Origin of the sequence: uncultured Methanobrevibacter sp. (assembly GCF_937898925.1) — an archaeon.
Taxonomy (GTDB): domain Archaea; phylum Methanobacteriota; class Methanobacteria; order Methanobacteriales; family Methanobacteriaceae; genus Methanobrevibacter.
The window spans coordinates 1-42,710 of record NZ_CALDKF010000063.1 but is presented as its reverse complement, the minus strand read 5'-3'; the positions used below and the strand labels follow the sequence as shown (position 1 = coordinate 42,710).

The 42,710-nt window shown below is 39.8% G+C and carries 64 protein-coding genes and 1 pseudogene; 62 read left to right on the top strand and 3 right to left on the bottom strand.

Annotated elements, in window-relative coordinates:
• Nucleotides 1–481: 481 nt before the first annotated feature.
• From Q0409_RS05175 to Q0409_RS05085, 19 genes are all read left to right on the top strand, one after another.
• Nucleotides 482–793, top strand: a complete 312-nt coding sequence (locus tag Q0409_RS05175; RefSeq protein WP_298535794.1) for a hypothetical protein — start codon at nt 482–484, stop codon at nt 791–793.
• On the top strand, nt 790–2,460 hold the full coding sequence (locus Q0409_RS05170; protein ID WP_298535792.1) for a terminase large subunit: 1,671 nt from the start codon (nt 790–792) through the stop codon (nt 2,458–2,460). Before Q0409_RS05175 ends, Q0409_RS05170 begins: the two co-directional genes overlap by 4 nt.
• Nucleotides 2,461–2,476: 16 nt before the next feature.
• Nucleotides 2,477–3,757 carry a phage portal protein gene (locus Q0409_RS05165; RefSeq protein ID WP_298535790.1) on the top strand — a complete coding sequence of 427 codons (1,281 nt, stop codon included), beginning with the start codon at nt 2,477–2,479 and terminating at the stop codon, nt 3,755–3,757.
• Nucleotides 3,757–5,121, top strand: coding sequence for a hypothetical protein (locus Q0409_RS05160; protein WP_298535788.1), 1,365 nt, complete (start codon nt 3,757–3,759; stop codon nt 5,119–5,121). Before Q0409_RS05165 ends, Q0409_RS05160 begins: the two co-directional genes overlap by 1 nt.
• Before the next feature lie 4 nt (nt 5,122–5,125).
• Nucleotides 5,126–5,749: an HK97 family phage prohead protease gene (locus Q0409_RS05155; protein ID WP_298535786.1), complete on the top strand. Its 624-nt coding sequence runs from the start codon at nt 5,126–5,128 to the stop codon at nt 5,747–5,749.
• 7 nt (nt 5,750–5,756) lie between these two features.
• Nucleotides 5,757–7,028 carry a phage major capsid protein gene (locus Q0409_RS05150; protein WP_298535784.1) on the top strand — a complete coding sequence of 424 codons (1,272 nt, stop codon included), beginning with the start codon at nt 5,757–5,759 and terminating at the stop codon, nt 7,026–7,028.
• 5 nt (nt 7,029–7,033) lie between these two features.
• The gene (locus Q0409_RS05145) at nt 7,034–7,186 is read left to right on the top strand and encodes a hypothetical protein (protein WP_298535782.1); all 153 of its coding nucleotides are present in this window, start codon (nt 7,034–7,036) and stop codon (nt 7,184–7,186) included.
• A 25-nt stretch (nt 7,187–7,211) separates the two neighbouring features.
• Nucleotides 7,212–7,574, top strand: a complete 363-nt coding sequence (locus tag Q0409_RS05140) for a hypothetical protein (protein ID WP_298535780.1) — start codon at nt 7,212–7,214, stop codon at nt 7,572–7,574.
• A 16-nt stretch (nt 7,575–7,590) separates the two neighbouring features.
• Complete coding sequence (locus Q0409_RS05135; RefSeq protein ID WP_298535779.1) at nt 7,591–7,869, top strand: phage head-tail connector protein; 279 nt, start codon at nt 7,591–7,593, stop codon at nt 7,867–7,869.
• Entirely contained in the window at nt 7,862–8,221 is a 360-nt protein-coding gene (locus tag Q0409_RS05130) for a hypothetical protein (protein WP_298535777.1), read from the top strand. Before Q0409_RS05135 ends, Q0409_RS05130 begins: the two co-directional genes overlap by 8 nt.
• Nucleotides 8,221–8,652: a hypothetical protein gene (locus Q0409_RS05125; RefSeq protein WP_298535775.1), complete on the top strand. Its 432-nt coding sequence runs from the start codon at nt 8,221–8,223 to the stop codon at nt 8,650–8,652. The genes Q0409_RS05130 and Q0409_RS05125 overlap by 1 nt, the downstream gene beginning before the upstream one ends.
• A complete protein-coding gene (locus Q0409_RS05120; protein ID WP_298535773.1) occupies nt 8,642–9,028 on the top strand; it encodes a hypothetical protein in 387 nt (128 codons plus the stop codon). The genes Q0409_RS05125 and Q0409_RS05120 overlap by 11 nt, the downstream gene beginning before the upstream one ends.
• Nucleotides 9,018–9,677, top strand: coding sequence for a major tail protein (locus Q0409_RS05115; RefSeq protein ID WP_298535771.1), 660 nt, complete (start codon nt 9,018–9,020; stop codon nt 9,675–9,677). Before Q0409_RS05120 ends, Q0409_RS05115 begins: the two co-directional genes overlap by 11 nt.
• Before the next feature lie 157 nt (nt 9,678–9,834).
• Nucleotides 9,835–10,155, top strand: a complete 321-nt coding sequence (locus Q0409_RS05110) for a hypothetical protein (RefSeq protein ID WP_298535769.1) — start codon at nt 9,835–9,837, stop codon at nt 10,153–10,155.
• 56 nt (nt 10,156–10,211) lie between these two features.
• Nucleotides 10,212–10,418 carry a hypothetical protein gene (locus Q0409_RS05105; protein ID WP_298535767.1) on the top strand — a complete coding sequence of 69 codons (207 nt, stop codon included), beginning with the start codon at nt 10,212–10,214 and terminating at the stop codon, nt 10,416–10,418.
• A gap of 16 nt (nt 10,419–10,434) precedes the next feature.
• Nucleotides 10,435–14,181, top strand: a complete 3,747-nt coding sequence (locus Q0409_RS05100) for a phage tail tape measure protein (protein WP_298535766.1) — start codon at nt 10,435–10,437, stop codon at nt 14,179–14,181.
• Nucleotides 14,174–15,028: a phage distal tail protein gene (locus tag Q0409_RS05095; RefSeq protein ID WP_298535764.1), complete on the top strand. Its 855-nt coding sequence runs from the start codon at nt 14,174–14,176 to the stop codon at nt 15,026–15,028. The genes Q0409_RS05100 and Q0409_RS05095 overlap by 8 nt, the downstream gene beginning before the upstream one ends.
• A 5-nt stretch (nt 15,029–15,033) precedes the next feature.
• Nucleotides 15,034–16,071, top strand: coding sequence for a siphovirus ReqiPepy6 Gp37-like family protein (locus Q0409_RS05090; RefSeq protein WP_298535762.1), 1,038 nt, complete (start codon nt 15,034–15,036; stop codon nt 16,069–16,071).
• 14 nt (nt 16,072–16,085) lie between these two features.
• Nucleotides 16,086–16,925 (top strand): hypothetical protein, encoded by an 840-nt coding sequence (locus tag Q0409_RS05085; protein WP_298535760.1) that lies wholly within the window; start codon nt 16,086–16,088, stop codon nt 16,923–16,925.
• A gap of 164 nt (nt 16,926–17,089) precedes the next feature.
• Here the strand turns inward: Q0409_RS05085 and Q0409_RS05080 are convergent, their stop codons facing one another.
• The gene (locus Q0409_RS05080; RefSeq protein WP_298535758.1) at nt 17,090–18,541 is read right to left on the bottom strand and encodes a recombinase family protein; all 1,452 of its coding nucleotides are present in this window, start codon (nt 18,539–18,541) and stop codon (nt 17,090–17,092) included.
• Complete coding sequence (locus tag Q0409_RS05075) at nt 18,538–18,945, bottom strand: helix-turn-helix transcriptional regulator (RefSeq protein ID WP_298535756.1); 408 nt, start codon at nt 18,943–18,945, stop codon at nt 18,538–18,540. The genes Q0409_RS05080 and Q0409_RS05075 overlap by 4 nt, the downstream gene beginning before the upstream one ends.
• A gap of 233 nt (nt 18,946–19,178) precedes the next feature.
• Between Q0409_RS05075 and Q0409_RS05070 the strand changes: the two genes are divergently transcribed.
• The 28 genes and pseudogenes from Q0409_RS05070 (at nt 19,179) to Q0409_RS04935 (ending at nt 32,990) form a co-directional block, all read left to right on the top strand.
• Nucleotides 19,179–19,394, top strand: a complete 216-nt coding sequence (locus Q0409_RS05070; RefSeq protein ID WP_298535754.1) for a hypothetical protein — start codon at nt 19,179–19,181, stop codon at nt 19,392–19,394.
• Complete coding sequence (locus Q0409_RS05065; RefSeq protein WP_298535752.1) at nt 19,394–19,549, top strand: hypothetical protein; 156 nt, start codon at nt 19,394–19,396, stop codon at nt 19,547–19,549. Before Q0409_RS05070 ends, Q0409_RS05065 begins: the two co-directional genes overlap by 1 nt.
• Nucleotides 19,524–20,804, top strand: coding sequence for a DEAD/DEAH box helicase (locus tag Q0409_RS05060; protein WP_298535750.1), 1,281 nt, complete (start codon nt 19,524–19,526; stop codon nt 20,802–20,804). Before Q0409_RS05065 ends, Q0409_RS05060 begins: the two co-directional genes overlap by 26 nt.
• Nucleotides 20,805–20,881: 77 nt before the next feature.
• Nucleotides 20,882–21,007, top strand: coding sequence for a hypothetical protein (locus Q0409_RS05055; protein WP_298535748.1), 126 nt, complete (start codon nt 20,882–20,884; stop codon nt 21,005–21,007).
• Nucleotides 21,004–21,195: a hypothetical protein gene (locus tag Q0409_RS05050; RefSeq protein WP_298535747.1), complete on the top strand. Its 192-nt coding sequence runs from the start codon at nt 21,004–21,006 to the stop codon at nt 21,193–21,195. Before Q0409_RS05055 ends, Q0409_RS05050 begins: the two co-directional genes overlap by 4 nt.
• A complete protein-coding gene (locus Q0409_RS05045) occupies nt 21,192–21,374 on the top strand; it encodes a hypothetical protein (protein ID WP_298535745.1) in 183 nt (60 codons plus the stop codon). The genes Q0409_RS05050 and Q0409_RS05045 overlap by 4 nt, the downstream gene beginning before the upstream one ends.
• Nucleotides 21,364–21,699 carry a VRR-NUC domain-containing protein gene (locus Q0409_RS10385; RefSeq protein ID WP_366940072.1) on the top strand — a complete coding sequence of 112 codons (336 nt, stop codon included), beginning with the start codon at nt 21,364–21,366 and terminating at the stop codon, nt 21,697–21,699. The genes Q0409_RS05045 and Q0409_RS10385 overlap by 11 nt, the downstream gene beginning before the upstream one ends.
• 3 nt (nt 21,700–21,702) lie before the next feature.
• Nucleotides 21,703–21,825: a hypothetical protein gene (locus Q0409_RS05035; RefSeq protein WP_298535741.1), complete on the top strand. Its 123-nt coding sequence runs from the start codon at nt 21,703–21,705 to the stop codon at nt 21,823–21,825.
• A complete protein-coding gene (locus Q0409_RS05030) occupies nt 21,812–22,306 on the top strand; it encodes a siphovirus Gp157 family protein (RefSeq protein WP_298535739.1) in 495 nt (164 codons plus the stop codon). Before Q0409_RS05035 ends, Q0409_RS05030 begins: the two co-directional genes overlap by 14 nt.
• Nucleotides 22,307–22,401: 95 nt before the next feature.
• Nucleotides 22,402–23,394 carry an AAA family ATPase gene (locus Q0409_RS05025; protein ID WP_298535737.1) on the top strand — a complete coding sequence of 331 codons (993 nt, stop codon included), beginning with the start codon at nt 22,402–22,404 and terminating at the stop codon, nt 23,392–23,394.
• 24 nt (nt 23,395–23,418) lie between these two features.
• A complete protein-coding gene (locus Q0409_RS05020) occupies nt 23,419–23,634 on the top strand; it encodes a hypothetical protein (protein WP_298535736.1) in 216 nt (71 codons plus the stop codon).
• Between the two features lie 2 nt (nt 23,635–23,636).
• A complete protein-coding gene (locus Q0409_RS05015) occupies nt 23,637–24,110 on the top strand; it encodes a DUF669 domain-containing protein (RefSeq protein ID WP_298535734.1) in 474 nt (157 codons plus the stop codon).
• Nucleotides 24,103–24,312, top strand: coding sequence for a hypothetical protein (locus tag Q0409_RS05010; protein ID WP_298535732.1), 210 nt, complete (start codon nt 24,103–24,105; stop codon nt 24,310–24,312). The genes Q0409_RS05015 and Q0409_RS05010 overlap by 8 nt, the downstream gene beginning before the upstream one ends.
• Nucleotides 24,312–25,484: pseudogene (locus Q0409_RS05005) on the top strand (DNA cytosine methyltransferase). Before Q0409_RS05010 ends, Q0409_RS05005 begins: the two are co-directional and overlap by 1 nt.
• Nucleotides 25,477–27,180, top strand: a complete 1,704-nt coding sequence (locus Q0409_RS05000; protein WP_298535730.1) for a hypothetical protein — start codon at nt 25,477–25,479, stop codon at nt 27,178–27,180. Before Q0409_RS05005 ends, Q0409_RS05000 begins: the two are co-directional and overlap by 8 nt.
• A gap of 7 nt (nt 27,181–27,187) precedes the next feature.
• The gene (locus tag Q0409_RS04995) at nt 27,188–29,092 is read left to right on the top strand and encodes a phage/plasmid primase, P4 family (RefSeq protein WP_298535728.1); all 1,905 of its coding nucleotides are present in this window, start codon (nt 27,188–27,190) and stop codon (nt 29,090–29,092) included.
• Nucleotides 29,085–29,309 carry a hypothetical protein gene (locus tag Q0409_RS04990; protein ID WP_298535726.1) on the top strand — a complete coding sequence of 75 codons (225 nt, stop codon included), beginning with the start codon at nt 29,085–29,087 and terminating at the stop codon, nt 29,307–29,309. Before Q0409_RS04995 ends, Q0409_RS04990 begins: the two co-directional genes overlap by 8 nt.
• A gap of 85 nt (nt 29,310–29,394) precedes the next feature.
• Nucleotides 29,395–29,553: a hypothetical protein gene (locus tag Q0409_RS04985; RefSeq protein ID WP_298535724.1), complete on the top strand. Its 159-nt coding sequence runs from the start codon at nt 29,395–29,397 to the stop codon at nt 29,551–29,553.
• Entirely contained in the window at nt 29,546–29,944 is a 399-nt protein-coding gene (locus Q0409_RS04980) for a hypothetical protein (RefSeq protein WP_298535722.1), read from the top strand. The genes Q0409_RS04985 and Q0409_RS04980 overlap by 8 nt, the downstream gene beginning before the upstream one ends.
• Nucleotides 29,945–29,950: 6 nt before the next feature.
• The gene (locus tag Q0409_RS04975; RefSeq protein WP_298535720.1) at nt 29,951–30,649 is read left to right on the top strand and encodes a hypothetical protein; all 699 of its coding nucleotides are present in this window, start codon (nt 29,951–29,953) and stop codon (nt 30,647–30,649) included.
• Nucleotides 30,642–30,917, top strand: coding sequence for a DUF3310 domain-containing protein (locus tag Q0409_RS04970; protein ID WP_298535719.1), 276 nt, complete (start codon nt 30,642–30,644; stop codon nt 30,915–30,917). Before Q0409_RS04975 ends, Q0409_RS04970 begins: the two co-directional genes overlap by 8 nt.
• Nucleotides 30,918–31,087: 170 nt before the next feature.
• Nucleotides 31,088–31,387 (top strand): hypothetical protein, encoded by a 300-nt coding sequence (locus Q0409_RS04965; protein WP_298535717.1) that lies wholly within the window; start codon nt 31,088–31,090, stop codon nt 31,385–31,387.
• The gene (locus Q0409_RS04960; RefSeq protein WP_298535715.1) at nt 31,380–31,535 is read left to right on the top strand and encodes a hypothetical protein; all 156 of its coding nucleotides are present in this window, start codon (nt 31,380–31,382) and stop codon (nt 31,533–31,535) included. Before Q0409_RS04965 ends, Q0409_RS04960 begins: the two co-directional genes overlap by 8 nt.
• A gap of 11 nt (nt 31,536–31,546) precedes the next feature.
• Nucleotides 31,547–31,699 carry a hypothetical protein gene (locus tag Q0409_RS04955; protein WP_298535714.1) on the top strand — a complete coding sequence of 51 codons (153 nt, stop codon included), beginning with the start codon at nt 31,547–31,549 and terminating at the stop codon, nt 31,697–31,699.
• Between the two features lie 185 nt (nt 31,700–31,884).
• Entirely contained in the window at nt 31,885–32,127 is a 243-nt protein-coding gene (locus Q0409_RS04950) for a hypothetical protein (protein WP_298535712.1), read from the top strand.
• A 63-nt stretch (nt 32,128–32,190) separates the two neighbouring features.
• On the top strand, nt 32,191–32,451 hold the full coding sequence (locus Q0409_RS04945) for a hypothetical protein (protein WP_298535710.1): 261 nt from the start codon (nt 32,191–32,193) through the stop codon (nt 32,449–32,451).
• Nucleotides 32,441–32,641 (top strand): hypothetical protein, encoded by a 201-nt coding sequence (locus tag Q0409_RS04940; RefSeq protein ID WP_298535708.1) that lies wholly within the window; start codon nt 32,441–32,443, stop codon nt 32,639–32,641. Before Q0409_RS04945 ends, Q0409_RS04940 begins: the two co-directional genes overlap by 11 nt.
• On the top strand, nt 32,634–32,990 hold the full coding sequence (locus tag Q0409_RS04935) for a hypothetical protein (protein ID WP_298535706.1): 357 nt from the start codon (nt 32,634–32,636) through the stop codon (nt 32,988–32,990). Before Q0409_RS04940 ends, Q0409_RS04935 begins: the two co-directional genes overlap by 8 nt.
• Before the next feature lie 126 nt (nt 32,991–33,116).
• On the opposite strand, the gene Q0409_RS04930 is transcribed toward Q0409_RS04935, so the two are convergent.
• Entirely contained in the window at nt 33,117–33,299 is a 183-nt protein-coding gene (locus Q0409_RS04930; protein ID WP_298535704.1) for a hypothetical protein, read from the bottom strand.
• Here Q0409_RS04930 and Q0409_RS04925 point away from each other — a divergent pair.
• From Q0409_RS04925 to Q0409_RS04855, 15 genes are all read left to right on the top strand, one after another.
• Nucleotides 33,298–33,876: a CAP domain-containing protein gene (locus Q0409_RS04925; protein ID WP_298535702.1), complete on the top strand. Its 579-nt coding sequence runs from the start codon at nt 33,298–33,300 to the stop codon at nt 33,874–33,876. The two genes, Q0409_RS04930 and Q0409_RS04925, sit on opposite strands and share 2 nt — an antisense overlap.
• A 138-nt stretch (nt 33,877–34,014) precedes the next feature.
• A complete protein-coding gene (locus Q0409_RS04920) occupies nt 34,015–34,251 on the top strand; it encodes a holin (RefSeq protein WP_298535700.1) in 237 nt (78 codons plus the stop codon).
• A gap of 2 nt (nt 34,252–34,253) precedes the next feature.
• A complete protein-coding gene (locus tag Q0409_RS04915) occupies nt 34,254–34,553 on the top strand; it encodes a hypothetical protein (RefSeq protein WP_298535699.1) in 300 nt (99 codons plus the stop codon).
• Nucleotides 34,554–35,057 carry a hypothetical protein gene (locus Q0409_RS04910; protein ID WP_298535697.1) on the top strand — a complete coding sequence of 168 codons (504 nt, stop codon included), beginning with the start codon at nt 34,554–34,556 and terminating at the stop codon, nt 35,055–35,057.
• Nucleotides 35,054–35,866 carry a glycoside hydrolase family 25 protein gene (locus tag Q0409_RS04905; protein WP_298535695.1) on the top strand — a complete coding sequence of 271 codons (813 nt, stop codon included), beginning with the start codon at nt 35,054–35,056 and terminating at the stop codon, nt 35,864–35,866. Before Q0409_RS04910 ends, Q0409_RS04905 begins: the two co-directional genes overlap by 4 nt.
• 4 nt (nt 35,867–35,870) lie before the next feature.
• Nucleotides 35,871–36,308: a hypothetical protein gene (locus Q0409_RS04900; protein WP_298535693.1), complete on the top strand. Its 438-nt coding sequence runs from the start codon at nt 35,871–35,873 to the stop codon at nt 36,306–36,308.
• A gap of 15 nt (nt 36,309–36,323) precedes the next feature.
• On the top strand, nt 36,324–37,112 hold the full coding sequence (locus Q0409_RS04895) for a hypothetical protein (protein WP_298535691.1): 789 nt from the start codon (nt 36,324–36,326) through the stop codon (nt 37,110–37,112).
• Entirely contained in the window at nt 37,087–37,446 is a 360-nt protein-coding gene (locus Q0409_RS04890) for a hypothetical protein (RefSeq protein WP_298535690.1), read from the top strand. Before Q0409_RS04895 ends, Q0409_RS04890 begins: the two co-directional genes overlap by 26 nt.
• Nucleotides 37,443–37,697: a hypothetical protein gene (locus Q0409_RS04885; RefSeq protein ID WP_298535688.1), complete on the top strand. Its 255-nt coding sequence runs from the start codon at nt 37,443–37,445 to the stop codon at nt 37,695–37,697. Before Q0409_RS04890 ends, Q0409_RS04885 begins: the two co-directional genes overlap by 4 nt.
• Before the next feature lie 12 nt (nt 37,698–37,709).
• Nucleotides 37,710–38,981, top strand: a complete 1,272-nt coding sequence (locus Q0409_RS04880; protein WP_298535686.1) for a hypothetical protein — start codon at nt 37,710–37,712, stop codon at nt 38,979–38,981.
• Nucleotides 38,982–38,999: 18 nt separating this feature from the next.
• On the top strand, nt 39,000–39,479 hold the full coding sequence (locus Q0409_RS04875; protein WP_298535684.1) for a pyocin knob domain-containing protein: 480 nt from the start codon (nt 39,000–39,002) through the stop codon (nt 39,477–39,479).
• Between the two features lie 11 nt (nt 39,480–39,490).
• On the top strand, nt 39,491–40,084 hold the full coding sequence (locus tag Q0409_RS04870; protein ID WP_298535682.1) for a hypothetical protein: 594 nt from the start codon (nt 39,491–39,493) through the stop codon (nt 40,082–40,084).
• 131 nt (nt 40,085–40,215) lie between these two features.
• On the top strand, nt 40,216–41,670 hold the full coding sequence (locus Q0409_RS04865; RefSeq protein WP_298535680.1) for a phosphodiester glycosidase family protein: 1,455 nt from the start codon (nt 40,216–40,218) through the stop codon (nt 41,668–41,670).
• Nucleotides 41,671–41,754: 84 nt separating this feature from the next.
• The gene (locus Q0409_RS04860) at nt 41,755–41,937 is read left to right on the top strand and encodes a hypothetical protein (protein ID WP_298535678.1); all 183 of its coding nucleotides are present in this window, start codon (nt 41,755–41,757) and stop codon (nt 41,935–41,937) included.
• Nucleotides 41,852–42,652 (top strand): HNH endonuclease, encoded by an 801-nt coding sequence (locus Q0409_RS04855; protein WP_298535796.1) that lies wholly within the window; start codon nt 41,852–41,854, stop codon nt 42,650–42,652. The genes Q0409_RS04860 and Q0409_RS04855 overlap by 86 nt, the downstream gene beginning before the upstream one ends.
• Nucleotides 42,653–42,710 lie beyond the last annotated feature (58 nt).

The following is a 42,710-nucleotide window of genomic DNA, read 5'->3' as shown; positions in this document are numbered from 1 at the left end:
CCTTTCTTTCACAGGAAGCAATTTTTTGAGATTTTATGAAATCAGGTGTCCAAAAATTTGATTTGATGGGATCACATCAGATTTGTTACCAATAGGTTTGGTTAGTAACAAATCAGTAACAGGCTGAAAGGCGCATAAACAGGGCATTTCAGCCTAGTGTACACTGATTGCGTTACTAGTTACTATATATAATTTCCTTTATATATAAATATATAGTATTAAACTTTTTCAAAAAAATATAAAAAGTAGGTTTTACATTAGTAACACTAGTAACACATGGCTGAAAGCCTTGATTTCAGAGGGTTTCAGGCGTTACTGGTGTGTTACTATCAATGTACATTGTTAGTAACACCTAAAAAAACGCTGAAAGGCGCATAAACACTGGCTTTTCAGCCGTTACTAACCAAAAATCACTGTTCTATAACATATAGAACACCAAACCAAAAACAGGCTGATTTTTTGATGAAAAACAGGTGAAAACATGACAAGAAAAGAAGAATTATTGCAGATTTTTGATCAGGTTGAAGATACAAAAGGCATCATCAAGCCAATGATTGATGATGTGGTGTTTCTGGAAGAACAGCTGCAGGAACTGCGCAAGCTTCCCTTCATCCGCATTAATCCTAGAGATCACGCACAGCAGAAAGCAACACCTGCTGCAAAGCAGTACAAAGAACTTCTGCAGCAGTACAACAACTGTGTGAAGATCCTGACTGGCATATTAAGAAAAGACACACCAGAAGAAGAATCACCACTGCGTGCATTCATTGCTTCCAGAAAGGCGCAGTCATGATTAAATACAGCAATGGATATCTGGAAGAATATCATAGGCAGATCATGTCTGGTGAGATCATCGCAGGATATGAACTGAAGGATGAACTAAACAAGCTGATGGAAGAAATGCAGGATGACAGATATGTGTATGACTGCACTGATCCGGATCTGCGCATGGATTTCATGGAAAACTGTGTGCGCCTGACCAAATCACCTTTCTATGGTCAGCCAATGAAGCTGATGCTATGGCAGAAAGCTTTCATCAGTGCCACTTATGGTTTCAAGATGGCTGAAGATCTGACTGACAGGTTCAGAAGGATCCTGCTGCTGATCGCAAGAAAGAATACTAAAAGTGAAACCTGCAGCGGACTGGCACTGACAGAACTGATCACAGGAAATGATGGATCTGACATTGTGTGTTCATCCAATGATGATAATCAGGCAAATATCCTTTATGAAGCGATAAACACAATGCGCCTGATGATTGATCCTAACCAGAAGGATACATGGAAGAATCAGCAGCACATCAGATGCAAATTCAATGGATCAAAAGTGTTCAAGCTGTCAGACAGGACAAGGAACAAAGAAGGAAGAAACATTGACTTTGCCATTGTGGATGAAGTGCATGAAATGAAGGACAATGTGATCATCAAATCAATCGAACAGTCACAGTCACTGAAACCCAATCCAAAACTGATCCTGATCACCACTGAAGGATTTGTGAATGGTGGATTCCTTGATGAAGAACTGATCAAGGCAAGAAAGATCCTGACTGGTGAGGATGACAGCATATCTGCAGAAAGATACCTGCCTTGGCTGTACACACAGGATTCTGAACAGGAAGTGTGGCAGGATGAACGCACTTGGCAGAAATCTAATCCAACTGTTGGTATTGTCAAGCGGTGGGATTACCTGCGTGAACAGGTGGATGCTGCAAGGCGGTCAAAAGCGGATCGGATGTTTACGCTGTCAAAGGATTTTAACTTTAAAGTAAGCAACAGTGAAGCATGGATCACTGGTGAAATGTTGGAGTATTCAAGGGTATACAATCTTGACGATTTTAGCGGTAGTATAACATTGGGTGGTGTTGACTTGGCTGAAACAACTGATATGTGTTCTGCCAAGATCCTGCTGCTGAAACCTGACGATCCTGTCAAGTATATTCATCAGATGTACTGGATTCCAGAAAGTAAGCTGAAAATGAGTGATGATAAAGAATCTGGTGCAAAATATGAAGAATGGTCACGAAAAGGATTGATCAGGATTGTAGAAGGCAATGAAGTTGATGTGTCAGTAGTTGCTGACTGGTTTGCTGAACTTTATAAGGAATACAAGATCAGGACTTATAAAGTTGGCTATGATCAGCGATTTGCAAAGGACTTCCTGAAGCGCATGGATGATTACGGTTTTGAGTATGAAATGATCTATCAGAACAGATATGTGCTTTCAAATCCAATGCGCCTTGTTGAAGCGGATCTGCGTGATCAGATTATTGCCTTCAATGACAATGAAATTGATAAGTGGTGCTTGCAGAATACTTCAGTGCAGGTCTGGGATACTGGACACATCATGCCAGTAAAGATCAAAGGACAAGCTGCCAGAAGGATTGATGGCACATTGTCATTGATCATGTGCTATGAGATGTTAAGACGATATAAAACGGAAATGAACAATAGTTTGGTGTGAAAGTGAGGTGGTACAGATGGGATGGATTGATAAGTTTTTTAGACGATCACCAAAAAACACTAAATATGCACCAACATTTGATGGATTCACACCTATCTATGGTCAATACGGAACTGACATATATGCAAGTGATGTAGTGCAGCAGGCTTTAAAGTGCATTGTGGATGAAATGAAAAAGCTTGCACCAACACATGTGCGGATGACTGGCAATGATCCTGTTCCTGTCAAGGGAAATGTGCAGGACATTCTGGATAATCCAAATCAGCTGATGACAGCAAGTGAATTCATTGAAAAGACAGTGTATCTTCTGCTGATGAATTACAATGTTTTCATCATTCCCACTTACTATACATGGGTAGATCAGAAAACTGGTGCTGAAAGAAGGTACTATGATTCACTGTATCCGATCAATCCAACACAGGTTGACTTCATTGAGGATGCAGGAAACAGGCTTTTTGTCAAGTTTTACTTTTGGAATGGTGAAACTACCACAATTCCTTATGATGACTGCATACATATTAAGTATAATTATTCACTTTCTGAATATATGGGTGGTGACAGATTCGGTCAGCCTAATCAGCAGCCACTGCTTGACACACTGAAGCTGAATGACACACTTCTGAAGGGTATTGCAAAAGCCATGAATGCTTCATATGCGGTCAATGGTGTAGTGAAGTACAATACTATGCTTGATGATGGCAGGATGGAAGCAAACATCAGGAAACTGGAACAGGATCTGCAGAATTCTAAAAGCGGTATACTGCCAATGGATCTGAAAGGTGAATTTGTTCCTTTTCCTAGAAATATTCAGCTTGTGGATGAAGGCACACTGAAGTTTGTAGATGAAAAGATCTTGCGCAATTGGGGTATTCCACTTGCGATCCTGACAGGTGATTACACAAAGGAACAGTATGAAGCATTCTATCAGAAAGCACTTGAACCACTGATCACTGCTATTTCACAGGCATTCACTAAAAAGATGTTCACAAGCCGTGAAAGGGCATTTGGAAACCAGATCAAGTTTTATCCTAAAGATCTGATCTTTATGACCATCACACAGAAGCTTGAACTGGTGAACCTGCTTGCACCAACTGGTGCGATTTTTGAGAATGAGAAAAGAACCATGTTTGGTCTTCTGCCACTTCCGGAACTGGAAGGAAAGCGTTATATGTCGCTGAACTGGGTTGATGCAGACATGGCAAATCAATATCAGATGGGTAAGGTAGGAAATGTGAAGATGGATGTACTGGATGAATCAAAAGATGAAGTGATCACTGAAGAAGGCGGTGAATTATAATGGCTGATTATATCGTTATAAATGATGATCTGCGAACAATGCAGATTCCAGAAAGCATCACACTGCTTGGTGTTGAATCGGATGATGATGTACATAAGATTCCCTTCCAAATGCCTAAAGAATATTGTGGGTTTGATCTTTCCACATTCAGCGCACGCATCAATTATATGAATGCCAATGGTGATGGTGACATTTACATTGTGGATGATCTTGCAACAAGTGGTGACACAATGACATTCACATGGCTTGTTGGAAGATCCGCATGTGCTTATAAAGGTAATACAAAGTTTATTGTGTGCCTGAAGCTGTTTGACAATAATGCAAATGTGATCAAGGAATTCAACACAACTGTTTACAGTCTTCCGGTGCTTGAGGGACTGGAAACAACAGAAGCTGTTGTGCAGCAGAATGCTGACATTATTGAAGATATTCTTCAGAAGATTGAAGCTGCAGGAAGCATTGATCTTTCCAACTACTACACAAAAGCAGAAACTGCTGAATTGATACCAACAAGGCTTCCAAATCCTTATAAATTGACGATCAACAACACTGAATATGACGGATCTGCGCCTGTTGACATGACAATTGAAGTTACAACTGAAGTGCTTGCAACTGCAGAAGGCAAGATCATTCATGTAGTGGATGCTGTGCCAATGGCTGTATCCAGTCTGGAACTTTATGATTCTGAAGATGATCAGATCACAACAGCTGTGATTGCAATTGCCAATAAGAATTTGTTCAGGCTTGATCTGATTGGTGCGCAGGTAGTTTCTAAAGGTTTGACATTCACTAAAAATGCTGATGGCAGCATCACAGTAAACGGAACATCAACTGGAACTTATCCAATGACTTCTTGCAGTATTGATAAAAACATTTTTGCAGTTGGGAACACATACACAGTCAGCACAGGAAAGACAAGTGGCTATACCTATGTACAGCTGATTCTGAATTATGCTGATGGTACAACAGATTATATGGTTGCAAGAAACAATGCAAGATCCTTCACCATAACAAAAGAAGTATCATCCTGTACTGGATCTGTACAGATTACAGATAGTGGTGTGACAGTTGCGAATGAAACAATTTATCCAATGCTTGAACTGTCTGACACAGCTTCTGCTTTTGTGAATAACACATACAGCACCATGAATTTTAATGGATCTGTAATGCCTGTTTTGCCTGATGCTATCAGCAATGTTTGGTCAAATGATGATTTTGTTGCAAATATCGTGATGGAATATGAAGCAGATACTGTGCTGACAAAAATTGATGACTATGCAAAAGCAAACTTAAATGCAAAATCTGGTGCAATTCTTTCTGTGTCGCATGATGGGAATGGTACTGTGATGATTGGATTAGGGTGATCATATGAAAGACTTTGAACAGAGATCATATACATTTGAATTAAATGCTGAAGAAACTGAAGATCATGTTGGTGTGATCACAGGCAGACCAATTGTCTATGAATCCAAAACAGATCTTGGTTATTTTGATGAAGTAATTGCAAGGGGTGCGCTTGATCATGCGGATCTGCGTGATGTCAGATTTCTTGTGAATCATGATACAAGCAAGATTCCACTTGCAAGATCCAGAAACAACAATGAAAACAGCACTATGAAGTTTTCTGTTGATGATCAGGGATTGCTTCTTGATTGGGTGAAGCTTGACATTGAAAACAATTCAGAAGCAAGAAACCTGTATTCAGCTGTAAAGCGTGGTGACATCACAGGAATGTCATTCATGTTTTCAGTTGGTGATGAAGAATGGTCTAATCTTGAATCAGATCATCCTACACGAACTATCAAAGAGATTTCAAACGTGATTGAAGTTAGTGCAGTAACATTTCCGGCATATGACGATACTTCAATCAGTGTAAGAAATAAACAGGCACTGGATAGTGCCAGATCCGCACTGGATAGTGTGGAAAGATCACTGGATAGTGAACTGGAACTGGCAAAAGCAAAATTTGAAGCATTATTAAAAGTGAGGTAAAACAATCATGAAAGATTTTCTGAAGAAGCTTTTAAAAGCAAGAAATGACAGAATCACACAGATCAGATCTGCCATTGAAGCATCTAATGATGTCAATGAGGTTAGATCACTTACTGCTGAAGCATCTACACTGCAGGCTGAAGCGCATGATCTGCAGGCACAGATTGATGCCATTGAAGCTGAAGAACAGCGTGCAGCAGCACAGGAAGCTGAACAGCGTGATGCAGTGCCTGCAGACGCACAGCTTGTAAATGGCAATGTTCGTGGCAGCTTTGCAACACCTGCTGCTGAACAGCGTGATGCTGTAGATCCGCTTTCTACTATGGAATACAGAAATGCATTCATGGCTTATGTGCAGAATGGTACTGCTATTCCTTCTGAACTGCGTGCAGGCGATGCGATCAGCACACCTGACACTGCACCTGCTATTCCTCTTACCATTATGAATCAGGTGATCAATACAGTGCGCCTGCGTTATGGAAACCTTTATAACAAGGTTAGACACCTTAATGTTAAAGGTGGCATTCAGTTTCCTATTGGTGCGCTGCGTGCATCCTTTAAGTGGATCAATGAAAGCACTGTATCTCCTAGACAGAAGCTTGATCCACTTGCAAAGATCATGTTCAGCTATCATGTAGCAGAGATCAGAATTGCACAGACTTTCCTTGCTTCCATCGTGACACTGGATGCTTTTGAAGCAAAGATTGCAGAAGTGATTGCAATTGCTTATCTGGAAGCTATGGATCAGGCAATTGTGAATGGTACTGGTGAAGGTATGCCACTTGGCATTCTGAATGATCCTAGAGTGACAAACAGCATCACCATGACTGCAAAGGATATGAATGACTGGACTGCATGGCGCAAGAACTTCTTTGCAAAGCTTCCGCTTGGTTATCGTGAAGGTGAGTTTATCTTCCCTCTTTCCACTGTTGAAACCTATCTTGAAACAATGGCTGATGCAAACAACAATCCTGTATTCAGACAGGCAACTGGACTTGAAGTCAATGATGGTGATTCCAGAAATCCTAATGGCAGATTCTTTGGCAGGGATATTGCACTTGTAGAACCGGATATTCTTCCTGACTTTGATTCTGCATCTTCTGGTGATGTCATCGGTATCTTCTGGCAGCCTGAAGAATATGCGCTGAATGAAAACTTTGGTTTCACTATGCGCAGATGGTTTGATGAAGAAGCTAATGAATGGGTTGATAAGGCACTTGTAGTTGTTGATGGTAAGGTGCTGAATCCTGTTGGATACTATCTGATCAAGAAGGGATGATGATCATGGATACAACTGTTGATGCATTAAAGAATCTGTATGTTGCGCTTGGTGGCACTGCTGATGATGTTGCGAACATCACACTGATTCCGGATATGATCAATGCTGTTGCTACACAGGCAACAGCTGCACTTGCAGCTAAAGCTGATAAGTCTTGATAAACGTGAAAGAAGGTAAATTATTATGATCAATACTGATAGAATCGTTCCGATTACAAAAGAAGATCTGATCAGCATGTATGGGCTGATTCTTCTGCAGGCATCTGCCAACAGTGGCATGACTGCACTGCAGGCTGATAATGTTGAAGGTGATTTTTCTTGTGGCACAGGCATTCATCTTGCTGCAGAACCTGTTAAAACCTGTGATTTCACAGGCGCATCTGGCACACTGTACTTTGTTCCTGCATTTGACTATGTGGGATTCACAAAGAGTGGTGCAGCAGTGACTGTTGCTGACAATGATGTTGTGGTAGATCCGGATGGACATACACTTTATAAGGCTGTTCTTTCTTCTGGTACTGTAACGATCACAAAAGCAGGTTTTTAATTAAGAGGTGGCAATTATGGCAGATGTTTTTGACATGCTTTCTTCAGTGAAAAATGCGCTGAACATCACTGGTACATATCAGGATGCAGCATTGCAGATGTACATTGATGAAGTGAATGAATACATGCTTGCTGCAGGTGTTCCTGCTTCAATGATAGGCACAAAAACAACTGCAGGAACTGTTGCCCGTGGTGTTTCGGATCTTTGGAGTTATGGCACAGGTTCAGGCAAGCTTTCTGAATACTTCTGTGAAAGGGTAATTCAGCTTTCATCTGGTGGTGGTTTGCATGGCTAAAAAGAACTATAATCCTGCAGAACCATTTGTAGTACCAATGAAATTGCTTGTGCCTGTGACCACAACAGCATATGGTGCAGGAAAGAAAAGCTTTTCTGCACCAGAAACCAGTGATCTGATCTATGGATCTTTTAGAACTTTTGGTGGCACTGAAAACTTCAAAGATGATGTCTACACGATCATCAATACAGGAATCATTGATACATGGTACAGACCAGATATCAAGGCAGATTGTCAGATTTATCTGTGTGAAACTGGTGAAACATATGACATTATCAATGATCCTGAAGATATTGCTTTCAGGCATCAATATATGCGGTTTAAGGTGCGCAAGGTAGGTGGCAAGGCATAATGGCTAGAATGTCAATAATCTTTGATGGGTTTGCTGAACTTGCTGAACTGGTTGACAAATCAGGTGCGGATCTGAAGGAAGCTGTGAATGAAGCATTGGTGGAATCACAGAAGATTGTGCAGCATAACCTGACTACTGGTGCAGCAGTATATGCTGCAAAAGGCTTGAAGGGTTATGCAACAGGTAACATGTACAGCACAATCATTGGTGATGGTGCTGTTTCATGGTCAGGATCTGTTGCCACTGTCAATGCAGGATTCAAGCTTGATCAGGGTGGTGGATGGCATTCAATTTTCGTCATGTACGGCACACCTAGAATGAGCAAAGATTCAAAAGTATACAATGCGATAAAAGGCACAAGAACAAGAAAAGCGATTGCGAAAAAACAGGAAGAAATAATGGTGAAGCATTTGAAGTTAGGTGGTGCATAATATGGTTGATGTGAAACTGCTGTTGATCAATACGCTTGATGAAGCTTTTCATTATCCTGTGATCCAACAGGGATCACTATCAACTGAAGATGCCTATCCTTCTTCTTTCTTCACGTTTTGGAACAATTCAACCAATGATGATGCCTTTTTTGATAACACTGAAACTGAAACAATTTGGGATTTTGATCTGAACTTTTATTCTGTTGATCCTGTTGCTGTAAATACTGTTTTGCTGCAGGCAAAGCAGCGGTTGAAGGCAGTTGGATTTATTCCAGATGGTTCTGGATATGATGTGCTGTCAGATGAACACACGCACACAGGCAGGGGAATAAATTTACTTTACATCGAAAGGAAGGTAATGCAATATGGCAACTAATGCTGTATATGTAGATGAATTCAGGGGTACTGATCATCTTGTGTATGCTGAAGTGCTTACTGATAATAATGTTGAAGGCGAAGGATACACAACAGGTACTGTTGCTGTGCTTGCGCCTGTTGCAGAAATCAGCAAGACTGTTGAAACTGCATCTGACACAAAGTACTATGACAACAAGCCTGCGCTGACGATCAATGCAGAAGGTGCTGATACCATCACACTTACTGTTCCTGCGCTTCCGCTTGTAACACTTGCTGATATTACTGGCAAGGAATTTGATGCTACTACTGGCGCATTCATGGATGGTCTTGCGACACCTAAATATTTTGCGCTTGGTTACAGGCTGCGCCTGACTGATGGCACTTACAGATATGTATGGCGGTACAAAGGATCTTTTGCTATTCCGGATGAAACTTCACAGACTGAAAATGCAGGAACTGATTCTAATAATCAGTCACTGACATATACCGGAATTCAGACCATGCATACATTCACCAAGACTGGCACAAGCCAGAAAGCACTTGTTGTGGATGAACGTGATGGACTTGCAGATCTTGATGGATTCTTTGATACTGTCACCACATGTGACACGCTTGAAGCAAAGACTGTTGCAGCCGGTGGTACAAGCGGAACTGGCACTACACCGTAATTATTGCTGAAACCGTGGATGTGGAGACAGCACCACTGCAGGGTGTTTCAAGGTTTTTTCGTTTTGCTTGATGTTTTTTCTTTTGGTTTTCCATCTTGTAATCCCTCCTTCCCTTGATTATCCACATCCATTTTTTATTTTGAAAGGGGTACATATCATGAAACTGAATATCTACAAGAATCAGCATGAGATAGAAAAGACATATGAAGTTGATGCATATGATCTGATGTATGGAACAGTTGAGGATATTTTTGAAGTGCTTGATGGAATGGAAAATGTGAAGGATGATAATGAAATTCTGCGTGTGATCCAGAAGAACAGGAAAAAGCTGAATGATCTTCTTATGGATATATTCGGTGGTGAAGGCTTGACTGAACACGAATTGCGCATGGTAAAGATCAAGGAACTTGTGCCATTTTTCATTGAACTGTTCAATTATGTGCTTCATACATTTGATACTGATCCAATAAAAAACTGACACAGGGAAGCGGATCTGATCCTGCTTCCCTGTCTTTATATGAACTGTTTTTTGATTTGGAAGATAACCTGTGTCAAAGATATACTGCTTTATCACCTTTTGATGTGCGCAAAGAAAAGCTTGGTGAAGTGCTTCTGCTTGTCAAGCGGATCAATGAAAAAAGCGCAAGATCACAAGGTGTGAAGCATAATGATCAGGTTGTAAGATATAAAAATGGTGACATTCACATCAGAAGAAAAGCACAAAATGACAATTGGTATTAAAGGCAGGTGATGAAGTATGGCTGATCATGAAAGCACCATGAAATGGAAGGTTGACATATCTGATCTGAAGGCTTCCATGCAGCAGGCAAAAAGATCTATTTCATTAGCCAATGCTGAATTCAAGGCAGCTACATCTGGCATGTCAAATTGGGCATCAAGTGCAAATGGTGTAAAGGCTAAACTTACACAGCTTGATTCAACTTTAAAGAATCAAAAAAGCATTCTTGCGGATCTTGAAAAAGCATATGAAAAAACTGCAAAAGAAATGGGTGAAGAATCTGCAGCAGCAGAAAAACTGCGCATTCAGATTCTGAATCAGAAAAGTGCTATTGCAAAAACTGAATCATCCATTGATAAATATAATAATAAGCTTCAGGACATGGAATCTGAAACCGGAAAGCTGAACAAATCAATCAGCGATAATGAAAAGAAGATTTCAGAACTGAAGAAAGCTTATGCAGATGCTGTTCTGATGTACGGCAAGAATTCACAGGAAGCAAAGGATCTTGCTGCACAGATTGAAGATCTGTCAGGTGAACTGGCACAGAACAAGAACAAACTGAAGGATGCTGAATCTGCAGCTGATCAGTTTGACAGAAGCTTGGATAACCTTGATGACAGCACAAAATCTGTTAGTGATGGATTCACAGTGTTCAAAGGCGCACTTGCTAATCTTGTGTCACAGGGCATCAATAAAGCTATTGATGGTGTGAAGGATCTTGCCAAACAGACATTTGATGTTGGATCTTCTTTTGAAGCAGGTATGTCAAATGTTGCAGCGGTATCTGGTGCTACTGCAGGTGAAATTGATCAACTGACTGCAAAAGCAAAAGAAATGGGTGAAAAAACTGTTTTTTCTGCTACACAGGCATCTGATGCATTCAATTACATGGCAATGGCAGGTTGGAAGACTGAAGATATGCTTGGTGGTATTGAAGGCATCATGAATCTTGCTGCTGCTTCTGGTGCAGATCTTGCCACAACATCTGACATTGTGACTGATGCATTAACAGCAATGGGATACAGTGCTGAAGATGCAGGAAGGCTTGCAGATGTCATGGCTTCTGCTTCATCCAATGCAAATACCAATGTTGAAATGATGGGTCAAACATTTCAGTATGCAGCACCTATTGTTGGTGCGCTTGGCTACAGCATGGAAGATACAGCTGTTGCAATTGGTCTGATGGCTAATGCAGGAATCAAAGGTGAAAAGGCAGGTACTGCATTAAGAAGCATCCTAACAAGGTTATCTGCGCCACCTAAAGAATGTGCAGAAGCTATGAATGAATTAGGACTTTCACTGACTGATTCTGAAGGCAATATGAAGTCACTGGATGCAGTAATGGGTGATCTGCGCAAGGCTTTTGCAGGATTGGATGAAACATCACAAACAGCTTATGCAAAACAGATTGCAGGTCAAGAAGCAATGTCAGGACTTCTTTCTGTTGTTCGTGCAGCACCTGCTGACTATGAGAAGCTGACAAAAGCTGTGAATTCTTCTACTGGTGCTGCTGAAAGAATGGCTAAAACAATGACTGATAATGTCAGTGGTCAGATCACACTTTTGAGATCAAAAGTTGAAGGCATTATGATCAAGGTGTTTCAAAAAGCATCTAAATCTATCAGAAAAGCCATTGATCAGATTTCAAAAGCACTGGATAAAGTTGATTGGAACAGGTTTGCAAAGAATATTGGCAAGGTGGCAGAAGCTGCTGCAGATTTCTTTGAATTTGTAATAAACAATGGTGACAAAATTGTATCAGTGCTTGAAGCAATTGCAGTTGCTTTTGTGACATATAAGGCTGTGTCTACTATTGCATCTGTATCAAAAGCATTCACTGGTCTGTTTAATGGCATTAAAGCAGGTCAGTCAATCATGGTGGCACTGAACACTACTATTGGTTTAACACCTGTTGGAATCATAGCTGCAGCTGCTGCAGCACTGGCAGGACTGGTTGTGCTGTCTGTGAAGCATAAGAAAGCTATGCAGGAACAGATGGAAGCACAGTATGGACTTAATGCAGAACAGCAGGAAGCAGTTGATAATGCAACAGCACTTGCGGATACATACAATCAGCTTGATCAGGCTAGAAATGAATCCATGTCTACTATCAGCAGTGAATATGGATACTTGAAAGGCTTGAAAGATGAATACAACAGCCTGATTGATGAAAATGGCAGGGTTAAAACTGGATATGAAGATAGGGCAAACTTCATTCTTCATCAGCTTGCAGATGCAATGGGTGTTGAGGTTGACAAGATCAAAGAAACCATTGATGCCAATGGTAAGCTTGGTGATTCCATTGATAAGATCATTGAGAAAAAGCAAGCAGAAGCAACACTGGCAGCCAATGAAGAAATGTACAATGAAGCGATCAAAAACAGATCTAGTGCTTTAGATACACTGACTAAAGCACAGAAGGCTGTTGATGAAGCTGAACAGAACTATCAGAAAACCAATAAAGACAGTCAGGAATTCTTCAAAGAATACAATGAACTGATTTCAAGTGGTATGCCGGAAGCTGCACAGGCATATTGGGATGCAAACCATAAGATTGTTGATGCAAATCAGGTTGCAAAGAAATCTTATGAAGAAGCTAAATCACAAGTGGATGATGCTGAACAGGCATGGATTGGTTATAACACCACTATCCAGAACTATGAAGGCTTGTCTGCAGCCATCATCAGTGGTGATGGTAAAAAGATTGAAGAAGCACTGTCAAATCTTCAAAATGGATTCATCACTGCTGAAACTGGCAACAGGGAATCACTTGAAAGACAGGTGAAGAACTATGAAGAAAATCTAGCGAACCTGCAGCAAGCTATTCAAGATGGCACACCTTCTGTTACTAATGAAATGGTCATTCAGGCGCAGAAGATGGTGAATGCAGCTAATAAAGAAATGGACAAGCTGCCACCTAAAGCAAGTGCCACTGGTAAAACTGCAGGCAATAGATTTGCAGGTGGCATTGGATCTAAATCAGGTGATGCGCTGACAAACGCAAGGAAGCTTGCGGATAATGCAGGAACAGGCATCACACCTGCCATCAATAAGCTGTCAACCACTGGATCACAGGCAGGATCTAAATTTGCATCTGGTGTTGATTCCAAAAAAGGTGCTGCAAAGACTGCAGGTCAAACACTTGCAAGCAATGCGGAATCAGGATCTAAACAGCATGATGCATATTCATCAGGATCTAATTTTGGTGAAGGATTCTTCAATGGTATTGGTTCGTGGTTTAGCAGTGTTTGGTCTAGGGCAAAAGCACTTGCAAAGGAAGCATGGAATGGTCTGCGTGCAGGTCAGCAGGAAGGATCACCTTCAAAACTTACCAGAAGATCTGGTGTATTCTTTGGTAAGGGTTATGAATTAGGTATTCATGACATGATGAATCCTGTTGCTGATGCTGCCAGAAGCCTTGCTGAAACAGCTGTATCTGCTGTTTCAAATAATCTTAATGATCAGATGAAGCAGCTTGGTATGGATAGTGGGAAAAGCCTTGCAGATGGCATCAAAGGCAGTATGCCGAATATGTCAGCATCAGTTGCTAATCTGAAAAGCAGTGTGGCATCTGCAAACTCACAGATCAATGGTGTTGGTTCATTTGGTGGATCCGGAACAATTGGTGCGCATGGAAACAGCACACAGAATGTTACATTCAATCAAACCATCAATTCACCTAAACCATTAAGCAGGCTTTCTGTATATCGTGACACCAACAATCTTCTATTTAGTGCAAAAGTGAGGTTGAACAATGTTTGAATTAATTCTTGAAAATGCAAATGGTGATCAGCTTTCTTTTGCGCAGAATTCACCATTTACCATCAGTGAAATTCAGGGGTTGAATCCACCTGATGCCACAATTAACATGTCAGAACTGGCACTGATTGATGGTGCTAAATTCAACAGCGCAAAGCTGAATCTGCGCACCATCAATATTGCATTTGCTATTGAATATGCAGCTGCTGCAAACAGGATTGAAGTGTACAAGGTGCTGAAGTCAAAGCAGTATGTGAAGATGTTTTACAATGGATCATACAGGCATGTGTACATTGAAGGGTACATTGAGTCAATTGATATTACATACTTTGAGATCAAGCAGATTGTAACATGCACAATCCTGTGTCCTTCACCATACTTCAAAGATGCACAGGATGTGGTGGATGAATTGTCAAATATCATGAAGGCATTTCATTTTCCTTTTGCATCAACTGCAGAACCTGAACTGGTATTTGGATACTTCACAGATACACTTGGCATCACCATTGAAAATGATGGTGATGCTGAATGTGGCATGGTCATTCAGTTGTATGCAAGAAATCCAGTTACTAATCCAAAAATATTTGATTACATAACCAATGATTATTTTGGCATCCAGTGTGATCTGCAGCGTGCTGATCTGGTGACGATTGACACAAGGAAAGGTCAGAAATCAGTAACACTTTTGCGTGGTGCAGCAGAAACAAACCTGTTTAACTATATCATGCAGGGGTCAACATGGCTGCAGTTGCCTGTAAATGGTGGTACATACGTTTATGAAGTTGGATCTGGGAACACATCGGATCTGAATATTTCATTCACGCATACAAACCTGTATGAAGGGGTGTGATCATCATGATGATACCAGTGATCATGAACAGGTCTTTTGAAAGACTTGCGGAAATAGATGATTATATATCTTTCATCTGGACAAATAGGTACTATGAAGCAGGTGATTTTGAACTTGTGGTGGTTGCGAATGCTGAAAACATTGCTACCATGCAGAAATGGAACTATATTGTGCGTGACGATGATGAAAACATTGGGATCATTGAAAAGCTGTCTATTGTGCATGAAGATGAAATAGGAAATGTGCTGACTGTTTCCGGAAGATTTCTGGCATCCATTTTAGGCAGAAGGATCATTGCTACACAAACAACTGTGACTGGTGGTGTCAGCAATTGTATCAACAAGCTGATCAATGAAAATGTGATCAATCCATCTGTTGCAGCCAGAAAGATTTCTAACTTCATTTTAGGAACTTATTCATTCAGCAATCTGATGCAGGCACAGTATACTGGTGATAATCTGCTTGAAACCATATCAATGATCTGTCAGACATACGGACTTGGTTTTAAGGTGACTTTGAATGATCAACACAAATTCGTTTTTCAGTTATATAAAGGTGTTGATCATACTTATGATCAACACACAAATCCATATGTTGTTTTCAGTGATGAATTTGATAATCTTATTTCTTCAGAATATGAAGAAAACTGTGAGGAAATGACCACTGCTGTTCTTGTAGCAGGTGAAGGTGAAGGACTGCAGCGGAAAACAATGTGGATCACAAATAATGCAACAGGTCTTGACAGATGCGAACTGTACAAGGATCAAAGGGATCTGCAGTCAAACAATGGTGAAATATCAGATGCTGAATACAATAAGCTGCTTGAAGAAGCAGGAAGGGAACTGCTGACAACATACACTGCAGCATTCACTGGTGAAGTTTATATGGACAATGTAAACTATAAAACAGATCTGAATGTTGGGGATCTGGTTGTTATTGAAAATAAAAAATGGGGCATCTACATGAATACAAGGTTGGTTGAAGTGATTGAATCTGTGTCTGAAACTGGTGAATATACAACTGTACCAACATTTGGTGTGTGAAAGGTGGGTTTTGAATGGCAATTGAAGGTTATTTTTTTAATGCATTAGAAAATGAAGGTGTGTATGACAGAATATATAATGCTGAAGATGTGACTTCTTATCTTGATAAGCTTGTTGGCAATGGTGTCTTTCCGAATCCATCAACACAGCTGCAGGTGCGTGCTTCCAGTGGCATGAATGTAATTGTTGGTGCAGGTTCCGGATGGATCAATGGTCATAAGATGATCAATACATCTGATATGACAGTGACATTGACATCCAGTGATGCTATCTTGAATAGGATTGATGCTGTTATCTTTTATGTTGATTTTGATCAGCGTGAAATGGGTATTTCAGTTAAAACTGGCACATTGGCATCTGTACCTGTTGCGCCTGTTCTGACTAGGAATAATAACAGGTATGAAATGTGCTTGGCACAGATTACTGTAAACAAGCAGATCACTGAAATTACTGCTGCTATGATCAAAGACACAAGGGGTGATAGCAATCTGTGTGGCTATGTGCAGGGATTAATTCAGCAGGTGGACACAAGCACCTTATGGACACAGCAGCAGGAAAAGTTTGATGAATGGTTTGATGGTGTTCAAGGTCAGTTTGAAGCAGGAAAACTGTTCAAAAAGCTTGAAGGCATTCATGTTACCACACAGGAAAATGAAGCAAGCTTTAATGTGCTGAATTATGTTCCTTCTTATTCATTTGCATATGACATTCTGGAAATCTTCATCAATGGTTTCCATCTGAATTCAAATGAATATACACTGTCAAATAATACAGTGACACTGGAAATGCCTATTTCAACTGCAGGTGCAGTGGTGGATTTTGTGGTGTACAAATCAGTTGATCCTGATGCTTAAACAATAAATGCCATATTGAACTATTCGCTAAAGCGAACTGATCAATATGGCATTTAAAAACATAATTATTAAAGCGTGCCTTTAAAGGTGCGCTTTTTTGCTGTTTAAGTGGCTATTTTGCAGTTTTTCTGCAAATCAGATGGTTATATGGTGATTTTTTCTCTTTATATGAAATTCCATTTGATTGTTATTACATCACCATCAATGATGATCCTGTCAATCAGCTGTTCAATGATGAATCTTCTATCCTGCAGATCACCTTTTTCAATCACTTCATCAAATGATTCCACTAACTTCAGCACTTCCGGTTCAGTGATCCGCTTGCTGCTTTCCTGCAGCCTTTCCAATTCTCTTTTCAGCTTGGTGCGCTGTTCATTCAGTGGTGTGGTCTTTTCATCTAATTCATGCATGTCATACTTTCCTAATCCGTACAGATCCATAAATCTTGAAATCTGACTGTTGATTGATTTGATTTGCTTTTCAATGGCATGGATCTGCTGTACATCATCATTCTTTTCAGATTCCTTTTTCACCTGTTTGATGTATTCCGGATCAATGGCAAACTTCCTGATCTCATTGAAAATGATTTCATCAAATTCATGTACACGATATGATTTGTTTTTGCAGTTTGGATCTTTGATCATGCTTCTGATCTTCTTGTGTCTTGAATGGCAAGTGTAATTCTGATGGAATCCATATTCTTTGCATCCGGTCTGATACTTGCTGTATTTTGCACCACATCTTCCGCAATAGATCAAACCACCAAAATTAGTGGTGATTGATTTTGTGCCTGTTTTATATCCTGCTTCATGAAACTTGCGTTTGTTTTCATCCAGTATGGCTTGTGCTTTTTCATATGTTTCTTCATCAATGATGGCATCATGTAATCCTTCAATCCATTCATCTTTATATCGCATGTATCCGCAATATGTTTTGTTGCGCAGAATGTATCTGGATGTTCTTCTGTCAAATCTGCCTTCATGGAAGGTGTGTCCTTTAGCAATCATTTCTTTTTCGATGGAATACAATGTTTTTCCTTCTGTGAACAAATCAAATAATTCTTTTACTATCATGGATTCATATTCATTTACAACAAGCTTTTCAAGCGCAGGTTCATAATCATAACCATATGGTACTTGTGCGCCTCCTCTCCATTTACCTTCTTTTATTCTGGCATACATTCCCATTGACATTCTTTCTGAAATCATTTCCCTTTCAAGCTGCGCAAATGCTGCAAGGATGCCAAGAAACAATCTTCCTTGCGGTGTGGATGTGTCAAGTTTTTCAGTCATGGATTCAAAGTCAGTGTTATTTGGCAAAAACACATCTTCAATCAATTCAAGTGTGTCCTTCTGTGATCTGGACAAGCGGTCAAGTTTATACACAAGTACTTTGTCAATCTTGCCTGCCTTCAGATCTGCTATCATTTGCTGCAGTGCAGGTCTGTCAGTGTTTGCGCCTGAATGTCCTGCATCTACATATACATTCACGATGATCCAGTCATGCGCTTCAGAGAACTTGCGCAGTCTGTCAGACTGTTCACCAATTGAATATCCTTCTTTAGCCTGTTCCTGTGTGGATACACGCACATATATAGCCACTCTAGTTTTCTTCATTTCACATCATCCTTTTTCTTTTGTATTTCAATAAGAAGATCCAGACCATCAACAATTGACATGATAATGTCCGGATGCAGTGGAATTCCATCCAATGTTGGATTTTTAGCAGATAACAGTTTTTGCTTGGCATATTGGAATATATCTTCAATGGCTGTTGAATCTGCTTTTTCCACTGGCACAATGTTTCCTTTAGCCAATTCATCAGTGCTGATTCCTAAAGCACTGCAGATCTTAATGATATTGGTTACTGAAGAATTTTCAATTCCTCTTTTGAAAATGCTTGACATTGTGCCATATGGCATCCCTATTGACTGGGTAAATTCAAGCACAGATCTGTGTTTTGTCAATATGAACTGCTTCAGCTTTTCTTCAGTTGTCATTGCTTTTTTCCTTCCTTTCATTATCGTTCAAAATTATTGTAAAACAAACATAATGATATTGCAACAATTTTTGTTGAAAAATCATCAATAATTGATTCAATATCATTAATTAATATGTGAAGTTTTCACGAAAATGACGAAATTGCAATAATGGTGGTTTATTTTGCTTCATTTTCAGCTATAATGTTATTGAAATTGAATTAACTGGAAATCAAAATAAGTCAATTTCAATAATGACAGAAAGGGGAATGACTATGTATCCAAATTTGAAAGCTGAAATGGCAAGGCACAATGTCAATGTAACAGTGTTGGCTGAAAGAACTGGATTAGCTTACAGCACACTTGCACCTAAACTGCGTGGAACAGGTACTTTCACCATGAAAGAAGCTGTGCTGATCAGGGATGCAATCAACAAAGATCTTATGCTAGATTATTTGTTTTCTGTACAGCCATTGGAAGCGGTGAAGTGATGGTTACTATCAAACACATTTTGAAGGATGGCACACAGATTGATGACATTGCAGGAAAAGTGATCAAGGCAGATCAGTTTCCAGTGCTGTATGAAGCAATCAACAGGATCAACAAGGCAGGTGATGCTAATGAAACTATATCCACATCAGACTGAAGGATTGGAAGCGGTCAAGGATCTTGATCATGTTGCATTCTATTGGGATATGGGATTAGGGAAGACATATGCAGGATCTGAAAAGATGATGCAGCTTGGCGCAAAAGTAAATCTGGTGGTGTGTCAGAAGTCAAAGATTCAAGACTGGTATGACCATTTCAAAGAGAATTACACACAGTGTGTTGTTCAGGATTTGACAAATGAAAAGGATTTGAATTTGTTTCTGTCAAGAATTGAACATGGTTTTCTTTCAAAGTGTTTTCACATTGGCATCATCAACTATGACTTGATCTGGCGCAGAAAAGAACTGCTGAAGCTGAAGGATTTCACACTGCTTCTGGATGAATCATCACTGATTCAGACGGAAACTGCAAAAAGATCAAAATTCATCCTAAAGATGCAGCCAAAAAATGTGATCCTGCTTTCAGGAACACCAACTGGTGGCAAGTATGAAAAGCTATGGTCACAGATGCACCTGCTAGGATGGAACATCAGCAAGCAGCTGTACTGGAAGCAGTTTGTGAAGGTTGAATATCTTGATACTGTGGGCAGATCTATTCCAATAGTGACTGGATATAAAAATGTTGACAGGCTGAAGCGGAAAATGAACCAATATGGATGCCAGTTTTTGAAAACAGATGAAGTGTTTGATCTTCCGGATCAGGTATTTCAGAAGATGCGGATTCCTGCATCAAAAGAATACAGAATATTCAAAAAAGATAGGGTTGTGGAGATGGGGAATGGAACATTGGTTGGTGACACTACATTGACAAAGATGCTTTACGAACGGATGTTATGCGGTCACTTTTCAGAAGCAAAGCTGAAAGCATTTGCTGATTTGGTGGAAAGCACTGATGATAGGTTGGTTGTATTTTATAACTTCACTGCAGAATTGGAGTCTATGATTCAAGTGGTGCAGAAAAACTGTGAAAGATCACTTTCATTTGTGAATGGATCTGATAAAGATTTGACAGCTTATGAAAACTATGATGATTCTATCACTTTTGTTCAGTATCAGGCAGGTGCAATGGGATTGAATCTGCAGAAGGCAAACAAGATGATCTTCTTCAGCCTTCCACTGTCATCTGAACTGTATGAACAGTCAAAGAAGCGGATCCACAGGATCGGTCAGAACAGACCATGCTTTTATTATCAATTGATTGTCAAAGGATCTATAGAAGAAAAGATCCTGAAGACATTGGAAATGCGCAAAGACTACACTGAAAAACTATTTGAAAAGGATGATGAACAATGAACACAAATTTTGAAACAGCAGTAACAACGCCAGATGAAAAAGCCATTGAAATGGAAAGGCAAGATCTGGTGATGCAGTTGGAAAGAATGCACAATGAAATTAACCATTTGAATGGTGAGTTATCACACATCAAATCTGATAATGAAGCACTCAAAGAAGCTGTTGTGCGTATGTCACTGAAGATGGTTGGTGTTACAAATTGACACAGCTTGAAATATGGGCATTTATCGCTCAAAGCTGCTTGAACTTTATCTTTATTTATCTGATTCAGGGAAGCGGACAACAGAAAACTGTGACAGATATGAAAACGGATCTGCGCACAACAAAAGAAGATCTGATGGCTGAAATGAAGGAAATCAGAACATTTTTAGAGGGAAAGGAACAACAATGAAAAACAAGATTTTATGGACAATCACAGGCATCGACATCATTTCAATGATCATCATGGCTTGTGCAGTGGATTCTGAAACATGGATTCCAACAATCATCATGTGTGTAAATCTGGCATGGCTGCTGCCTTTTGTGATTGTGAATCGTGATTATTTTGAAGGTGCAAGTGATGGCTGCTGAAAAAGATTTTGAAAACAAGGTGAAGAAATATCTGAAGGATCATGGCGCATGGGTGTTAAAAACATGGTCAAATGGTGTGCAGCGACAAGGAATACCTGATTTGCTTGTGTGCATGAATGGATATTTCATTGCTATTGAACTGAAAGCGGAAAACGGACATCCAACAAAGCTTCAGGAATGGAATGTGCAGCAGATCCGCAATGCAGGTGGTGTTGCTTTTGTACTGTATCCGCATCAGTGGAATCAATTTCAAAACATGATCCATCTTCTGGAACATGATAAATCATGGCGGTGGATGCAATTGTCATTTGATGAAAGGGGTTAAACAATGTCAAGTGTGATTTGTTTTATTGTTGGATGCATTTTTGGTGGCATTCTTGGTGTTGCCACTATGTGTTTACTGATGATCAATCATCTGGATGAAAGAAGGGATGAAGATGAACATTTATGATCTGACAGCTGAATTTTTGCAGCTGCAGGAACTGCTTGAAGATCCTGATGTGGAATCAGATGAAATCAAAGCTGCAATGGATGATCTGAATATTGAGATTGAAAAGAAGGCTGATGGCTATGCAAAAGTGATCCGGAATATGGAAGGTGATCTTGCAGCAGTGAAGGCAGAACAGGAAAAGCTTTCAGCAAAAAAGAACCTGCTTGAATCTGGAATCAGACGATTGAAGGAAGATCTGCAGGCAGCAATGACTGCAACAGGAAAACGGAAATTCAAAACAGATCTGTTCAGCTTCAACATTCAGCGCAATGGCGGTGCAGATCCGGTGGTGGTTGATGTACCAACTGAAGAACTGCCAGATGATCTGGTGATTGTTACTGAAAAGCCTGATCTGAAAGCTATTGCAGCATATATCAAGAACACTGGTGATATTACATTTGCACATCTTGGTGAACGTGGTGAAAGCTTGCGGATCAAATAGAAAAGGATGATGAAACTTGTTGATTGGCATCATTGTATGCGTGATTGGAATTGTACTTGTTTATCTGACAAGAGAAAAAAAAGGAGTGAAGAAACATGGCAAACATTGTTTTAGTAATCGGTGATTCCGGAACAGGAAAATCTGCAAGCTTGCGGAACTTCAAACCGGATGAAGTATTGGTGATCAACTGTGCAGGCAAGCCACTGCCTTTCAAGAACCACTTTGAGCAGCTAACACCTGCTTTTGAAAAGCTGACAAAGGATGTGCAGAAGGCACTTGCCACCACTGAAAAGAAAGTGGTTGTGGTGGATGATGCGCAATACATCATGTCATTCCAGTACATGCGCAGGATCAAAGAAAACGGATGGGATAAGTGGAATGACATTCAGGGTGATTTTTTCAACATCATTCAGGATGCAAAGAAGCTGCCAAAAGATGTGGTGGTGTACTTCCTGTCACATCTGCAGCGTGATGATGCAGGACATGAGAAAGTCAAAACGATGGGTAAGATGCTTGATGAAAAGATCACCATTGAAGGCTTGTTTACCATCGTACTGAAAACTGCTGTGACTGATGGTCAGTATTACTTCCTGACACAGAACAGTGGATTGGACACAGTGAAGTCACCAATTGGCATGTTTGATACATATGCGATTGATAATGATCTGAAGTATGTGGACACCAAGATCAGAAACTATTATGAAATCGGTAATTATGCATCTGATGAAGAAGTCAAGGCACTTGATGCTGAAGTGGCACATCCGGAAGTAGAAAAGCCTGATACCAAAAAGCGCAGAAGGAAAGAAAGAGATGGCAAAAAGGAAGAAGAAAAGCCTGCAGAAGCACCTGCTGAAGAAAAGAAGGAAGAAACAGAAAGCACAGGAACAGAAGAACCAGTGAAGCAGCGCAGAAGGAAAGCACGCACAGAAGGCGCAGAAAGCCTTGAAACGGCAATGAATGTTCCGGATGGTGAAATACCTGCTGATGAACCTAAAAAGCGCAGAAGAAGGCGCACAAAGCCTGTAATGGGCAATCCGTTTGAAGATATTCCAGATGATATTCCGGATGATGCAGTGCCTTTTAATTAAATAGAAGAAAGTGAGGATTAAACAATGGCAACTAGAGATGATGAAAGAATTATGAAGAAGATGGATGCAGCAATGGCTGAAGAACATGAAAAAGCAATGATCAAAAGGGCAATTGAAGCAATCAAAAGATGTGTAGAAAACCATGACATGCGGACTGTACTTGTATTGGTTGAACTGTGCAAGTACATTGCAGGTGATGATTTTCAGGTGTGGATTGATACAGAAAGTGAGGATAAATAATCATGGCAATTGATTTTGAAAAGTGGAATGAACAGTTTGGTGGTGAAGAAGCAGTGAAGGCACTGCATGATGCAGAACAGAATGGTGGCGGTGATTTCACTGAACTGCCTGATGGTGAATACCTGTGCAAGCTTGAAAAGCTTGAACTTGGTGAATCAAAGAAAGGTCAGCCAATGATCAAAGGTATGTTCCGGATCACTGAAGGTGAACACAAGAAGCAGTGCCTGTTCTATAATCAGGTGTTCTGCAGAAATGCTGCAGGCAATGCTTTTTCCATCAAGAAAGGTTTGGACTTCCTGCGCAGCCTGCAGATCTTTGATGATGCTGAAGTTGATTTTGATGGCAACTATGCAAAGTTTAATGATCTTCTGCTTGACATGGCTGAAGAAGCTGAAGATGCAGGCTTGAAGTTTGGTATCTATAAAGCCAAAGATGGTGAGTACACAAGGCTTGAAGTTGTTGAATGGTATGACTAAGAACAAAACTGAACAGCCTGCTGAAACAATGCAGGCTGTTCTGCAGTGCAGCAGATGCGGTTCTGAAAATGTGTGTATTTGGGATTCCAGAAAACTGCATGGATCACAGATCAGGCGCAGGAAGTGCAAAGACTGCAACATGCGGTGGACAACAATTGAAGTTGATTATTATCAATGGCTGCATGAGATAGAAAGCAGGTGATGAAGATACTTAAACTTTTAAGCTTATTCAGCGGTATTGGTGCATTTGAAAAAGCACTTGAAAATATAGGTGAACCATTTGAAGTTGTGCGTTATTGCGAAATAGACAAGTACGCAAGCAAGGCATATTCTTTGATCCACAATCTTGATGAAAACATGAATCTGAAAGATGTTACAACAATAGATTCATCTGAATTACCAAATGACATTGACATCATCACATATGGTTTTCCGTGTTAGGATATTTCATCAAGCGGTAAAATGAAAGGTTTTACAGATGAAAATGGTGATCTTACAAGGTCCGGACTGTTTTTTGAAGCATTGCGGATCATTGAAGAAACAAAGCCAAGAATTGCGATTGCGGAAAATGTAAAGGCACTTACAAGCAAAAAATTTACTGCTGAATTCAAGATTGTTTTGGATAGCTTGAATGATGCAGGCTACAAGAATTATTGGGCTGTACTTAATTCAAAAGATTATGGTATACCACAAAATCGTGAACGTGTTTTTATAATTTCTATTCGTGATGATATAGATCATGGCTTTCATTTTCCTGCAAAGTATGAACTGAAGCTGCGCTTGCGTGATCTGTTAGAAGAAACAGTGGATGAAAAATATTTTTTAAGTGATAAAGCACTTGAATATATTTTGTCAACAGGAACAAAGAATTTTTATTACAAACCGGAAATCGATCTTGAAATAGCAAGACCATTGACATCTACAATGCACAAGTCACACAGGGCAAGCCAAGATAATTATGTTAGTGATTCTTTTGTGAAAGATGGAATCAAAACACATATACCAATCAAAGAAGCCACTAAAAAAGGATATAAAGAAGCACATGATGGTGATTATGTCAATCTTCAATTTCCAAACAGCAAAACAAGGCGCGGAAGGGTTGGTGATCAGATAGCAAACACGCTTCTGTGCAATGATGAAAATGGTGTTGTTTGTGGATTGCGGATCAGAAAGCTGACACCAAAAGAATGCTTCAGGCTGATGGGATTTGATGATAAAGATTGTGATGTTCTTGTTGCAAACAGAATCAGCAATACACAGCTTTATAAGATGGCAGGTAACAGCATAGTTGTTGATGTTCTGGAAGAAATATTTGTGGAACTGCTGAATCAATATGATGATGCGTTTCCATTAGAAGGTACTGACAATGCTTAATTTTTACGATTTTGAAGTATTTAAATATGATTGGCTTGTGGTGGTCATCAATCCAATTGAAAAGACTACTGCAAAGATTGCAAATGGTAAAGACAAGCTTGCTGCATATCACAAGGATCATAAAGATCAGATCTGGATTGGTTACAACAGCAGGAACTATGACCAGTACATCTTGAAATCCATCCTGCTTGGTTTTGATCCAAAAGAAGTGAATGATTGGATCATTCAAGATGGCAATAAAGGATGGGAATACTCTTCTATTCTGAATCAGATTCAGCTGTACAATTATGACTGCCAGAACAAATTCAACAGCCTGAAGCAGCTTGAAGGATTCATGGGAAACAGCGTGCAGGAAACTTCAGTGCCATTTGACATTGACCGGAAACTGACAGATGAAGAAATTGAACTGACATTCAAATACTGTCAGTACGATGTGGAACAAACAATGGAAGTGTTCATGCAGAAAAAGGCTGATTTTGATGCGCACATGGCATTGATCAAGGCTTTCAATCTTCCACTGAAGAATATCAGCCGGACACAGGCACAGCTTTCTGCAATGGCACTTGGCTGTTCAAAGCAGGATCATTTTGATGAATGGGATCTGAAGTTTGTTGACACATTGCGGATCACCAAATACCAGTATGTTATGTCATGGTTTCTTGATCAGAAGCAGGTGAAGGATTACAAAAACTTTTTTGAAACAAATGTGTGTGGTGTTCTGCATGTGTTTGGTTGGGGTGGCTTGCATGGTGCGCCTGATAAACCGATTCACAGAAAAGGACTGCTGCTGCATGTGGATGTAACATCATTCTATCCTTCAATCATGATCCGGTATGATATGCTGTCACGCAATGTGCGTGATAAAGCTGTGTACAAAAAGATTTATGATACAAGGGTTGCGCTGAAAGCTGCAGGAAAGAAAGCGGAACAAGCACCATACAAGATCATTCTGAATGCCACTTATGGCATCTGCAAAGATCCAACATCTTCTGCATATGATCCTAGACAGGCAAACAATGTTTGTGTGAATGGTCAGCTGCTGCTTTTGGATCTGCTTGAACATCTGGAAGGACACTGTGAACTGATCCAGTCAAACACAGATGGCTTGATCATTCAGATTCCAGATACTGATGAAGCTTTTGATATGGTGGATGATATTTGTTATGAATGGGAATCCAGAACAGGCATGAAGCTTGGTTTTGATGTGATCACAGAGATTTGGCAGAAAGATGTGAACAATTACATCTTCAAGTTTGCGGATGGCAAAGTTGAAAGAAAAGGTGCATATGTCAAGCCACTGAATGATCTGGATAATGATCTTCCAATTGTGAATAAAGCATTGGTTGATTTCATGGTTAATGGTGTTCCGGTTGAAAAGACCATTGATGACTGCACTGATCTGAAGGACTTTCAGAAAATCGTGAAGCTGTCAAGCAAATACAAATATGCTTGGCATAATGGCAGCAAGCTGAATGAAAAAACATTCAGGGTATTTGCAAGCAAGAATCCTTTTAATGGCTATATAGGCAAGCAGAAGGATGATGGCATGACCATTGAAAAATTTGCAAACACACCTGAACACTGTTTCATTGTGAATGAAAATGTGAATGGTGCAAAAGCACCAGATGATTTAGACAGATCTTATTATATCGACATGGCATATAAGAGATTAAAACAGTTTGGATTTGTGAGGTGATACAAGATTGTATCAACTATTCAAAGGATATGTGACAACAAAGAACAAGAAATGCACCATGCCTTTTAAGGGTAAGTCATCAGAAGAACTGCTGACATTGCGTGATGCATCACAGCATGATGAATATGCAGGGATCTTGAATGATGATACTGTTCTGATTGATGTTGACGATGAAAAGCAATCTGAAGTATTGATGAAGATTGTTGAAGATCTGCAGCTTGCCTGCAGAGTTTACCAGACAACAAGGGGAAAGCATTTTTTGTTCCGGAATGAAGAAAGAGTGCAGAAAAACTGGCAAAAGCAAACACTTGCATGTGGTTTGAAATCAGATGGCAAACTTGGCTGCCATAATTCATATTCTGTTCTGAAATTCAAAGGGAAAGACAGAAAGATCATCTATGATATTTACGATGATGAAGAATATGATCCTGTGCCAAGATGGATGCTGCCAGTGAAAGCTAAAACTGAATTTTTGACTATGGAAGAAGGTGATGGAAGGAATCAGAAGCTGTTTAATTACATACTGACACTGCAGGCAGCAGGATTCAGCAAAGATGAAGCAAGGCAGTGCATCCAGATCATCAACAAGTATGTGTTAAAAACACCACTGGATCAGAAAGAATTAAACAGCATCATTAGAGATGAAGCATTTCAAAAACCAATTTTCTATGATGGCAAATCTTTTCTACATGATAAGTTTGGTCAATTCCTGATTAGTGAATACAACATCATCAAAATAGGTGGTGTGCTGCACTATTTCAAGGATGGTGTATATGTTCCTGCTAACATTGAAGGACTGATGATCAAGCACATTCCAAATCTGAAACAGAATCAAAGAAAAGAAGTGCTGTCATGGATGATGGCATACATAGATAAAGATACTGCAGTTAGCAGTGCCAATTTCATTGCCTTCAAAAATGGCATCTATAATGTTGCTACAGATCAGCTTGAAGCATTCACTAAAGACCGGATCATGACCAACAAGATCAACTGGAACTATAATCCTGATGCTTACTGTCAGTTGACAGATGATGTGCTGAACAGGCTTGCCTGCCATGATCAGCAAGTGCGCCTGCTTCTGGAAGAACTGATTGGATATACATTCTACAGAAGGAATGAACTGCGCAAGGCATTCATGTTGAAGGGGAAAAGGCACAATGGGAAATCAACATTCCTTGACATGCTAGGATTCTTGCTTGGCACAGATAATGTCAGTGCATTAGATCTTGGTGATCTGTCACATGAATATAAGGCAGCAGGATTGTTTGGAAAGCTTGCCAATCTTGGTGATGACATTGAAGATGAATTCATTCCATCTGCAGGCACATTCAAAAAGATTGTATCTGGTGATAAGATCAATTCTAATGTGAAGTTTGCAGCACCAATAGAATTCAATCCATACTGTAAGCTGATCTTTTCCGGAAACACCATACCTAGACTTGGCAGGGGTAGAGATTCAGATGCAATCATTGACAGGCTGATCATTGTGCCATTCAATGGATCTTTCAACAAAGGCACTGAAGGTTTTTCACCATTCATCAAGTATGATCTGCGCACACAGGAAAGCATGGAATACCTTGTGCGCATAGGGATTGAAGGCTTAAAGCGTGTACTGCAGAATAATTCATTTACTACCACAAAAGCCATTGATGCTGAACTGGCTGAATATGAAGAAAGCTTGAATCCTATCAACACCTTCTTTGATGAAGTTGGTGACAGTCTGGAACATGAACCAACTAAAAAATGCTACAGACTTTATGATCAGTTTTGTTTTGAAAATGCCATGAAACCGATCAGCCATGTTGAATTTAGCAGACAGGTGAAAGAAAGATTTGGTTATGACATCAAAACAGTAAGGTTTGAAGGCAAACCAACAAAGATTTTTGTAAAGAAGGTGGATAAAGATGATTAAAGGCAGATATGTTGCGCAGATTGAAATTGATTTTTCATACATCCGTCTTTCTGAAAATCAATATGAAATGGCACATGCCAAATTGTACAGTGGTTGGATGGAAGAAGCAATAGAACATCATTTGAATGAAATTTTTTATAGTGCCAATCCACAAATAAAGGTGACAAGACAGCTTGCTGACATATGCAAAGAAGGTGATGAAGATGCATCTGATTGATAAGGATGCACTGCTTGATGGTCTGATCAATGATGATCCTAAACATGTACTGCTTTACATCAGCCACTTTCCAACTGTAGATTCGGTGAGACATGGACACTGGATAAGAAAAAAGATGCTGAACTGCATCACTGGAACATGGAAAAGCGTGTGCATGTGTAGTGGATGCAGGCACACACAGTTGACTGAATCTGCCTTTTGCGGTGGATGTGGCGCAAAGATGGATGGTGATGCTGATGAATAATCTTACACAGGAAGAACTGCAGCACATGTTTGATCAGGCTGCAGAATATGGTGCTACAAGGGCAATCAAGAAACTGAAAAGTGCAGGCAGGATCACATATAACTTCAGCAACAGCTTTAAAAAGACTGAAGAACTGCTGTATCTGTATCCGAAATTGCCAGAAGATCATCCGGAAAGAAAGCGGATTGATAAAGCACTTGAAAAGATCCAGAATGATGATTACTGTGATGTGATCGCATCCAGATATTTTGACGGATTGACCATCACAGAAATCAGTGAAATCTATGATTGTAAATATCAGAACATCAGCAAGAAAAGGAACAAGCTGATCAAGATCCTTGCAGCAGAACTGTTTCCAGAAGATGTTCTAAAGGAATTATTAGAAAGGTAAGTTTGTATGATTAAAGTTGAAAAAATTGATGTGTGGGGATTTGAACATGCCATTAGGGGTATGCGTAATCCATTAAACAGTTGGGATAAGTCTGACAGCAATTTCTTCTATAATGAAGAAGAATATGAGATGGACTGCATCATTGGCAGAAATGATCTGGATTTGATGCGTAGACTGTTTGCAGCAGGCACTGAACACAGAAAGTATTTGAGGCAGATCATTGTGTCAATGGACATCACTGCACCTTTATACTGGTGGAAGGAATTTGATACATATAAGGTTGGCACTGTTGCGAACAGCTGCAGCACCATGCATAAGATCCATGCAAAGGAATTCACATTGGATGATTTTAGTTGGGATCAGTTGCTTAACAATGGATGTGATCTGTTTGAATTGCAGTGGGGCAAAGACTGTTCAACAAAAGTTCAGCCACAACACTTTTTAATTCAGTACATTATTCCAGTGCTTAACATTTGTCGTGAAAAGTATTTGGAAACAAAAGATAAAAAGTATTGGTGGCAGATGATCCAGTTGCTTCCTTCCAGTTACAATCAGAAGCGCACTGTAACAATGAATTATGAAAATGTGGTCACAATCATCAGACAGCGAACTGGACACAAGCTTGATGAATGGAATGAGTTTGTGAAGGTGCTGAAGGATTTACCATATGTGATTTATCTTTGTGAGGGAAACAAAAATGAGTGAAACAATAAGATATGATGTGAATGGTGAAGTATTTTATGAAGAACCACCTGATCCAGATCCGGTGAATCATCCGGAACATTATGAAACAGGAAAGTATGAATGCATTGATGTGATGACTGAAGCACTTGGTATGGATGAAACATCATACTTCTGTTTAGGAAATGCATTCAAGTACATATACAGATGTATGCACAAGCACGATGATCCAAAAGAAGATGTGCAGAAAGCTGTGTGGTATCTAAACAAGTTTTTGGATTTGCAAAGGTGATCAGCATGTTATTTCTATTAATATTACTGATATGTATATCTATAGGTGAAGGATTCACTTTATGCTGTGTGTTTAGCTTTGACATGTATGATCTGCCATCAATTTATTTGTTAATATTTTATGGTGTGTGTATAGTGTTTCTTGTGTATTTGTTGGTGAGGTGTTAAAGAATGACAGTTGTTGACGATGCTTTACGAAAAATATTTAAGAAAATAGAAGAAAATAAAAAGAATGAAGTGATATATAGACAGGATGCGATTGATGAGATTAAAGAAATCTACGAATGGCATGACAACGTGACAAAAGAGCGGATTATCGAACACATTGAACGGTTGCCATCCGCACAGTCAGATGACAGGCTTGCAAAGATTGCGGAACTGGTAGAAGGTACAATAGACAATTTTGATAGGGATGATGCAATGGATTTGCTGTATCAGATTAAAGAGGTGTTAAAGAATGATCATGATTAAGTGCTGCGCAATATGTAAATATTGGAAAAATGATACCTGCGTGAATCCGGATCAGTGGAACACATGGAAAACAGCTGATGATACTTGTGATGATTGGAAGGAAGCAAGGGAAAATGGGAAAATGGCATGGTCAGATAATAACATGTGATAGATGCGGAAATGAAACCAGATGTGATTTCATTGGTAAACAATCTACTGATGGTGGATACACACAGTATAATACTTTTGAAGATCCACCTAAAGATTGGAAGTATTACCTTGACATTGATGCATGGTTGTGTCCATCGTGCAACAAAGAATACTTACATATAATTAAAGATTTTATGAAACAATAATCTTCTATCCACCTGCTGATATGGCAGGTGGATATTTTTGTGCATTATGTATAAATGTACACTGATATTTTGTCAATTATGTCAATTGCAATCAGTGTACATTTATAGTAAGATATAGATGTAAGGAAGAGATGCGAAACCACTTTAGAAAGGATGACAATCATGAAAGCAAAATTCATCAAAAAGTATCATAGAAGGGAATTTTCCAGAGATATTGTTGAACTCGAATATGAATATCGTGGGATTCGTTATTTAGTATTTGAGGATAGGGCAAAGGGGAATGAGCCATTAAGCTGGCAACACAAAAGCGAACAGGCTAGAATCAACAGAATCCTTGACACACCAAAAACATCTGGAAAGCCGTTTGATATGGATGAAATATTTGAACTGCTTGAACAGGATTAAACACCATAAAACACCTTCCGGTGTATAGGTAAACCGGAATTAAAAGAAAGGAAGGTACTAAACATGCTGCAGAAAATCAAAGGAAACTACAATGTTAGACAGCAGGTGAAAGCATTCATTAAGGAAGCAGACAGAATGGTGAATGCTTACGGATGGCAAAACAGGGTTACCTATCCATACAGCTATCCAATGAAGATCACAGGAATCATTGAAGAATTGAAGGATTATGATTCTTACACAGCAGGTTCTAAAGCACATCTGATCTCACTGGCAAATGGTCTTGCGGACATCCTGAATGCGTGGGAAGAACATCATGTATTATAACTATCATGCACAGGCAAAGCAGTTAATTGCAGATGGTCATCTGGTCAGCTATGAAATAGTTGACCAGTGGAACACCATCAAGCCTGCACTGGTCTTGTATTTTGACAATCACAGACCAATGCCAATCAGATCTTACAGATGGGATGAATATTTTAAGATATTAAATGGAAAGGTGATCAATAATGGATGAAAAACGCAAAGCACATGTGAAAGCATCAATGAAGTACAATGCAGCTAATGTCAAGCAGGTGAAGTTGAACCTAAACAAAAAGACAGATGCTGACATCATCAAGGCACTTGCTGAATGTGGGAACATGCAGGGATACATCAAAGACTTGATCCGGAAGGATCTGAATGATGTGGTACAGCCACATGCACTGAAGCTGAAGATCATTGAAGGTGAATTCAAAGATGGTGAATCAGTGACAGTCAGCATTGATGGGAAGGAATTCAAGCGAAAAGTGTACTACAGCAACAGATGGAATGATCTTGTGATTATCGTTTATGGGAATGAGTACAGGCGCAGCGAATTCAGATAAGAAAAAGACCACCAATAAAAGGTGGTCTTTTTCTTATGAGAATCGGATTAAAAAGGAGATTCAAACCTTGATATGACATTAATTATTGTCACCAATCTTCTATCTTTTCATACATTGATGTTAGGATTATTCATAGCTTCCTTTGCTGCTTACGCAAAGCCACACATGTTGAATGTGTGGCTTCTTTTTTGTACATAATAAGACCATGAAAAAGATAATACTATCATTAGCTGCCTTTACGATACTTGCCACTGGTACAGCAGGATCTGCATCTGCACAACACTGTAATGTCAGAAAAGGTGACAGCATGTGGATCATTGCTAAACGCTACAATGTTTTATTCAAAGACATCCTTGAACTGAACAAGCATCTTCACAAGGATGTTGATCTGATCCATCCGAAAGACAAGGTTGAACTGCCTGATGGAAGCACTGGAACATCTACAGATAAATCTGGCACAGGTGATAGCGATGCAAAGAGATCTGAAGAAACCAGTGCTGAAATGACACAGGCACAGGCTGTTCTGAAACTGGTGAATGCTGAAAGACAAAAAGCAGGACTGCAGCCACTCACACTTTCAGAAAAGCTTACAAACATAGCTTATACAAAAGCTAAAGATATGGCTGATAAAGGATACTTCAGCCACCAATCACCAACTTATGGATCACCATTTGACATGTTGAAACAGTTTGGTGTCAGCTTCAGTGCAGCAGGTGAAAATATCGCTGCAGGACAAAAGACTGCACAAGAAGTCATGGATTCATGGATGAATTCATCCGGACACAGGGCAAACATTCTGAACGAGAATTATACACAGCTTGGTGTTGGATTCTATCGTGGTGGTCAATATGGCACTGAATGGGTGCAGTTATTCATCAAGCCATAAAATATATGTGAGCGCATGTGAAATGTCTTAAAATGGCGCACAGGGCTTCTGAAGGGCATTCTGATCTGCTTGATCAGGATGCTTTTTTGGTTGCTTGGGTGGGTATTCTAATATTAATGAAATTGCGTCAAAATTAACATGGAAAGGTGGTGTTTATTCATGAAGAATAAAGAATATTGGATCAATTGGTCAAAGGCTGCTGCAATTCGTGCAGCAAAAACTTTTGCACAAACAGCAGTGGCATCCATTCCTGTTGCTGTTTCTATCAATGAAGTGCAATGGATGCATGTGTTAGGTGTGGCTGCACTGGCAGCTGTTCTGTCATTGCTCACCAGTGTTGCAGGCTTGCCTGAAGTGGATGAAGAAGGAATGTGATCATGGCAATCTGGGTATCATTATTTTCTTCAATCATTGTGGCACTGATCGGTGGGATCTTCTCTTATATTGGTGTGTCCAAAACAGCAAAAGCATCACATGATGCTTCCATGATTGAAATCAAGATGGAACAGGAAAAGCAATCAGTAAAGATCCATGAACAGATTGATGGGATCAAAGAGGACATAAACAGGCTTGAAAAGAAGCAGGACAAGCACAATTCCATCATTGAGCGCACATTCAAATTAGAACAGCAGGTGAATGATTTGGAAAAGCGAATGAACAGAACTGAAGTGGTGTAAATGGCTAAAGGCAGACCAAACAAATACTATACACATGTAAAGCCAAGGTTTGAAGAAATCAAAGAATGGCTGAAAGCAGGCGCAACTGACAAAGAAATTGCTGAAAATCTTGGTGTGAATCCAAAAGTGTTCTGCAAGTATAAAAGTGAATTTAATGACTTAAATGAACTTTGTAAAAATGGCAGGCTGAAGGCTGTGCAAGAAATCAAAGCTGCACTGTTTAAGCGTGCAACAGGATTTACATACAAAGAAAAGAAAGTGATTAGAAAGAAGATCCTGCTGAAAGGTGACGATGATGCGGATGTTCCTGCAACAGTTGTTCAAACTGAAGACTATACAAAGTATGCGCTGCCTGATCCTGCATCAGCAATGATCCTTCTGAAGCATTGGGATAAAGAAGCAGACGGATCTGCAAAATGGACACAAGATCCTGCAATGCTTGAACTGAAGAAAAAAGAATTTGAGTTAAAGAAAGAACACATAGAAAGTGGTGAATGGACATGATCAAAGGTGTAGATGTTTCTGCTTGGCAGGGAAATATAAATTGGTCAGCTGTAAAGGCAGCAGGAATTGGCTTTGCCATCATCAAGTGCGCAGGAAGCGATGATGGATTTTATGTCGATTCCAGATATGAAAGCAACTATAAAGGCGCAAAGGATGCAGGCATTCCTGTTGGTGCTTACTATTTTGTAGGCAAAGGATGCATCAGTGCTGCAGATGGCAAGGCAGATGCTGAAAGATTCCTGAAGCTGCTGAAGGGCAAGCAGTTTGAATATCCAGTGTACATGGATTGTGAAGTGACTTCACCTGCTGACAAAAAAGGCGCAACAGATGCTGCCATTGCTTTTTGTGAAACACTTGAAAAGGCAGGCTATTATGCAGGCATTTATGGCAGTACATACAGCACCTTTGAATCAAGGCTTGATGATTCCAGATTAACAAGATTTGCGCACTGGGTAGCACAGTATGCGAACAGCTGCACCTATATTGGTGAAGTCGGTATTTGGCAGTATTCAAGCACAGGATATGTTGCAGGCATCGGTGGAAATGTTGACATGAACTATGCTTATGTAGATTATCCTTCCATCATCAAGAAGCTTGGTAAAAATGGCTTCCAGAAGGCTTCTAGCAGCCAAAATAAGACCAATAGAACACGCTTTGATGCAATTAATAAGATTCTTGGTGAAGCAACTGTAAAAAGGCTTCAGGAGTTTCTGAACAAGAATAATAATGCAGGTCTGAAAGTGGATGGTGACTTTTACAAGCTTACATACAAAGCACTTCAGGCATACCTGAACAAAGAAATGAGGTGATCCAATGAAGTATTTTGCTGTTGGTGAAGATAAATCACTTGTAGATGTTACTGAACTGGTGCTTGCGCTTGCAGGTGGTGCTATGAGCGGAAACATCAGTTTTGAAGGATCACAAAGTACAAGTGAAATCATCAGATTTCTTGACAACAATATAAATACTTATGGAAATGGTATTTCTATTGGTGGCGGTGGTGTAACAGTCATTGGTGGCGGTGAAGCTGCGCAGGTACTGGAAGGAACTGTGCCTGCTGACACAGAAAGAGTGATGATTGGCAGTGATACCACCATTGAATTTTATACAAATGTACAAAGTGGTGTAGCAAACGCAAAGAAAGTGACACTTTCCACTGCAGGATTATTTTCTGGACATCAGAAAGCTATTACAAGCGGTACAGCAGCACCATCCGGTGGATCTAATGGTGATATTTATATTCAGTATTAAGGCAGGTGATTTTGCATGGCAATGAGCGTAAAAATCACGCTGACAGAAAACAGTGTATCAGTTGCCAATAATACATCATCTGTCAATTGTAAAGTGGTTCTGTCATGGACTGGTGGATCATGGAATCACAACGGAACAACACAGGTGCTTGTATTTGATGGTGTCAGATACACAACTACTGCAAATCTGAATCCAAATCAGACAAATTCAGGCAGTCAGACACTGTTTAATGTCACAAGGACTGTCACGCATAATGCAGATGGTTCAAAGACTGTTTCTGCAACAGCAACTGTCATTTCTGGTGGATCTTCCGGAACAATCAAAGAAACAGCGTCAAAGGTGCTTACAAAGATCGCAAGAAATCCAACAGCACCAACATCATTCACAATCACTGCAGGTCATGGCAATTATGTTGGACTTGGTGACAAGATCACCATGAAATGGTCAGGTGCAACAGGTGTGATCACTGCTTATGAGATCCAGTATTCCAGAGGGAACACAGGATGGAAATCATGGAGTGCTTTTAATAACGTAACTGGAAATTCACTTACAGATTCATTTGCATCAACTGATATAAATCAGACTGGTGCAGGAAAAGCTGTAAAGTATAGGATCAGGGCAAAGAATGGATCTTTAACTTCTGCGTGGAAAGAATCAAACACGCTGATCATGTCCGGTGAAATGGATCTGAAGGTGAATGGCGCATGGAAGGCAGGCACAACATGGATCAAGGTGAATGGCACATGGAAGCGTGCAAAGCGTGTGTGGATTAAAGTGAATGGATCTTGGAAAGAAACAAAGTGAGGTGATAAATATGAATAGCATCCTTCAGGGAACAACACCAACACTGACTATTGCAGTTGATAAGGCTGATCTTCTGCTTTCCAACATTTCTGATCTGGAACTGACATTTCAGCAGATAGGTGATCCAGTGTATAAGCACATGTCTGATGTTTCCATTGACACTGAAGCAAACACCATATCTTATCACTTCACGCAGACAGAAACACTTGCGCTGATCCCAACAAGGCAGCTGAACTGGCAGATCCGCTTTCTGCTGACAGATGGAAATGTTGTTGGAACAACTGTTGCACAGATTAATGTGTCAGATCTAATCAGTGATGAGGTGATGACATGAGTGTGTACAGAACAATCACTGTTGGTGCGCAGCTGTCAGGAAACAAGATCACTGCTGATGCAGATGTTGGTGGCAATATCAATGCAGATGCGCAGATGGTCAACAGAATGGAAATAAACAATGTATCTGATTATAATCTTCTGAACAACAAGCCACAAATCAACAGTGTGACACTGGAAGGTGACAAGTCATTTGATGATCTTGGTTTGGAAGGCATCAGCAATTTGGAACTTGAAGAAATATTAAGATAATGAGGTGACACGATGGCAAAGTATTTAGATAACAATGGTTTATTGTACTTTTGGCAGAAGATCAAAACGATCTTTGCAACACAGGATGATCTTGATACCTTATCAGGCAGGGTGGATGACATTGTATCTGAAGGCGGTGAACCAAATGTAATTGATACAGTGCAGGTAAACGGCACTGCGCTGACACCTGATGCAAACAAGGCAGTTAATGTGACCATTGCACAGGGATCATCAAACGGCACATTGGCTGTTAATGGTACAAATGTATCTGTAAAGGGGTTGAAGTCTGCAGCATACACAGAATCAAGCGCATATGATGCATCTGGCGCAGCTGCTGCTGTTTTAGGTGCATCCACTGATGCTGCAACAGCAAACACTGTATACGGCGCAAAAGCAGCTGCAGCTGCTGCACAGGCTGATGCTGATGCACTGGAAGAACTTGTTGGTTCAACTGCTGTTTCAACACAGATCACCAATGCAATTGGTGCGCTTGATTCATCTATTTCAGCAGAAACAAACAAGGCAATTGCCAGTGTGACTGTGACGAATGGCAAGATCACAGGCAGCACAAAGATTACAGTGCCGACCAACACCAATCAGCTGACAAACGGTGCAGGCTATCAGACAGCTTCTGATGTTGCCACTGCGATCAGCGGAAAACAGGATACACTGACATTTGATACTGCGCCTACTGAAGACAGCACTAATCCTGTCACTTCAGGTGGTGTGTATACTGCGCTTGCAGGAAAGGTGAACACGGAAACCGGAAAAGGTCTTTCTGAAAATGATTTTACAGATACACTTCTGACAAAGCTGAATGGTATTGAAGCAGGCGCAAACAAAACCACTGTTGATTCAGCATTGTCAAGCACAAGCACAAATCCGCTACAGAACAAGGCGATCAACACAGCTTTAAGCAACAAAGCAAATTTGGCATCACCAACATTCACCGGAACACCTAAAGCACCTACTGCTGCAGCAGGCACTAAAACAACACAGATTGCCACTACTGAATTTGTTGACACAGCAGTTACTAATGCCATTGGAAGCATCACAGGCATCAGCTTTGAAATTGTCACTTCACTTCCTTCAACTGGCGCAGCAGGTACAATCTATCTGATCAGCAACAGCGGATCTGGCACTAATATCTATGATGAATATATCTATGTGAATAGCAAATGGGAGAAAATCGGAACAACTGATGTTGATCTTTCTTCTTACTGGAATACAAGCAATCTGACAGCCATTACAAATTCTGAAATTGATACAATTCTTGCAGCTTGATGAAAATGGGGTGATCACATGTCTAATTATTTAGATCAGACCGGATTATCTTATTTTTACAGTAAGCTGAAAGCAAAGTTTGCATTGCGCAGTCAGTCACTGCCAGTGATCGCAAACATCAGCAGGAATGAAACTACTGGTGCTATGGAATTATGGTCAAAGAACCTGAACAACATTGTGACCACTGGCATGTACAATGCAATCACATGTACCAATGCCAAATTCCAGTATTCAACACTGATTGTCATTGGTTATTATCTTTCCGGGTACTGCACGCAGATTCAGCAGGATGTGACCACTGGTAGACTTGCGACAAGATCACAGATTAATGGCAGTTGGTCTGCATGGGTCGAAATTGATACTTCTTCATTCTATACAAAAACAGAAGTGGATAATTTGATTGCAGCAAATGCTGTGACTGCTTCACATGATGGTAATGGCACTGTAACAATCAGCGGTATTTCAACACTGCCAGATGCAAGCACACAGAGTTATTAAGGGGTGATGATATGTCATATGCAAAAATTGATGAATCACTTCTTACAGCCATTGCGGATTCAATCAGGTCTAAAAATGGAAGCAGTGATACATACACACCTGCAGAAATGGCAGTTGCCATTGATGAAATTGAAACTGGTGGTGGATCATCATGGACGAAGGTTGCGGAGACGAGTTATCAAGTCAGTACGACAAGCACATCAGTGTCAACTGTAGAAACATTTAAAACAGGGCATAGCGAAATTTGGACAAGCGACAAGATTCTGTATATCCGCATTCGTGATACGGCAGGGAAACGGAACGGATATTTTTACGGTAGCGATAATTTTTATATCAACACCAACGCCGCAAACAGTTCCACTAGTAATTTGACCCAAGGGATTCGTGCAATTATTTTGTGCAAAACTGACGGAACGTATAGCACAAATAACACAATGATAGGTGGCTCAGTCGGCTATGGCGTTTATACCGACACAATTTATAGCGACGGTAGAATTCGTGTACGTAGTAAATATAGCTCAAGCTATTCGCTGACTGTGGACGGCACATACAAAGTCGAAGTATATCTATTAGACATGCCAACAGGCGCACCGATATTTGAATAAGGAGAACAAAAAATGTATCAGTATTATATTACCGAAGTCAGAAAGACCACAACAGGCGAATTTGAGCATGAGAACTACTGGGTCTATGATGCGGATGAACTGGTTTATATCTATTAAAGGGGTGATTTTATATGGCTGAAATGAAAAGATTGATCATCGGTGATGGGGAATTTGAAATTGTCGATGAAGCAGCAAGAAATAATTTATCAAACATCCACAATAGCGTTTTTTATAAAAACATAGTGTATGAAACATATCGAACAAAAGACACTGATTGCTATGTAATAACAATTCCATATAAAGATGAGGATGGAAATGTTATTAATCCTTATATGGCATATAGTGAAACAGAAACACCTGCAGAATATGCTAGAAATCATGGCACTACATTTACAAGCAATGGCGCAGCTAATATGCTAAAAACTGATGGTACTTGGCAAGTGCCAATTACATTTAGTCGTGGTGAAAAAATATATGGTACAGAATGGACAGGCACACCGGTTCCAAATGACGCAAGAATTGTATCTTTTAATCAAGACAGAACTATTACTGAATTTCCAGTTGATGCGAAACTTTCTGATCTTGTGTCAGGTGGTGCATATAACACCGTTTCTGTTTACTATAAGCTAGTAGAAAATAGTGCGGTTTTAGATTTATCTGAAGTTGTAGTAAATGAGGATGGAAGGGTAACGGATAAAAATCCAAACCTTGCAGTTGGTGTAAAAAGCGATAAGACCATTGTATTTTTTGTTTGCGATGGAAGAACAAACATAAACAAAGGATTAGATTCAATCGAAACTGCGGAACAAATGGTTTCATTTGGATGCACAGATGCATGGATGATGGATGGTGGTGGTTCTGCTTCTGTAAACTATAAAGGTTCAAAACTCAATAGAAACATCGATGGAGATGGAACAATTGACAGAAAGATACGTTTTACATTCAATGTAAAAAAAGATGTAAGCAACGATGTTGCAACAGAAGCATTTGGAAAAATTGGTGAAGAAAAGCAAAATATTATAAAGCAGATTATTCCACTCACGAAAGACATATACAGAATAAATGGCTTTGCTTCCGGAACAGAAGTATTAGAAGAAGGAACAGATTTGAATAATATTATTGCTGTAGGAAGATATGAAGCAAATCCTAACTCGTTAGCAGCAACGATTGAAAATTGTCCAACATCCGTGGCTTTTGTCATGACTGTTGAGTATTTAGCCGGAACGAGTGAGTTTTTCTACACAATAAAAGATTATTATGGAAACATTTTTGTCAGAAGAAACCATATCTATTCAGGAGCAAACCATTTTACAGATTGGGAGCATGTTGTTTTTGAATCAAAACAGGATATTAAATTTGGTTCAGTGGATCTTTCTATATCTGTAAATGCTAATAGTTTTGCATATGATATTGATGTTCCTGTTTCAGGTTTAACATCTGATTATAAAGTGGTTTGCACTCCGCAATGGGCAATGGTGTATGTTGGAATTAGGAGTATAACGACTGACAAATTCAAAATTGATGTCAAAAACCTTAGTGACACAGCAATCACATCACTTAGGTTGCATTACATTTGCGTCAAATAATATGTGTACAAACCAACTGACAAGAAGAAATAAAACAGTAAAGCGCACAGCAATGTGCGCTTTATATCTATGAGGTATGCAAGTATGTATTCAAACAAAGAAGTGAAGGAAATATTGCAGCGATGCATCACAGCTATTGATTACATGGACAAAGTAAGTCATCTTCCTAATTGCAATGACTGTGCTATCTATCATGTGTGCAGCCATGCGCCTAGACTTGGTGAACAAGTGCGGATCAATTGTCCACTGCACAGGGAAAGGATCTGACATGATAACAAGGGAACAATTTTATAAAAGCAAACAATGGGAAGCATTCAGGAAGGTCATCATACAGCAGCGTACAGATGAAGATGGATTTGTGCATTGCTGTGAGTGTGGCAAGCCAATACTGCACAAGTATGATCTGATAGTGCATCACAAGCAGGAACTGTCTGAAGCTAATGTGAATGATGCGATGGTTAGCCTGAATCCTGACAATGTGGAATGTATCTGCTTTAGATGTCATAACAAGGTGCATGAAAGGTTTGGATTCAATAAGTCAGCACCAACTTCATATAAGAAGCATGTGTACATTGTTTATGGTGCGCCATGTTCAGGCAAGTCAACATGGGTACATGAGAATGCGACACAGGATGATCTGGTTGTGGATCTGGATAATATCTGGCAGATGATCAGCATCAATGAAAGGTATTCCAAACCTGCAGCACTAAAGCATGTAGTGTTTGAAATGCGTGATAAGTTATATGACATCATCAGATACAGATCAGGTAAGTGGCATTCTGCTTTCATCATCACAGGTGGTGCAATGAAAGGTGACAGGGATAGACTGGCACAGAGAGTAGGTGCAGATGATCTTATCTTTATTGATACAGATCAATCTGTTTGTCTGGATCGAATGCACACTAAAGGGTTATCTTCTGCGCAGATGGATGACTGGAAAAAATTTATCATTGACTGGTTTGAAAGATACCAATCTGATTGAATTGTTAGACAATTGGCACATCTCCCCCATAACCGAATAAGTGTTCAGTATAGGGGAG

Coding starts and splice junctions, on each gene's coding strand:
- Q0409_RS05175 (WP_298535794.1), top strand. CDS start 482: ATGACAAGAAAAGAAGAATTATTGCAGATTTTTGATCAGGTTGAAGAT.
- Q0409_RS05170 (WP_298535792.1), top strand. CDS start 790: ATGATTAAATACAGCAATGGATATCTGGAAGAATATCATAGGCAGATC.
- Q0409_RS05165 (WP_298535790.1), top strand. CDS start 2,477: ATGGGATGGATTGATAAGTTTTTTAGACGATCACCAAAAAACACTAAA.
- Q0409_RS05160 (WP_298535788.1), top strand. CDS start 3,757: ATGGCTGATTATATCGTTATAAATGATGATCTGCGAACAATGCAGATT.
- Q0409_RS05155 (WP_298535786.1), top strand. CDS start 5,126: ATGAAAGACTTTGAACAGAGATCATATACATTTGAATTAAATGCTGAA.
- Q0409_RS05150 (WP_298535784.1), top strand. CDS start 5,757: ATGAAAGATTTTCTGAAGAAGCTTTTAAAAGCAAGAAATGACAGAATC.
- Q0409_RS05145 (WP_298535782.1), top strand. CDS start 7,034: ATGGATACAACTGTTGATGCATTAAAGAATCTGTATGTTGCGCTTGGT.
- Q0409_RS05140 (WP_298535780.1), top strand. CDS start 7,212: ATGATCAATACTGATAGAATCGTTCCGATTACAAAAGAAGATCTGATC.
- Q0409_RS05135 (WP_298535779.1), top strand. CDS start 7,591: ATGGCAGATGTTTTTGACATGCTTTCTTCAGTGAAAAATGCGCTGAAC.
- Q0409_RS05130 (WP_298535777.1), top strand. CDS start 7,862: ATGGCTAAAAAGAACTATAATCCTGCAGAACCATTTGTAGTACCAATG.
- Q0409_RS05125 (WP_298535775.1), top strand. CDS start 8,221: ATGGCTAGAATGTCAATAATCTTTGATGGGTTTGCTGAACTTGCTGAA.
- Q0409_RS05115 (WP_298535771.1), top strand. CDS start 9,018: ATGGCAACTAATGCTGTATATGTAGATGAATTCAGGGGTACTGATCAT.
- Q0409_RS05110 (WP_298535769.1), top strand. CDS start 9,835: ATGAAACTGAATATCTACAAGAATCAGCATGAGATAGAAAAGACATAT.
- Q0409_RS05100 (WP_298535766.1), top strand. CDS start 10,435: ATGGCTGATCATGAAAGCACCATGAAATGGAAGGTTGACATATCTGAT.
- Q0409_RS05095 (WP_298535764.1), top strand. CDS start 14,174: ATGTTTGAATTAATTCTTGAAAATGCAAATGGTGATCAGCTTTCTTTT.
- Q0409_RS05090 (WP_298535762.1), top strand. CDS start 15,034: ATGATGATACCAGTGATCATGAACAGGTCTTTTGAAAGACTTGCGGAA.
- Q0409_RS05085 (WP_298535760.1), top strand. CDS start 16,086: ATGGCAATTGAAGGTTATTTTTTTAATGCATTAGAAAATGAAGGTGTG.
- Q0409_RS05080 (WP_298535758.1), bottom strand. CDS start 18,541: ATGAAGAAAACTAGAGTGGCTATATATGTGCGTGTATCCACACAGGAA.
- Q0409_RS05075 (WP_298535756.1), bottom strand. CDS start 18,945: ATGAAAGGAAGGAAAAAAGCAATGACAACTGAAGAAAAGCTGAAGCAG.
- Q0409_RS05070 (WP_298535754.1), top strand. CDS start 19,179: ATGTATCCAAATTTGAAAGCTGAAATGGCAAGGCACAATGTCAATGTA.
- Q0409_RS05065 (WP_298535752.1), top strand. CDS start 19,394: ATGGTTACTATCAAACACATTTTGAAGGATGGCACACAGATTGATGAC.
- Q0409_RS05060 (WP_298535750.1), top strand. CDS start 19,524: ATGAAACTATATCCACATCAGACTGAAGGATTGGAAGCGGTCAAGGAT.
- Q0409_RS05045 (WP_298535745.1), top strand. CDS start 21,192: ATGAAAAACAAGATTTTATGGACAATCACAGGCATCGACATCATTTCA.
- Q0409_RS10385 (WP_366940072.1), top strand. CDS start 21,364: ATGGCTGCTGAAAAAGATTTTGAAAACAAGGTGAAGAAATATCTGAAG.
- Q0409_RS05035 (WP_298535741.1), top strand. CDS start 21,703: ATGTCAAGTGTGATTTGTTTTATTGTTGGATGCATTTTTGGTGGCATT.
- Q0409_RS05030 (WP_298535739.1), top strand. CDS start 21,812: ATGAACATTTATGATCTGACAGCTGAATTTTTGCAGCTGCAGGAACTG.
- Q0409_RS05025 (WP_298535737.1), top strand. CDS start 22,402: ATGGCAAACATTGTTTTAGTAATCGGTGATTCCGGAACAGGAAAATCT.
- Q0409_RS05020 (WP_298535736.1), top strand. CDS start 23,419: ATGGCAACTAGAGATGATGAAAGAATTATGAAGAAGATGGATGCAGCA.
- Q0409_RS05015 (WP_298535734.1), top strand. CDS start 23,637: ATGGCAATTGATTTTGAAAAGTGGAATGAACAGTTTGGTGGTGAAGAA.
- Q0409_RS05010 (WP_298535732.1), top strand. CDS start 24,103: ATGACTAAGAACAAAACTGAACAGCCTGCTGAAACAATGCAGGCTGTT.
- Q0409_RS05000 (WP_298535730.1), top strand. CDS start 25,477: ATGCTTAATTTTTACGATTTTGAAGTATTTAAATATGATTGGCTTGTG.
- Q0409_RS04990 (WP_298535726.1), top strand. CDS start 29,085: ATGATTAAAGGCAGATATGTTGCGCAGATTGAAATTGATTTTTCATAC.
- Q0409_RS04980 (WP_298535722.1), top strand. CDS start 29,546: ATGAATAATCTTACACAGGAAGAACTGCAGCACATGTTTGATCAGGCT.
- Q0409_RS04975 (WP_298535720.1), top strand. CDS start 29,951: ATGATTAAAGTTGAAAAAATTGATGTGTGGGGATTTGAACATGCCATT.
- Q0409_RS04970 (WP_298535719.1), top strand. CDS start 30,642: ATGAGTGAAACAATAAGATATGATGTGAATGGTGAAGTATTTTATGAA.
- Q0409_RS04965 (WP_298535717.1), top strand. CDS start 31,088: ATGACAGTTGTTGACGATGCTTTACGAAAAATATTTAAGAAAATAGAA.
- Q0409_RS04960 (WP_298535715.1), top strand. CDS start 31,380: ATGATTAAGTGCTGCGCAATATGTAAATATTGGAAAAATGATACCTGC.
- Q0409_RS04955 (WP_298535714.1), top strand. CDS start 31,547: ATGAAACCAGATGTGATTTCATTGGTAAACAATCTACTGATGGTGGAT.
- Q0409_RS04950 (WP_298535712.1), top strand. CDS start 31,885: ATGAAAGCAAAATTCATCAAAAAGTATCATAGAAGGGAATTTTCCAGA.
- Q0409_RS04945 (WP_298535710.1), top strand. CDS start 32,191: ATGCTGCAGAAAATCAAAGGAAACTACAATGTTAGACAGCAGGTGAAA.
- Q0409_RS04940 (WP_298535708.1), top strand. CDS start 32,441: ATGTATTATAACTATCATGCACAGGCAAAGCAGTTAATTGCAGATGGT.
- Q0409_RS04935 (WP_298535706.1), top strand. CDS start 32,634: ATGGATGAAAAACGCAAAGCACATGTGAAAGCATCAATGAAGTACAAT.
- Q0409_RS04925 (WP_298535702.1), top strand. CDS start 33,298: ATGTGGATCATTGCTAAACGCTACAATGTTTTATTCAAAGACATCCTT.
- Q0409_RS04930 (WP_298535704.1), bottom strand. CDS start 33,299: ATGCTGTCACCTTTTCTGACATTACAGTGTTGTGCAGATGCAGATCCT.
- Q0409_RS04920 (WP_298535700.1), top strand. CDS start 34,015: ATGGAAAGGTGGTGTTTATTCATGAAGAATAAAGAATATTGGATCAAT.
- Q0409_RS04915 (WP_298535699.1), top strand. CDS start 34,254: ATGGCAATCTGGGTATCATTATTTTCTTCAATCATTGTGGCACTGATC.
- Q0409_RS04910 (WP_298535697.1), top strand. CDS start 34,554: ATGGCTAAAGGCAGACCAAACAAATACTATACACATGTAAAGCCAAGG.
- Q0409_RS04905 (WP_298535695.1), top strand. CDS start 35,054: ATGATCAAAGGTGTAGATGTTTCTGCTTGGCAGGGAAATATAAATTGG.
- Q0409_RS04900 (WP_298535693.1), top strand. CDS start 35,871: ATGAAGTATTTTGCTGTTGGTGAAGATAAATCACTTGTAGATGTTACT.
- Q0409_RS04895 (WP_298535691.1), top strand. CDS start 36,324: ATGGCAATGAGCGTAAAAATCACGCTGACAGAAAACAGTGTATCAGTT.
- Q0409_RS04890 (WP_298535690.1), top strand. CDS start 37,087: ATGGATCTTGGAAAGAAACAAAGTGAGGTGATAAATATGAATAGCATC.
- Q0409_RS04885 (WP_298535688.1), top strand. CDS start 37,443: ATGAGTGTGTACAGAACAATCACTGTTGGTGCGCAGCTGTCAGGAAAC.
- Q0409_RS04880 (WP_298535686.1), top strand. CDS start 37,710: ATGGCAAAGTATTTAGATAACAATGGTTTATTGTACTTTTGGCAGAAG.
- Q0409_RS04875 (WP_298535684.1), top strand. CDS start 39,000: ATGTCTAATTATTTAGATCAGACCGGATTATCTTATTTTTACAGTAAG.
- Q0409_RS04870 (WP_298535682.1), top strand. CDS start 39,491: ATGTCATATGCAAAAATTGATGAATCACTTCTTACAGCCATTGCGGAT.
- Q0409_RS04865 (WP_298535680.1), top strand. CDS start 40,216: ATGGCTGAAATGAAAAGATTGATCATCGGTGATGGGGAATTTGAAATT.
- Q0409_RS04860 (WP_298535678.1), top strand. CDS start 41,755: ATGTATTCAAACAAAGAAGTGAAGGAAATATTGCAGCGATGCATCACA.